The organism is Microbacterium sp. 3J1, assembly GCF_001049495.1.
Classification (GTDB): domain Bacteria; phylum Actinomycetota; class Actinomycetes; order Actinomycetales; family Microbacteriaceae; genus Microbacterium.
In genome coordinates, this window is record NZ_CDWI01000007.1 from 57672 (window position 1) to 112946 (window position 55275).

Genomic DNA, 55275 nt, shown 5'->3' on the forward strand with positions numbered 1-55275 from the left:
GCCCAGGGCAGTTCGACGTTCGCCTGCGTGTGCAGATGGGCGAGCGGCTTCTGCAGGGCGTCGAGACCGGCGATCCACATCTTCGCGGGGCTGAACGTGTGCATCCACGCGATGAGGCCGATCACGCGGTCGTCGGCGTTCGCCTCGAGCGCCGTGCGCTTGATCGCCGCGGCATCCGTCAGCACCGGCTTCCAGACGATCCGCACCGGCACCTCGCCGGCCTCGTCGAGGATGCGGGCGATCTCCTGCGACTGTTCGGCGACCTGCGCGAGGGTCTCGGGTCCGTAGAGGTGCTGGCTGCCGGTGAGGAACCAGACCTCGTAGCCGTCGAGAGAGGTGGAGAGCTTCGGCATATCGGGCCTTTCAGGGGGGGCGCTGAGCGTGTCGGATGCGTCAGAGTGCGGTGGTCGCGGCGGCTTCGATGGTGAGGCCGGAGCGGTAGCGGTCGAGGTAGGTGGCGAATCCCTCGACGTCGGCGGGGTCGGGGTCGGAGACCGAGAGGGATGCCGCGGCGAAGACGTCGCGCTCGAGATACTCGCTCAGCGAGCTGTCGTCGGCATGCGGGAGGTACGACGCGAGCACCGCGATGCCCCACGCTCCGCCCTCGGACGCCAGCTCGCCGACCGCGACGGGGGCGTCGAGCGCTCCGGCCAGGAACCGCTGCGCGACTCCGGCGGTGCGGAACATGCCTCCGTGCGCGAACATCCGGTCGAGCTGCACGCCCTCGGCGGCCAGCACCTGCATCCCCAGCGCCAACGTGCCGAACACGCCGTAGAGCTGGGCGCGGGCGAAGTTCGCGAGTGTGAAGGCACTGTCGGGCGTGCGCACGAACAGCGGGCGCCCCTCCGTGAGGCCCGCGATCGGTTCGCCGGCGAGGTGGTTGTAGGCCAGCAGGCCCCCGGCATCCGCCTCGCCGCCGAGCGCCTCACGGAAGAGGGTGTCGAACACGGCGTCCTCGTCGAGCGGCTGTCCCGCTGCGGCCGAGAACCGGCTGAAGAGTCCCGCCCACGCGGCGAGCTCGCTGGCGCCGTTGTTGCAGTGGACCATGGCGACGGCATCGCCGGCAGGCGTCGTCACCAGGTCGAGCTCGTCGTGCGGTACGGCGAGCGGACGTTCGAGCACCACCATGGCGAAGATGCTCGTGCCGGCGCTCACGTTGCCGGTGCGCGGCGAGACCGAGTTCGTCGCCACCATCCCCGTGCCGGCGTCGCCCTCGGGAGGGCAGAAGGGGATGCCGGGGCGCAGCGCTCCCGTCGGATCGAGGAGCGCCGCACCGTCGGCCGTCAGCGCGCCGGCGGGGGCTCCGGCGGGGAGGACGGCGGGGAGCAGACGTCGCACGGATGCGGGGAGGCGGTCGACCGCCACGGAGTCGTATGCCGCCAGCATCCGCTCGTCGTAGTCGCCGGTCGTCGAGTCGATCGGGAACATGCCCGACGCATCGCCGACGCCCAGCACGCGCTCACCGGTGAGCTTCTCGTGCACGTGGCCGGCGAGGGTCGTCACGTGGTGGAGGTCGGGCACGTGCCCCTCACCGTCGAGCACCGCCTGGTGCAGGTGCGCGATCGACCAGCGGAGCGGGATGTTCACGCCGAGCAGGTCGGAGAGCTCCGCCGCCGCGGCTCCCGTGTTCGTGTTGCGCCAGGTGCGGAACGGCACGAGCAGCTCCCCCTGCGCGTCGAACGCGAGGTAGCCGTGCATCATCGCCGAGACGCCGATCGCCCCGAACGTCTCAGGACGGGCGCCGTGGCGCTTCTCGGCGTCGCCGACGAGGTCGGCGTAGGCCGCCTGCAGGCCCTGCCAGACCTCGTCGAGACCGTACGTCCAGAGGCCGTCTTCGAGTCGGTTCTCCCAGGCGAAGGATCCTGTCGCGAGGACGTCGGTGGCGTTCGGCCCGATCAGGCAGGCCTTGATGCGGGTCGACCCGAACTCGATGCCGAGGCTGGTGCGGCCTGCGCGGATGTCCTCCTCCGCCCCCTGAGCCGGCCTGGGTCCCTGAGCCTGTCGAAGGGTCATCGCCGAGCATCCGAATTCTGTCCGTAGACGTTCTGGTAGCGGTCGAAGAGCCGGTCGATCGCAGTCTGCGGGAGGGGGATCACGGGTCCGGCCTCGCGGGCGAGGTGCACCGTGCGAGCGACGTCCTCGACCATGACGGCCGCCTTCACGGCATCCTTCGCGTCCACGCCGATCGTGAACGGCCCGTGGTTCTGCATGAGCACGGCGCGGCTGCGGTGTCCGGAGAGGGTCTCGACGATGCCGCGGCCGATCGAGTCGTCGCCGATGATCGCGAAAGGGCCCACCGGGATCGGGCCGCCGAACTCATCGGCCATCGCAGTGATGACGCACGGGATCTCCTCGCCGCGCGCTGCCCAGGCGACGGCGTACGTCGAGTGCGTGTGCACGACGCCGCCGACCTCGGGCATGTGCCGATAGACGTAGGCGTGCGCGGCGGTGTCGCTGGAGGGCGAGCGCTCGCTGCCGGCCGTGCCGGGGATGGCGGCGCCGTCGAGGTCGCAGAGGATCATGTTCTCGGGAGTGAGATCGTCGTAGCTCACGCCCGACGGCTTGATGACGAACAGGTCGGCGCCCGGCACGCGGCCCGAGACGTTGCCGCCGGTCCAGACGACCAAGCCGTTGCGGACGAGTTCGCTGTGCAACCGGCTGACGTCCTCGCGGACGGTCCGGATGGCTACATCGACCTCTGCAGAGAAGACGGGGGCTTCGTTGCTCACGGTACCTCGGGTTGTTCGCGGCCACTGTGACCGGTCACAGCAGTGTGTCACGGGGTCGTGCCGCGGGTCAAGGCGCCTGGGCGCGGCGGCCAGTCGTGCACAACTCAGCAAGAACGGCGACGGCCACCCGCGCACGTCACGGAATCACGCGGGTTCGGCCGAGGGCCGGCAGCATCTGTGCTGAATCGTGCACGCCGCCTCGGCCCAGGGTCTGCCGCCCAGCCCGACACCTGCCGATTCAGCGGGGCGGGCCGACGGAGTCGCGGCGCACCAGCACGGGCGCCACGGGGGCGAGGTCGGATGCCGGGGCCACGGCGCCGTCCGCAAGGGCCGCCGCCACGGCGCGGCGCGCCAACTCGTCGAAGTCCTGCCGCACGGTCGTCAACCGCGGCCAGTAGTAGGCGGAATCCGGGACGTCGTCGAACCCGACGACGCTGATGTCACCCGGCACCGCGAGCCCGGCTTCGTGCAGTCCGCCGAGGAGTCCGAGTGCCATCTGGTCGTTGGCGGCGAACACGGCCGTGACGCCCGACTCCCGCACCGCAGCCGCCGCCGCATATCCCGATCCGGCCGCCCAATCGCCCTCGATCACGGGTCCGGCCGTCAACCCGCGCGCGGCGAGCTCTGCAGCGAACCCCTCGGCCCGGGACTCGGCCTCGAGCCAGTCGGCGGGTCCGGCGAGGTGCGCGATGCGCGTGTGCCCGGCGTCGGCGAGCGCCGCGACGGCGAGCCGCGCCCCGGCGGCCTGGTCGACGGACAGGCCACGTGCCCCACGGTCGGCGGCGTGCAGCGTGACGACCGGCACGCCGATGCGCAGGGCGTCGAGCGCTTCGAGCGTGCGGGCATGGGGCGCGAGCACGACGATGCCCTCCACGCCCTGGACGACGAGGTGATCGACGGCGGCGATGACGGCGTCCGCGTCTCCCGCATCGGCGAACGCGGCGCTGACCCAGTACCCGGCATCGCGCGCCGACGCCTCGAGAGCCGCGAGGCTCCGCGACGGCCCGTACTGCAGGGCGTCGGACGCGAGCACCCCGAGTGTGCGGGAGCGACGCGTACCCAGCGATCGGGCGGCGTTGTTCATGCGGTAGCCGAGCTCGGCCATGGCGGCGAGCACGCGTTCCCGGGTCTCGACCGCGACTTCCGGATGCTCGTTGAGCACCCTCGACACGGTCTGGCGCGACACACCGGCACGGGCCGCGACGTCGCGGACTCCGATGGCCCTGCGCTGGTCGCTGTTCGTGTCGCTCACGCCGACGAGTGTATGCCGAGCGGCCCGCCCCGCCCGTCAGCGTGCCACTCTGGTGACATGCGCATCGCACTCACCGGATCATCGGGCAAGCTCGGCACCGTCGTCGCGCGGGAGCTCCGCGCCCAGGGTTATGACGTCATCGGCATGGACGTCGCAGGGGTTCGCGGCCCTGACTTCGTTCAGGTCGACCTCACGGATTACGGCCAGGTGGTGGATGCTTTCACTGCGGTCGGCGATCGACACGACGGCATCGACGCGGTCGTGCATCTCGGCGCGATTCCCGCGCCCGGCATCCGCAGCGACGTCGCGACTTTCCACAACAACATGCCCGCGACGTTCAACGTGTTCTGGGCGGCGGTGCGCCTCGGCATCCGCCGTATCGTCTACGCGTCGAGCGAGACCGTGCTGGGCCTGCCGTTCGACGTGGCTCCGCCGTACGTGCCGGTCGACGAGGAGTATCCCGCCAGGCCCGAGTCGGTGTACTCACTCGTGAAGACCCTCGAAGAGCAGCTGGCGACGGAGCTCGTGCGCTGGCACCCCGACCTGTCGATCACGGCCCTGCGGTTCTCGAACGTGATGAACCCGGAGGATTACGCCGAGTTCCCGTCCTTCGACGCCGACGCTCTCGCCCGCAAGTGGAACCTGTGGGGGTACATCGACGCCCGCGACGGCGCCCAGGCCGTGCAGCGCGCCCTCGAGGTCGCGAACCCCGGATTCGACAACTTCATCATCGCCGCGGCGGACACGGTGATGTCGCGGCCGAACGCCGAGCTGCTCGCCGAGGTCTTTCCCGATGTCCCGCTCGCCCGCGAGTTCGGCCCCAACGAGACCCTGCTGTCGATTCACAAGGCGCGGCGCATCCTGGGCTTCGACCCGCAGCATTCCTGGCGCGACCACGTCTGATACCCGCCGGCCGCCTCGTCACTCCAGCCGGAACTCGATGCCCATCGTCTCCTCGGGATCGAAGAAGTGCAGGGTTCCGGATGTGAAGGGCTTCGAATAGCTGGTCGGTTGCACCGGGAAGTCGCCCCGCCAGGCTTCGAGGAACGAGAACTTCACTTCCGCGCCCTCGTCCACCAGACGCCACGTCCCGCGCGCTGTGAATCCCTTCGAGGTATCCACATCGCTGATCAAATCGAAGGAGACGCCCGTCGCCTCGAAGGTTCCGTCTTCACGGAACACGAGAGTTCCTTCATCGTCGCCGGTTGCGTCCCATACCCCCACGGGGGATCCGATCTGCGGCGTGCACCCCAGAACAGCGCCCCCGACCAGCGGAAGGCAGAGCATCATCAGTGGAAGGCGAACCCTGCGGCTGGTCATGGGAATATCGTCTCCGTCCATACGACCGTCTGGTGTTGAGCCGCCCAACTGCCGCTGTCAGCTTCGGCCGCACTCATCAACGGGTAGACGATCGGCAGGTGGCCACCACCGCTACCGGGAATGCGCGTCGCTGAGTCGATGGTGGTGTCGTTGTCGATCACGTATGTGACCTCGTCTCCTCCCTCCGTGAGCGGCTCGGATACAGACACCTGGACCCGATACGAGCCCAGGAACGACTCCGGCAGATTGCGATCCATCAGCAAGGGCTCCGGGGCCATGCCGGCCATGGTGCTGGCAACGACGTTCACGCCGTCGTTGACGAGCACTCCCAGGTTATTGCTGATGACCCGGTCGTAGCGTTCGGGGTCTCCCGGCGTCAAGTTCCCGGCGAGAAGGTCATCCCTCACTTGCTCCCGCACGCTCTCGATATGCGCGCTGCGCTTCAACATCGATACGAAAGGGGCATCCTCTCCCAGAACCACTCCCCGCTCCTGCCCTACGCTGAACTTCGTCAGGAGGTCCATCACCTGAAGGTTGGCACTGACTCGATGAGCGCCAGCGGGCGGACCGGGGACGCAGTGAAGCCCCTCCCACGCCGCAGACGCGACGCGGGCCAAGGTCCCGGCGAGCCCCTCATCGGCTGTCTTGCGCTGCTGCGCAAGCTCAGCGAGGGCAGCGGTCGCCGCCTTCGAATCCTTCATCGCCTGCTGCTCCGCTTGCAGGCGGTGCTCCAGCCCCTGCGCGTCGTTGTCGAAGAGGACGCCGCTGTGCACCTTCTCGAGGATCAGCTCCGCCGCAGCCAGATCCTCCTTCACCGGCTCCGCCTGCCGGGCGATCTCGGCGACGACGTCGCCGTACTCGATGACTGCTCGGCGGGCGGCATCCATCGCGTCAGACGAGTCCTCGAGGTCTCGGCGGAATGCGGCCGCTCGCTCGCGAAAAGCGTCGGCGCTCTCGCCGGTCCACGTCTCATCGAGGTCGCGGAGGATAGTCGTCACCGCCGCGTGCGCATCCGCGAGATCGCCGAGCTGTCGGCGTGCCCACTGAGCGACCGACTCGCATGCGGCGAGATCGCCGGCGCCGGGATCGAGCTTCGTCCAGTTCGCGGGCATCACTCGTCCAGCGCATCGACGAAGCCTGCCAGCGCCACGACATGCGCCTGTTCGGCCGAGAGGAAGTCCTTGGCCGTGTCGTCGACACCGATCGAGAGACCCTGCGCGGCGTGTTCGAACCAGGTCACCGCATCCTCCCAGCCGTCGGAGAACACCCGAGCTGCGGACGTCACGAGATCGCTCCGCATGGGCGACATGTCGAAATCGGCGATCGGGCTGCCCACGGCGAGCCCGCCCAGCGTCGCGGACATGCCCTGCATGCTCGCGTGATCGACGTAGATATGGTCGCGCACGGTTCCCCCCGGAAGTCACGTGCACGCCACTCTACGTCCTCATATGAGGCGCTTTAGCCGCCTCATGCAGTATTCCGATACTGAGCCATTCGACCCCCCGCGCGGGGCGCCGTCAGCCGTCGGTGTCTCGCGGGAGCACCGTCAGCACGCGCTCGATGTGGTCCAGGAAGTCCGACATGTAGCCGCGCAGGAAGGCCTCGGTACCGGCATCCGACACCGTGCCGTCGGCCGCGAACGTCTCGGGCGTGAAGTGGATGTACGCCTCGGGCGCCGTCATCTGTCGGGCGTTGCAGAAGCTCAGCACACCACGAAGACTCTGCTGTGCGACGGCCGTGCCGATCTGCCCGATGGATGCACCGATGACGGCTGCCGGGATGTGGTCGAACGAGTTCTGCCCCCACGGGCGGGATGCCCAGTCGATGGCGTTCTTGAGCCCGCCGGGGATCGAGCGGTTGTACTCGGGCGTCACGAAGAGCACGGCGTCGGCCGATGCGATCGCCTCTTTGAGCGCCACCGCCTCCGGCGGGTAGGCGTCGTCGTAATCCTGGCTGTACAAGGGGAGCTCCCGGATAGGGATCTCGAAGAAATCGAGCTCCTCCGGCGCCAGTCGGACCAGCGCGGTGGCCAGGATCCGATTGATGGATGTCGACGACAGGCTGCCGACGAAATACCCGACTCTGTAGGTCATGTCCGTCCCTCACCTTCCGCGCCGAGCCCCGTGCCCGGGCCGCTTCCCTCAGTCTCGCCCTGCGGCCGCAGAGCGTCCACCCCTTCTCGGGCCGTCGACGCTCACAGTCCGAGCCGTTCCGAGTACGGGTTCACCAGTCGGCGCTCGGGGTCGTACCGGCGCGCGAGGGCGGCGAAGTCGTCCCACCGCTCGTACCGCGAGCGCACCTCGGCGCCGTCGAGCGTGAAGACCTTGCCCCAGTGCGGGCGGGCGGTCTGCGGCAGGGCCGCCTCGAGCGTGGGCAGGAACGCGCGCACGGCCGCCTCGTCGGGCTTCCAGGTGAAGTGGATGCCGACGGCATCTGTCCCGTACGCCGGGCTCAACCAGAGGTGGTCGGCCGCCACCGTGCGGATCTCGTTGACGAACAGCAGCGGGGCGAGCTGGCCGGCGAGCGTGCGCACCGCCTGGATCGCGGCGACCGCATCCGCCCGGGGCACCAGGTACTCGCTCTGGATCTCGGCGCCGGCCGAGGGCGTGAACTCGAGCTTGAAGTGCGCGAGGCGCTCGGACCACGGCCCCGGAACCCCGAGCTGGTCGGTGCAGGCCTCGGGGTCGGCGCCGAGGATGGGATGCCGCTTCGCGGTCGCCGCCTCGCCGTCGAGCCTCGAGAACAGGTCGGCGCGGGTGTTCTCGCGCGCCTCGGGCTGACGCTGCTTCACCCAGATCTGATCGGCGAGGTCGGTGCGCTCCCACCTCGAGAAGATGCTGACGCTCGTGCCGATGCCGGTCACGTCGTCGAAGTCCGCGAGGATCGCATCCCACGACGGATGCTCGAACACGTGCTGCGCGACCTCGTACGTCGGCTCGACGTCGAGCGTCACCTCGACCACCGCGCCGAGCGCGCCCAGACTCACGACCGCGCCGTCGAAGTCGTCGTCGCCGCGCCGCAGCTCGCGCACCTCGCCCGTCGGAGTGATGATCGTCAGCGCTCGCACGGCGGTCGCGAGCGACCCGAGGGCGTCTCCCGAGCCGTGGGTGCCCGTGGCGACGGCTCCGGCGACCGAGATGTGCGGCAGCGACGCGAGGTTGGCGAGGGCGAGACCCTCCGCCTCGAGCCTCGGCGCGATGTCGCCGTACCGCAGTCCGCCCGAGACCCGCACGGCGTCGCGATCGGCATTCACCTCGAACAGCGCGGGCAGTCCGTCGAGCGCGATGAGCACGCCGTCGGTGTCGGCGATGTCGTTGAAGCAGTGCCGCGACCCCAGCATCCGCACCGGACCGCCCGCCGTGAGCAGCGACCGGAGCTCGTCGACCGATTCCGGATGCTCGACGCGCGTGGCGCGGTAGGTGAGGTTGCCTGCCCAGTTGCGTTCGGTCGTCATGGCGCCATGATAGCCAGCACCGGATCGCTTACATCGATGAATCGAAGCGGGCGGATAGGCTGACCGCATGACAGCGATGCCGCCGCCACGCGCGACCATGAAGGACGTCGCGGCGCTTGCGGGAGTGTCGACGAAGACGGTCTCGAACGTGGTCACCGGCACGGTCGCGGTGCGCGAGGAGACGCGGGTCAAGGTCGAGGCGGCGATGTCGCAGCTGGACTTCGTGCCGAATCTCAGCGCCCGCGGTCTGCGCAAGGGCCGCTCGGGCATCATCGCGGTGGCACTGCCCGATCTGGCCACGGCGTTCTCCGCCGAGCTCATGCACCGGCTCGTCGAGGCGGCCCATGAGCGGGGTCTCGCGGTGCAGATCGAGGAGACCGCGACGGAGCCCGAACGCGAGAAGGAGCTGCTCTCCCGCGCGCGGGCGCATCTCGTCGACGGGCTGATCCTGAATCCCATCCGCCTCGAGGACAGCGTGCTGAAGTTCGCCGACCGGCTGCCGCCGCTGGTCGTGCTCGGCGAGGTCGAGCAGAACCGGGCCGACCACGTGCGCATCGACAGTCGCCGTGCCGCCGCGGATGCGGTGCGCCACGTGCTCGCGCAGGGAGCGACCCGCGTCGCGGTGATAGGCGCGGACGACGACCCGTCGGTCGCCACCGCGACGAGTCGATCACGCCTCGAGGGCGTGCACGATGCGCTGCGCGATGCAGGCATCCCCCGCGATCCGGCTCTCGAGATCAATCCGATGCCCTGGTCGATGACCGGCGGTGCCGTCGGCGTGGACACGCTGCTGCGCCGCGGCGTCGCCTTCGATGCGATCGTGGCCCTCACCGACTCGCTCGCGCTCGGCGCGCTGCACACCCTGCACGACCACGGCATCCGGGTTCCCGACGACGTGATCGTGACCGGCTTCGACGACGTCGAGTTCTCGCGGTACACGTCGCCGTCGCTCACCACGGTCGCGTTCGATCGCCGCGCCTTCGCCGACGCTGCGCTCGCGCTGCTCGAGTCGCGGATGGACGACCGCACGGCGCCGCCCCGCGGCCTCACGCTCTCGCACCACCTGCTCGAGCGCGACAGCACGCGGGGCACCCCTCGCGGCTACCACCCCTGACGCCGCACACGCACCTGCATAGGCTCCGGCACGAACTCCCTCTTGCTCAATTGATTACATCGATGTAATGATGATCCCACCCCGCCCGCTGTCACGAAGGAGTGACGATGACGCCCCCGCTCGATATGTCCAGGCGACAGTTCCTCACCGCCGCCTCCGTCTCGGCCGCCGCCGCACTGCTCGCCGGCTGCGCCCCCGGCACCGTGCCCGGCGCGAACACCACCACCCTGCAGTTCTGGCACCTGCTCTCGGGCGGTGACGGAGTCACCATGTCGCAGCTGCTCGACACCGCCAACGCGGCGCAGAGCGCGTACCGCATCCGCCCCACCGTCCTCGCCTGGGGAACCCCGTACTACACGAAGCTCGCCATGGCCGGCGCCGGCGGCCGCGCCCCCGACGTCGCGATCATGCACGCGACCCGGACGGTCGGCTGGGCCCCCGGCGGGCTCCTCGACACGTGGGATCTCGACAAGCTCGCCGAGCTCGGCGTCGACAGCTCGACGTTCCCGAAGCCCATCTGGGAGAAGGGCTTCGTCGGCGAGAACATGTACAGCGTCGCCCTCGACGCGCATCCGTTCGTCGCGATGTTCAACACCGACATCTGCGACGCCGCGGGCGTGCTCGACACCGACGGCCGCCTGCAGACGACGTCGTCACCCGACGAGTTCCTCGACCAGCTGCGCACCATCGGCGGCCAGGCCGAGGGCCACGCCCTCTCGTACGGCTACCTCGGCGACGGCGCCCAGATGTGGCGCCTCTTCTACACGTTCTACTCGCAGCACGGCACCCCGATGGAGCTTCCGGCCGGCGGCACGGCGGTGATCGACAAGGATGCCGCGGTCGAGTCGCTCACGCTGATGCGCACGCTGCTCGACGGCGAGATCGCGCTCGCGCAGGCAGACTACGGCAGCGCGATCGCCGAGTTCGCCACCGGCAAGAGCGGGATGCTGTTCACCGGCGTCTGGGAGCTGCGCACGATGCAGAACGCGGAGCTGCCGTTCGACGCGACGATGATCCCCACGCTCTACGGCACCCCGGCCGTCTACGCCGACTCGCATTCGTTCGTCCTTCCGCACCAGACGAACGCGGATCCGCGCAAGCGCGACCTGACGTACCAGTTCGTCGCCGACATCCTCAAGGGCTCCTTCGGCTGGGCCGAGGCCGGGCACATCCCCGCCTTCCTCCCGGTCACCGAATCCCCGGAGTACGAAGACCTCATCCCCCAGGCCCATTACGCCGAGGCCGCCCAGCACGTGGTCTACGACCCGACGGCCTGGTTCACCGGTTCCGGCTCGAACTTCCAGGCCGAGTTCGGCGCCGCGGTGCAGAGCGTCCTGCTGTCCGGCGACGACCCCGCCGCCGCGATCGACCGCTTCGAGGCCCGCGTCAACACGCTCCTCCGACAGCCGAACCCGGCCGACCCCGAGGGGACGTTCGCATCATGAGCACCGCAACCGATTCCACGCGCACCATCGTCACGGGCTCGCGCACGACCCCTCGTGGCCGCCGCGCCGGATCCCGCAATCGCGAGCAGCTGATCAGCTGGGCATTCCTCGCGCCGTTCCTCGTCGCGTTCGTGCTGTTCCTCGTCTGGCCGATCATCCACGGCATCATCCTCAGCGTCACCGACCAGTCGCTCACCGGTGCCGGCGGGGCCTTCGTGGGCTTCGCGAACTACGCCGAGGCGCTCACCGACCCGAAGATGTGGCAGTCGATGGGCAACACGGTGTGGTTCACGCTCATCTCGACCGTGCCGCTCGTCGTGATCGCACTGCTCATGGCGGCGCTCGTCGACCGCGGCATCCCCGGCCAGTGGCTCTGGCGGCTGTCGTTCTTCATGCCGTTCCTGCTCGCCTCGACCGTGATCTCGCAGATCTGGGTCTGGATCTTCAACCCGCAGGTCGGTGCGGCCAACAACATCCTGGAGTTCTTCGGACTCGAGCCGATCGCCTGGCTGCAGAACCCCGACACCAACATGCTCTCGATCGTGATCGCCACCGTGTGGTGGACGGTCGGATTCAACTTCCTGCTGTACCTGGCGGCGATGCAGAACATCCCGCCCCAGCAGTACGAAGCGGCCTCCCTCGACGGAGCCGGCGCATGGCGGCAGTTCTGGTCGATCACTCTTCCGCAGCTGGGGCCCGCGACCGTGCTCATCCTGATCCTGCAGATCCTCGCGTCCCTCAAGCTGTTCGACCAGGCGTACCAGATGCTCGGCGGGGTCGCGAGCGACACCACCCGCTCGATCGTGCAGTACATCTACGAGGCGGGCTTCGTCAGCTACCGATTCGGCTACTCCGCCGCGATCTCCTACGTGTTCTTCGCTCTCATCGTCATCATCGGGGTCGCGCAGGCCGTCATCATGCGCCGCCGGAAGGAGCAGCTGTGATGTCCACCGCACCCACCGCCACCCGCACCCAGGCCGTCACCGCCACCGCGGCCGTCACCACGACGAAGGCCCGCGGTCCGCGTCGCTCGCACCTGCCGGGCCAGAAGCCCTTCGGCCCCCTCCGCATCGCCGCCTTCGTCGTCCTGCTGCTCCTGGCCATCGGCTGGCTGCTGCCGTTCCTCTGGGCGGTCGCGACCGCGTTCAAGACCGAGACGGATGCCGCATCCGGCGACCCCGGCTGGATCGGCGCGAGCGGCCCGACCATCGAGGCGTTCACGGCGATCCTGTCGCAGGGCAACGTCTACACCTGGGCGTTCAACAGCCTGTTCACCTCGGTCGCGATCACCGTGATCACCCTGGCGATCTCGGCTCTCGCGGCCTACGCCCTCTCCCGGCTCGACTTCACCGGGCGCAAGTGGCTCTTCATGGTGATCATCGCGTCGATCGTCGTGCCGCCGCAGGCGCTCATCATCCCGCTGTTCTACGAGATGCTCGCCTTCAACCTGATCGACACCTACTGGGGCCTCATCCTGCCCCAGGTCGTGGCCCCCGCCATGGTGTTCATCCTCAAGCGCTTCTTCGACGCCGTGCCGATCGAGCTGGAGGACGCGGCGAGGGTCGACGGCGCCGGTCGGTTCCGCATCTTCTGGTCGATCGTGCTGCCGCTCTCGCGGCCGATCCTGGCATCCGTCGCGATCTTCGTCTTCATCGCCGCGTGGAACAACTTCCTCTGGCCGTTCCTCGTCATCAACGACACCACGCTGATGACACTGCCGGTCGGACTCCAGACCGTCATCAGCGCCTACGGCGTGCAGTACGCCCAGGTCATGGCACAGGCCGTTCTCGCGGCGCTGCCGCTCATCATCGTGTTCATCATCTTCCAGAAGCAGATCGTCAAGGGAGTCGCGACCAGCGGCTTCGGCGGTCAGTAGTCCCCCACACCCCGGCTCGAGAGCCACACCAGAGGAGAGCAATGTCTCAGGCCCGCATCACCATCGACCGCGACTTCACGATCGCCGACGTCCCCCGGAGGCTCTTCGGCTCGTTCGTCGAGCACATGGGGCGCTGCGTGTACACCGGCATCTACGAGCCCGGCCACCCGCAGGCCGACGAGCGCGGATTCCGTCAGGACGTCCTCGCCCTGGTGAAGGAGATGGGTCCGACGGTGGTCCGCTACCCGGGCGGCAACTTCGTCTCGGGCTACCGCTGGGAAGACGGGGTGGGCCCGGTCGAGGACCGCCCCGTGCGCATCGACGGCGCCTGGCACACGATCGAGACGAACGCGTTCGGCCTGCACGAGTTCATGGACTGGGCGAAGGAGGCCGACGTCGAGGTCATGGAGGCCATCAACCTCGGCACCCGCGGCGTCGAGGAGGCACGGTCGCTCGTCGAGTACGCGAACCACCCGAGCGGCACCTACTGGTCGGATCTGCGGCGGAAGAACGGCGCGGAGCAGCCGTTCGACATCAGGCTGTGGTGCCTGGGCAACGAGCTCGACGGCCCCTGGCAGATCGGCGGCAAGACCGCATCCGAGTACGGGCGTCTCGCACAGGAGTCCGCCAAGGCCATGAAGCTCGTCGACCCGACGATCGAGCTCGTCGCCGTCGGGTCGTCGGCCCGTTCGATGCCCACCTTCGGCACCTGGGAGCACACCGTGCTCACGCACGCCTACGACGAGGTCGACTTCGTCTCGATGCACGCGTACTACCAGGAGCACGACGGCGACGCCGAGTCGTTCCTGGCGGAATCGGTCGACATGGACGCCTTCATCGAGGGCGTCATCGCGACGATCGACGCCGTCAAGGCCGCGGGCAAGCACACGAAGCAGGTGGACATCTCGTTCGACGAGTGGAACGTCTGGGACCAGGTGAAGTTCAACGATGTCGAGTCGGCGGAGATCGCGAAGGCCGGGTGGAAGAAGCATCCGCGTCTCATCGAGGACACTTACAACGTGACGGATGCCGTCGTCGTCGGCACCCTGCTGAACAGCCTGCTGCGGCACGGCGACCGCGTGAAGATCGCCAACCAGGCCCAGCTCGTCAACGTGATCGCGCCGATTCGATCGGAGGAGAACGGTCCTGCCTGGCGCCAGACGAGCTTCTGGCCGTTCGAGCGCATGGCTCGACTCGCGAAGGGCCGGATCCTGCGCCTCGCGGTGTCGGCTCCGCAGATCGAGACGAAGCGCTACGGCGGGGTCGACGCGGTGGATGCCGCGGCGACGTGGGACGAGGAGAGCGGACGCGTCGTCGTGTTCGTCGCGAACCGCTCGCTCTCCGAGTCGAGCGATCTGTCCGTCGACCTCCACGGTTTCGGCGCCCTGCGCGTCGTGAACGCCGAGACGCTGACGATCCCCGAGGGCGGAGACCGCCGCACCGCGAACCTCGAGACGACTCCGGATGCCGTGCACATGGTGCCCCTCGCGGCCGCCGAGGTCGTCGACGGCCAGGTGCGCGCGACCCTTCCGCCGCTCTCGTGGTCGGTGATCGAGCTGGTCTGATCCGTCGTCGCGGGTTCGCTCACCGACCGGGTGGCCGCGTCGGACAGGTCACTCCTCGTCCTTCGACACGAGCGAGAGCGGATCCGCGATGTCCTCCAGCGACTTGCCGGCCGCGCTGACGCCGAAGATGCCGCAGACCACGCCGCCGAAGATCATGATCGCCGAACCGAGGACGTAGCCCCAGAACAGGGGTCCGCGGTCTCCGGTCTCGGCGCTCGCGCCGATCAGCGATCCGTAGAGCACGGGTGCGATGGCACCGACGAGCTGACCGATCGAGAAGACGTACGAGATCACCTGGCTGCGCAGCTCCAACGGGAAGATCTCGCTGACCGTGAGGTAGGCCGCCGAGGCTCCGGCCGACGCGAAGAAGAACGATGCGCACCAGAGGGCGGTGTGCGTTCCGGCGTTGAGCACGCCCGCGTTGAACAGGAAGGCGCTGACGAGCAGGATGCTGCCCGCGAGGACGTACGTGGCGAACAGCATCCGTCGTCGGCCCCACGTGTCGAAGAAGTGCCCGAGCAGCAGGGCACCGGCGAGGTTGCCGACGGCGAAGATGATGAAGTACTGCGAGGCGGATGCCGGAGGCGTGTCGTAGAAGTTCTCCAGCACCAGCGCGTACGTGAAGAAGATCGCGTTGTACAGGAACGACTGGGTCACCATCATGGTGATGCCGACGAGGGTGCGGCGCGGGTACTTCTTGAACAGCACCTTCATGATGACGAGGAACGGCACGCGACCGTACTCCTTGACGGTGATCGCCTTGTTCTCGTCGACGGGCGGGATCGTCTTGCCCTCCTTGCGGATGCGCTCCTCGATCTCGTCGACGTTGCGCTCGGCCTCGCCCTCGAGACCGTGGGTCATCTGCCAGCGCGGGCTCTCGGGGATGTGGCGACGCAGCCAGATGATGAGCACACCCAGCACCGGGCCGAGGAAGAAGCTGAGGCGCCAGCCGATGTCCGCGGGGAGGATGTCGGTGTTGAGGAAGAACATGTTGGCGACCGCGCCGAGGGCCGCTCCGCCCCAGTAGGTCCCGTTGATCGCGATGTCGACACGTCCGCGGTACTTCGCCGGGATGATCTCGTCGATCGCGGAGTTGATCGCCGCGTACTCGCCGCCGATGCCGGCGCCGGCGACGAACCGCCAGATGTAGAAGAACCAGGGCGCGAACGCCAGACCGGCGACCGCGGATCCGACGAGGTAGATCGCGAGGGAGAGCAGGAAGAGCTTCTTGCGACCGAGGCGGTCGGTGAGCCGACCGAACACGAGCGCGCCGAACACCTGCCCGAGAAGGTAGAACGTGCCGGCGAGGCCCACCTCGGCGGGGCCCATGCCGAGCGTCGCGGCATAGCCGTTCGCGGCGACGATCTGCACCTCGAGGCCGTCGAGGATCCAGGAGAACCCGAGTCCGACGACGATCATCCAGTGGAATCGCGACCACGGCAGGCGGTCCATGCGCGCGGGGACGAGCGATCTGACTTCTTTGACGGTGACGTCGGATGCGGACATGGAGCCTCCTTACGGCGAGGGGCGGCACCGCCCCGCATCCGTGATACTCCTCACCGGTGCCCCGCCGCCAAGGGTTGACCCCGCGTCGCCGTCACGCTAACCCCGGGTCAGACGTCGACGTGGCGCTCCTCGGGACCGTCGTAGAACGACAGCGGGCGGATGAGAGCATTCGCCCCGGCCTGCTCGATGACGTGAGCGGTCCACCCGGTGACGCGCGCCGCGACGAAGAGCGGCGTGAAGGTGAGCGTGTCGAAGCCGATGAGGTTGTAGGCCGGGCCCGACGGGTAGTCGAGGTTCGGGTGGATGCCCTTGCGTGCGACGAACTCCGACTCGAGCGCGTCGTACAGCGCGGCGACCTCAGGCCGGTCGTAGTGCTCGACGAGGGTGTCGAGGGCGGCCTTCATGGTCGGCACGCGCGAATCGCCGTTCTTGTAGACGCGGTGCCCGAAGCCCATAATCTTGCGCTTCGCGGCGAGCGCCTCGTCGAGCCACGGTCCGACGTTCGACGCCTCGCCGATCTCGTCGAAGATGTGCAGCACGGCCTCGTTCGCCCCTCCGTGCAGCGGCCCCTTGAGCGCGCCGATCGCACCGACGACCGCCGAGTACAGGTCGCTGAGCGTCGAGGTGATGACGCGGGCGGTGAACGTCGACGCGTTGAACGAGTGCTCCGCGTAGAGGATCATCGAGCGGTTGAAGGCGTCGACCACCACGGGGTCGGCCTCTTCGCCGAACGTCATCCAGAGGAAGTTCGCCGAGTAGTCGAGGTCGTCGCGCGGAGCGATGATCTCTTCTCCGCGGCGGCGGCGCTGACCGTAGGCGACGATCGCGGGCAGCGCGGCGAAGAGACGGATGCTGCGCTCGAGGTTCTCCTCGGGGCTGCCTCCGGCATCCAGCACCGACCCGCCCGCGCCCGGGTCGGACGCGCCGATCAGGCTGACCGCGGTGCGGATCTCGTCCATCGGGTGCGCTTCGAGCGGGACCAGGTCGATCGCCGCCTTCACGTTGTCGGCGAGAGCGCGCTGTGGCCGCTCGGCCGTGCGGAAGGCCGCGAGCTCCTCCGGCGTCGGCAGCTCGCCGTGCCAGAGCAGGTACGCGACCGCCTCGAACGGCTGCGTGTCGGCCAGCTCCTGCACCGGGTACCCGCGATAGAGCAGGCTGTTCGTCTCGGGATTGACCTTCGAGATCGCCGTCGTGTCGACGACGACTCCCGCGAGACCCTTCTTGATGTCCTGCTCGGTCATGCTCACTCCTTCGTGATGGTGAAGTTGTAGACCCCGGAGTCGAAGTGGTTGTACGACTCGTAGTCGATCAGGTCGTAGAGGTCGGCGCGGTGCTGCATCTCACCGAGCGTCGAGGTCAGGTGCCCCTCGTCGTTCAGCGTATCGAGCGCACGGCCCGCCGCGCCCATCGCGATGCGCAGCAGCGACACCGGCCAGATGACCATCGCAACGCCCGCGTCCCGCAGCTGGTCGACCGAGAACAGGTCGCTCTTGCCGAACTCGGTCATGTTGGCGAGGATCGGCACGTCCAGAGCATCCGCCATCGCCTCGAACTCCCCGAGATCGCGCATCGCCTCGGGGAAGATCGCGTCGGCACCGGCATCCACCAGCGCCTTCGCGCGGTCGATCGCGGCGTCCAACCCCTCGATCGCGCGGATGTCGGTGCGCGCCATGAGGAGGAAGTTCTCGTCGCGACGTGCGTCGGCGGCGGCGCGGATGCGCTTGATCGCCGTGTCCTCATCGACGACGCTCTTGCCGTCGAGGTGGCCGCAGCGCTTCGGATTGATCTGGTCCTCGATGTGCGTGCCGGCGAGACCGGCGTCCTCGAGCTCCTGGATCGTGCGTGCGACGTTCATCGGTTCGCCGAAGCCGGTGTCGGCGTCGACGATCGCCGGGATGTCGGTCATGCGCGCGATCTGCTTCGCTCGACCGGCCACCTCGGTGAGAGTGGTGAGGCCGATGTCGGGCAGGCCCAGGTCGGCGGAGAGCACGGCGCCCGAGATGTAGACGCCGTCGAAGCCCTTCTGCTCGATGAGTCGGGCGCTCAGCGGATTGAACGCCCCAGGAAAGCGCAGCAGCTCGCCGCTCGCGAGCCTCTCACGGAACAGGCGGCGTTTCTCGGCCGGTGTGACGTGCGAATACAGCATCAGTTCCTCCCTCTGCGGCGGGGTGTGCGGGCACAGCTTCGGATGTCGGACGCGACGCGCCGCGCGACGCCTGCGCGATGCGGCGCGTCGGGCCCCGCGTCCGCAGCTGTGCCCGTCACGGCAGCCGACGACGCAGCCGAGGCGGGCATCAGAACAGGCCCTTCGGTGCGTCGGCGCCCTCGAGCAGCCCAGGCCTCGCGATGATCGACAGCTCGCCGATCTCGGCGGCGGTGAGCTCGGGCAGACGCTGCACGAGCTCGAGGAAGCGCTCGATCTCGGCGGGCTCGAGCACGGGCTCGGCCAGCAGGCGGAACTTCGCGATGTAGTTCTCGCGGGCGAAGGGCCGGGCACCGAGCGGATGCGCGTCGGCGACGGCGATCTCGTCGATGACGGTCGTGCCGTCGGCGAGGCGGAACTCGACGCGTCCGCCGAACGCCTTCACGGCGGGGTCCTCGGAGTGGTAGCGGCGCGTCCACTCGGCATCCTCGGCCGTGGTGACCTTGTGCCACAGCGCGACGGTGTCCGCGCGACCCGCGCGTTCGGGGGTGTACGAGTCGACGTGGTGCCAGCCGCCGTCCTGCAGCGCGACCGCGAAGATGTACGGGATCGAGTGGTCGAGCGTCTCGCGCGATGCCGTCGGGTCGTACTTCTGCGGATCGTTCGCGCCCGAGCCGATCACGTAGTGCGTGTGGTGGCTGGTGTGCAGCACGATGGCCTCGATGTTGGCGGGGTCGCGCAGCGCCGGGTTCTCGGTGCCGAGCTTGCGGGCGAGGTCGATCCACGCCTGCGCCTGGTACTCGGCCGAGTGCTCCTTCGTGTACGAGTCGAGGATCGCGCGCTTGGCCTCGCCGGCGGCGGGCAGCGGCACCTCGTAGGCGGCGTCCTTGCCGTCGAGCATCCAGGCGATCACGCCGTCCTCGCCCTCGTAGATCGGCGCCGGGCTGGTCTGCCCGCGCATCGCCCGGTCGACCGCCTCGACGGCCATCTTGCCGGCGAAGGCCGGGGCGTGCGCCTTCCAGGTGGAGATCTCGCCCTTGCGGCTCTGTCGCGTGGCGGTCGTGGTGTGCAGGCCCTGGCCGACGGCCTGGTAGATCGTCTCGACGTCGAGCCCGAGCAGGGTGCCGATGCCGGCGGCGGCCGACGGGCCGAGGTGGGCGACGTGGTCGATCTTGTGCTTGTGCAGGCAGATCGCACGCACGAGGTCCATCTGGATCTCGTAGCCGGTCGCGATGGCTCTGACCAGCGCGCGCCCGTCGGACCCGACGTGCTGCGCGACCGCGACGATCGGCGGGATGTTGTCGCCGGGGTGCGAGTACTCCGCGGCGAGGAACGTGTCGTGGTAGTCGAGCTCGCGCACGGCCACGCCGTTGGCCCACGCGGCCCACTCGGGGCTGGTGCGGCGGTCGAGGGCTGCGCCGAACACCGTCGCGCCCACGCCGCCGGACGAGACGGGGTGGCTGAACGCCTGCGCGCGAGCGGCGTCGATCGGGCCGCGGGTGAGGGATGCCGCAGCGACCGACGCGTTGTCGATGATGCGGTTGACGATCATGTCGACGACGTCCTGCTCGACCTCGACCGGATCGGCGGCGACCTCGGCGATCTTCCAGGCGAGCTGGTCTTCGCGGGCGAGGTTCTCGTCGCTGCGGTGCACACGGACGTGATGGGTGACGGTCATTTCACACCTTCTGGGTTGGCGGTCAGGGAGTCGATGATGCCGGCGAGCGCGTTGTGCAGGTGCACATGCGTGGCATGGGCGGCGAGGTCGCCGTCGCGGGCGGCCAGGGCTTCGGCGATGGTGCGGTGCTCGGCGGCGGATGCCGCGAGGCGGGCCGGCTTGTCGCGGGCCATCCGGCGGACGCGCACCAGGTGGGTGCGCACGGTGCGGAGCGCGGAAGCGATGTAGTCGTTGTCGACTGCGGCGTCGAGCGTCGCGTCGAACCGGGCGATCAGGGCGTAGTAGGCGTCGCGACCGGCGGCGGCATCGAGGTCGACGTGGGCGAACTCATCGGCGAGGGCGGCGAAGAGGTCGGCATCCCCCCGCTGTGCCGCGAGGCGGGCCGACGTCTCCTCGAGCGCGCGGCGGATCTCGAACAGCGCGCGGATGTCGTCGGCATCCAGATCTGCGACCACCGTGACGCGCGGCGACTGCTGCACGACCAGGCCGTCGGCGGCCAGGCGTCGCAGCGCCTCGCGCAGGGGCGTGCGGCTGATGCCGAGACGCGCGGCCTGCTCGACCTCGCCGAGCACGGAGCCGGCCGGCAGCGCGCCGGACTGGATCTCCTCCAGGAGCGTGGCGTGCGCCCGGTCGCTCGCGGTGATGCGATCGGCGACGGAGCTCATAGCGTTAGTGTATACACAAATGCGGTTGGTTGGGGCTTTGCCGCGCTCTCTTGGCCCTCGCGTATACATAGAGCGCGACGCGCGGTTGCGTGCATCCGCTCACCGGTGCGGGGCCAAAAGCGCACCCACCCACCGGCGCGGGGCCAAAAGCGCACCCGAAACGGCGCCCAGGGATGCGAAATCGACCCCGCACGGGTGCGGGCGCAGGGGGGGTGCGGCACCCCGCCATCTCCACCCCCACCCACACCCGCCGGTGCGGGGCCAAAAGCGCACCCACCCACCGGTGCGGGGCCAAGAGCGCACCCGAAACGGCGCCCCGGGATGCGAAATCGACCCCGCACGGACGCGGGACGCCCGGCGCGCTAGCGCGACGACCCCTCGGCGGCATCCGGCACCGGCTCGACGAACTCGACAGGTCGGGGCTCGCCCAGCTTCACCACCACCACGCCGACCAGCACGAGGACTCCTCCGAACGCCTGCAGCAGATCGGGCAGCTGGCCCAGCAGCAGCCACCCGAAGAGCAGGGCGGCCACGACCTCCGACAGCGCCACGAATGAGGCGAGGCGGGACCCCAGCATGCGGGTGGAGGCGATGCCGAGCAGGTAGGCGAGCGCGGTCGCGACGATGCCGATCGCGACCACCGGGACCCACCACGGCACGGTGCCGAACCGGTAGGCGATGTCGCCGGTCGTCCATGCGAGGGGCAGGATGCCGACGAGACCGGCGACCGTGAGCCCCACCGCTCCGAGCAGCAGCCCTCCCCCGGCGAGGGCGATGGGCGGGAGCCCCGTGTCGGCCTTGGCCGAGAGCAGGAAGTACGACGCGGCGCCGACCATCGCGGCCAGGGCCCAGAGGATGCCGGGAAGGTTGACCTCGGCGCCGGTGACGACGTCGAGCATGAGCACGAGGCCGACGAAGGCGATGACCGCCCCGATCACGCTGCGCCGGCTCGGCCGTTCACCACGGCGCAGCCAGAGCCACAGGATGACGGCGATCGGCGCCGTGTACTCGATGAGCAGGGCGATGCCGACATCCATCACGGCCACCGCCTGGAAGTAGCAGAGCTGCGTGGCCGCGACGGCGAGGAGCCCGTAGGCGGCGACCATTCCCGCGTTCCTCCTGAGTGCGCCCCAGCGGCCGCGCAGAGACAGGATCGTGGGCACGAGCAGCACGAGCGCCGCGACCCAGACGCGGACGGTCACTGCCGCGCCGGGAGTCCATCCGGCATCGATGAGCCCCCGCGCCCAGGCGCCGGACATGCCGAACGAGAATGCCGCGGCGATCGCCAGAGGGAGTCCCAGGCGGACGCCGGCGACACGGACGTCATCGGTGACAGTGCTCATGGCAAGTGACGCTACCGGTGCGAGATGTAAGGTGTCAATGTGAACTTCACCGATGACACCGCCGAGGCGCTGCGCGCAGCCGTGTGGCTGGTGAACTCCGCCGAGGACCCCGACACCCTCGAGTCGCTCGAGGACGAGAGCGCGTTCCTCACCGACTTCCCCTATTCCGGCCGCCTCGACCGCGACGACCGCGAGCTCGCCGCCCTGCGCGCCGTCCGTCCGAGGCTCCGCGCGATGCTCACGGCCCCCCGCGACGAGATGGTCGACCACGTGAACGATGCCCTGGCCGCGTCGCGCCTGACCCCGCGGCTCGTCCGCCACGAGGGAGCCGACTGGCACCTGCACGCCGTGGCCGACGACCGGCCCCTCGCCGAGCGCGTGCTCATCGAGACGGCGATGGCGCTGATCGACGTCATCCGCGCCGACGAGGGTTCACGCATCTCGATCTGCGCCGACGAGACGTGCGAGGCGCTCGCGCTCGACCTCTCGCGCAACCGCTCGAAGCGCTACTGCTCGACGACCTGCACGAATCGCAACGCCGTCGCCGCGTATCGGGCTCGCCGCGCGGCGGAGTGACCCGCCCCCGACGGTTCGCTAGCCTCGTCCCGTCATGAGCTTCCCCTACGACACCTGGTTCCCCGACGCCGAGTTCGACGGCAGCTACGGCCGCACGCTCGCCGACCTCCGTGCCATCGACCCGGTGCCGCCACCCGACGGGTTCTCCGCTCGCTGGACGCGCTGGCGGGACGAGGCGACGACGGTGCACGCCGATCCTGTCGCCCTCCGGTCCCGCACCGTCGACGGGCGACGGGTGTCGGTCATCGAGCACAGCGGCGTCGACGGCATCCGTCTGCGCGCCTGGCTGGTCGAGCCGAGCTCCGGCGCCCCCCGCGCGGCGGTCGTGCACGGCCACGGCTATGGAGGTCGGGATGCCGTGGATCTCGCGAGAGTGCCCGACGACGTCGCCGCGATCTTCCCGGTCGCGAGGGGGCTTCCGAGCCTGAACGCGGGCGTCGGTGCTCCTGAACCCACCGACCGGCACGTGCTCGCCGGCATCGCCCACCCCGACACGTACGTCCTCGGCCTCTGCGCGCGCGACCTGTGGCTCGCCGGGGACGCCCTCACCGCGGTCGTCGGCGACGTTCCGCTCTACTACGTCGGCGAGAGCTTCGGCGGCGGCATCGGCGCCCTTGCCCTGCCGTGGGACGACCGCTTCGTCGGCGCGACCCTCATCGTCCCGAGCTTCGGACAGTACGACGAACGCCTGGCCGTGCCGTGCCTGGGCAGCGGCGAGGTGGTGCGCCGGCATGTCGCACAGCATCCTGAGGCGAGGAGGGTGCTGCGGTGGTTCGATGCGTCGAGCGCCCTCGGGTTCGCGCGGGTGCCGGTGCGCGTCGAGGCGGCGCTGTGGGATCAGTTCGTCCCGCCGCAGGGACAGTTCGGGGTCGCGAACGCCGCACAGACGCTCGATCTCGCCGTCCTGCCCGCCGGGCACGCCGAGTATCCGGGGTCGGATGCCGTCACCGGGGATGCCGTCCGCGGGGGCCGCGCCCACCTCGAGCGCGCGCTGCGCGCCGCATCCTGACCTCAGGCGGGGATCAACCCCTCGTCCGCGAGGTCCTCCCACAGCGCTGTGGGGATCTCGAGCGCAGCGTACTGCGCGTTCTGCGCGACCTGCTCCGGGCGACTGCCTCCTACGACGACCGAACGCACCTCGTCGGACCGCGACGGGAACTGGAGCGCGGCAGCCGGCAGCGGCACATCGTGGTCGGCGCACACCCGCGCGATGCGCTGCAGGCGCTCCCAGAGCTCGTCGGGCAGCTGTCCGTACTCGTAGCGACCGTCGCGGCGCGGCTCGCTCGACGCCAGAAGTCCGGAGTTGAAGACGGATGCCGCGACGATGCCCGTCCCGGTCTCCCTGCACGCCGGCAGCACGTCGGCCGCGGCGGGCTGCTCGAGCAGCGTGTACCGCCCCGCGACCATGATCAGGTCGAGGTCGGCCGATCGGACCGCTGCGGCGAGGGCGTCCGTCACCATCGATCCGATGCCGATCGCGGCGACCTCCCCCTCTGCACGCAGCTGCTCGAGCGCGGGCAGCGCCTCCTCGAGCGCGAGATCGAGGTCGTGCCGCTCGGGGTCGTGGAGGTACAGCAGGTCGATGCGCTCGATGCCCAGCCGCTCGCGGGACTCGTCGAGACTCGCACGGATGCCGTCGGCCGAGAAGTCCCACACGCGCTGCAGGTCGTCGGGAACGTGGAAGTCGTTCGCCGTGTCGAGGCCTCCGTCGAAGTCGGGGTTGGGGCGCAACAGGCGCCCGACCTTCGTCGACAGCACGTACTCGTCGCGGGGCTTGGTGCGCAGGAATGCTCCGAGGCGTCTCTCGGACATGCCGAGCCCGTAGTGCGGTGCGGTGTCGAAGAAGCGGATGCCGCTGTCCCACGCCGCATCCAGCACGGCCCAGGCGTCGTCGTCCGTGAGCGCGCGGAACAGGTTGCCGACGTTCGCGGCGCCGTACCCGAGGGCGGGGACCGCGAGCGACGGACCGGAGTCAGACGCCGACATGCTGGCCGGTCCAGGCGAAGGTCGCGATGCTGTCGGCCTTCATCTCCATGCCGGCGCCCGGCGCGGTCGGCGGCATGTACGAGCCGCCACGGATGTCGGTGGGGATGACGAAGTGCTCATGCAGGTGGTCGACGAACTCGATCATCCGTCCTTCGCGGGTGCCGGTGACGGCGACGAAGTCGAACATCGACAGATGCTGCACCGCCTCGCAGAGCCCGACGCCGCCCGCGTGCGGGCACACCGGCACGCCGAACTTCGCCGCGAGCAGCAGGTTGGCGATGTTCTCGTTGACGCCGGCGACCCGCACGGCGTCGATCTGCATGACCGCGATCGCCTCGGCCTGCAGCAGCTGTTTGAAGATCACCCGGTTCTGGGCGTGCTCGCCGGTCGCGACGCGGATGGGCGCGACGCCGCGGGCGATCTCGGCGTGGCCGAGCACGTCGTCGGGGCTGGTGGGCTCCTCGATCCAGGCGGGACGGAACTCGGCGAGCGCGTTCACCCACTCGATGGCCTCCGACACCTCCCAGCGCTGGTTGGCGTCGATCGCGATGGGGAAGTCGGGTCCGCACACCTCGCGGGCCTTGCGGAACCGGCGGATGTCGTCGTCGAGGTCCGCGCCGACTTTGAGCTTGATCTGCGTGAAGCCGTCGGCCATCGCCTCGCGGGCGAGCCGCTCGAGCTTCTCGTCGGAGTAGCCGAGCCACCCGGGGCTGGTCGTGTATCCCGGGTAGCCGGTGGCGAGCAGCTCGCGCTCACGCTCGAGTCGTCCGGGTTCGGCGGCTCGCAGGATCTCCAGCGCATCGTCGCGGGTGAGCGCGTTCGTCAGGTAGCGGAAGTCGACGAGGTCGACGAGGTCCTCGGGCGTCATCCGGGCGAGCAGCTGCCAGAGCGGCAGCCCGGCGCGCTTGGCCTTGATGTCCCACAGCGCGTTGATGACGGCACCGATCGCCATGTGCATCACACCCTTCTCCGGGCCGAGCCAGCGCAGCTGCGAATCGCCGATGATGTCGCGGAAGGTCGTTCCCATGTCGTCGAGCAGCGGCTCGATCTCGCGGCCGACGAGGTGGCCGGCCAGTGCGTCGATCGCGGCCACCTGCACGTCGTTGCCCCGGCCGATCGTGAAGACGAAGGCATGGCCGTCGACGCCGTCGCCGGCATCCGTCCGCACGATGACGTAGGCGGCGGAGTAGTCCGGGTCGGGGTTCATCGCATCCGATCCGTCGAGGCTCAGCGATGTGGGGAAGCGGATGTCGGTCGTGTCGAGGGCGACGATACGGCTCACGGATTCCTCTCGGGCACGACGGTTCGTGCAGATCCCTTGGAGTGTAAACATCCGATGTCTATACTGTCAACGACGCGCACCCTGAAGGAGCGCCTCACAGACGCGACCACGCCACTGATCAGGAGAGACATGAAGTTCGCACGGCTAGGCGACTCCGGCGCCGAGATCCCGGTGCTCGTAGAGGGCGACCGCTACCTCGATCTGCGCAGTGTGACATCCGATGTGAACGGCGACTTCCTCTCGAAAGACTTCCGGGCGCGGGTCGAGGCGGCTCGCGCCGCCGATGAGCTCCCCGTGCTCGAGGGCGCCGCCGCCCTGCGCATCGGCGCCCCGATCGCCCGCCCGAGCGCGGTGATCTGCATCGGCATGAACTACGCGGCGCACGCCGCCGAATCCGGGTCGGAGCCGCCGAAGATCCCGATCATCTTCCTCAAGACGCCGAACACCGTCGTCGGCCCGAACGACAGCGTGACCATTCCGCGCGGCAGCGCGAAGACCGACTGGGAGGTCGAGCTCGGCATCGTCATCGGCGCCCGCACGGCCTACCTCGACTCCCCCGACGAGTCGCTCGCGCATGTCGCCGGCTTCGTGCTCGCGAACGACGTGTCCGAGCGCGACTTCCAGATGGCGGTGTCGGGCGGGCAGTGGTCGAAGGGCAAGATCGCAGCCGGATTCAACCCGACCGGCCCGTGGCTGGTCACCCCCGACGAGGTCGACCATCGCGCCCTGGGTCTGCGCAGCTTCGTGAACGGCGAGCCCCGGCAGGACTCGAACACCGGCGACATGATCTTCTCGGTCGAGGAGATCGTCCACCATCTGTCGCAGTACGTCACCCTGGAACCCGGCGACCTCATCCTCACCGGCACCCCGCAGGGCGTCGCCCTCTCGGGGAACTTCCCCTACCTCGTCCCGGGTGACGTGGTGGAGGTCGAGATCGACGGCCTGGGTCGCCAGCGTCAGGAGTTCGTGGCATGGGAGGCACAGAAGTGAGCAGCGCACTCGACGGACTCGTCGCGATCGTCACCGGCGGAGCCTCCGGCATCGGGGCCGCCATCGCCGCCCGCCTGCACGCGGACGGCGCGCAGATCGCGGTGCTCGACCGCGACACCTCGGGGGCGGATGCCGCGTTCGCCGCGTTCACGGCCGACGTGTCGGACCGCGCGTCGGTGGATGCCGCGGTGGCGGCCGTCGCCGAGAGGTTCGGCCGCATCGACATCGTCGTGAACAACGCCGGCGTCGGCGCCCAGGGCGACATCTCGGCGAACGACGACGACGAATGGGCGCGCGTGCTCTCCATCAACGTCACCGGCATCGCGCGCGTGACGTCGGCGGCGCTGCCGTGGCTGCGGAGGTCGCCGAGCGCCGCAGTCTGCAACACGGCATCCATCGCCTCCACCACCGGCCTTCCGCAGCGGGCGCTCTACAGCGCGTCGAAGGGGGCGGTCTCGGCATTGACGCGCGCGATGGCCGCGGATCACCTGCCGGACGGCATCCGCGTCAACGCCGTGAACCCCGGCACCGCCGACACCCCGTGGGTCGGGCGCCTGCTCGATTCGGCCGCCGACCCCGCCGCCGAGCGGGCGGCACTCGAGGCACGTCAGCCGCACGGCCGCCTGGTGACACCCGACGAGGTCGCTGCGGCGGTCGCCTACCTGGTGTCGCCGGATGCCGGATCGACCACCGGAACGTTCATCGAGGTCGACGGCGGCATGGCGCGGCTGCGCCTCCGTCCCGCCGGCTGAACCGGTCGGACCGGGGCTTCCCGCCCCGACCGGCACACCTCGCCCCGGTGCGCACACGATTCCCGAGAGTCGGTGTGCGAATCGGGGCAGTGTGTGCGATTCGGGACCGCACACGACGGAGACCGCACGCGCCGACCCCGCACGGGTCGACCCCCGGCGCCTACCCCCGGTCGCCCCGCAACCAGCCCAGGAACCGGATGCCGCGGCGCGGCCGCTCCTCGACGACCGACGCCGACCTCTGACCGATGCGGTAGAACGACTCGGCGTTGTCCCAGAACAGCGCGTCGGTGTCGTGCCCCCGCCGCTCGGCCCAGTCGCGCACGGCATCCGCCCACCGGCTGCGCGCCGTCGCCTGGTACATCGGCGAGCCGTCCGCGGGTGCGTGCGGGTCGCCCTCCTCGGCGGGTCCGATGACCGACACGGGCCAATCGCTGCCCCACATCAGTCGTTCCACGCCGAATGCGTCGGCGGCGGCGTCGAGGAAGGGCTCCAGCTGCGCAGCCGACCAGTCGCCCCCGGCCTCGGCGGGCAGGCCGGACAGCTTGCACCACACGTTCGGATGCCGGGCGAGATCGTCGAGGTCTCGAACCCACTCCATCGACGGCGCCACCGGCGCATCCGCGGTGCCGACCTGAGGCTTGCCCAGGTGGTCGAGCACCATGCGCAGCTCGGGCACCGCTCCCGCGAGACGTGCGATCTCGGGCAGCTGCGACTCCCGCACGCACGCGTCGAACGTCCATTCGCGCGCGGCGACCCCCCGTGCCCCGGTGACGAACGCGGCCGACACCGCGAGCCCGTCGGCCTCTGCCTGCAGGTCGTGCCGCACACCGACGACCAGCGGTTCCGCCGCGAGCCCCTCGAGGTGCGCCGTGGTGTCGGTGCCGCGATCGAGACGGGCGCCCGCCACGATGCCGACGACGCCGATGCGCGGGGCGAGCTCCGACACCCACCGCACCTCGTCGAGGAAGTCGTCGTCGATCGTCCCCGCCTGCACGAAGACCGCCTTCTCGGTGGTGGCGCTCGGGAGCCGCGCGTGCTCGATCTCCGTCTCGGCGAACAGCCAGGCGAGCGGACCCTCGAGCCACGGGTAGTGCAGAAGCTCGGGGTCCCAGAGGTGCAGGTGCGAATCGAGTACGCGCATGCCCCCATCCTGCCTCAGACATCCGATCAATCGCTAGGATGACGCCATGGCAGTCACCGACGAGGCGATCCAGCAGATCAAGGCGATGATCGTGTCGGGCGAACTCGCTCCCGGCGACCGACTCCCGCCCGAGAAGGAGCTGTCCGAACGCCTCGGCCTCTCGCGCAACTCCATGCGCGAGGCGGTGAAGGCGCTCGAGGTCATCCGCGTGCTCGATGTGCGTCGCGGCGACGGCACCTACGTGACGAGCCTGGAACCGCGCCTCCTCCTCGAAGCCATCTCGTTCGTCGTCGACATGCACGACGACGACTCGATGCTCGAGATCTTCGCCGTCCGCCGCATGCTCGAATCACAGGCCACCGGCCTCGCGGCCACCCTCGGCACCGACGACGCGATCGCCGAGCTCGAGCGTGAGGTCGAGTCGATCGACGCCACGGTCAGCATCGAGGAGCTCGTCGAGCACGACATCCGCTTCCACCGCGAGATCGTCGCCATGTCGGGCAACGCCTATCTCGCCAGCCTCATCGAGCACCTGAGCAGCCAGACCGTCCGTGCGCGCGTGTGGCGCGGGCTGACCGAGGGCGGTGCCGTGGAGCGCACGCTCTCAGAGCATCGGGCCATCGCGGATGCCATCGCCATGCACGACCCGGCACTCGCGACCTCCCTCGCCACGGCGCACATCGCGGGCGTCGAGCGGTGGCTGCGTCAGGCGGCCAGCGCCTGAGCCGACGGCCCCACACGCGCCCCGAACCGCCTGCCGGCCTCGACTACCCTCTTCTCAGGGCCGCGGTGCGGCACATCACGGGGGGAGTCGCACGATGACGAATGAGCAGGATGCTGCCGCGCAGCCGGAGCACGTCATCCCGCCCGAGCCTGTCGTCCCGCCAGCGCCTGCGACCGGCCTCCCCACCGGCATGCCGCCCGGAGTCCCGCTCGCTCCGCCGCTGAGCGCGCCCCCCGCGCCGCCGCCGCACGCAGCATGGCCGCCGTCGTCGCCCCCGTACGCGGCGGGTCCGGCGCAGCAGGGCTACCCCCAGCAGGGATACCCCCAGCCTGCCGGCTACCCGCAGCCGACCCCGTACAGCGCCGCCGCCTATCCGCTGTCGTCCGAAGTCCCTCCGCCCGCACGCTCGATCTCGCGCACCGCCGCCGTGGTCCTCAGCGTCGTCGGCGGTCTGGTCGTGCTCTCGATCGTGGCGATCGCATCGCTGCTCGGGATCGTGATGAACAGCAGCGCGCCGCCCCCTCCCCCCGCCGCCGCCACCGAGCAGCCGAGCGACGGCAGCGGCACCGGCACCGCACCCGATGCCGCCGCCGGAGAGGAGATCGCCGACATCCTCGAAGCCAAGATCGACGAGTACAAGCGCCTCCGCGACAGCGGCGCACTGTGGCAGAGCATCCCCGACACGGACTTCAACCGCACCGCCGTCTCGGCGTTCCTCTATCTCCTCACCGACATGAAGGTCGCGACGATCTGGGGTATCGATGCCGCGCAGGCGCAGGAGTACGAGGAGCGCATGACGATGCTCGAAGAGCGTCTGCTCGCGCAGGAGCCGCTCGGCGAGGACATCCGCATCACGCTCGAGGACGAGGTCTTCCGCTACGACGGCGAGACGGGCGAGGGCGGCTACACCGCCGAGTAGCGGGGCGATACGCTCGAAGGATGAGCGACTGGACCAGCACCGCGATCGCCCTGCTGGAAGCCGACGCCAACCGCAGCGCCGACACGCACCTGCACCTGTTCCCGCTGCCGCCGGAGTGGGGCATCGACCTGTATCTCAAGGACGAGTCGGTGCATCCCACCGGGTCGCTCAAGCACCGACTCGCGCGCTCGCTGATCCTGTACGGGCTCGTGAACGGCCGCATCACCGAGGACTCCACACTCGTCGAATCCTCGAGCGGCTCGACAGCGGTGTCCGAGGCGTACTTCGCGCGCATGCTGGGGCTGCCGTTCGTGACGGTCGTCCCCCGGTCGACGAGCCAGGAGAAGATCGACCTCATCGAGTTCTACGGCGGTCGATGCCACTTCGTCGACAGGGCCGAGGACATGTCGTCCGAGGCGCAGCGCCTGGCCTCCGAGTGCCACGGGCACTACCTCGACCAGTTCACGTTCGCCGAGCGCGCGACCGACTGGCGCGGGAACAATAACATCGCCGAGAGCGTGTTCAGCCAGTTGGCGCAGGAGCGGCATCCGATCCCCCGCTGGATCGTCGTCGGCGCGGGCACCGGCGGCACGAGCGCGACCTTCGGCCGGTACGTGAAGTACCGCCGACACGAGACGCAGATCGCCGTCGTCGATCCCGAGGGCTCCGCGTTCTACGACGGGTGGGCGGGCACGGTCGACCCGGCGCCCGGCCGCCCGAGCCGCATCGAGGGCATCGGCCGCCCTCGCGTCGAGGCCTCGTTCGTGCCCACGGTGATCGACGAGATGCTCCGGGTCCCGGATGCCGGCTCGATCGCGGCGATCCGGCTGCTGCGCGAGCGCACCCTGCACTGGACCGGCGGGTCGACGGGCACCAACCTCTACGGCGCCTTCGAGCTCATCGCGCGGATGCGGGCGGCGGGCGAGACGGGAAGCGTCGTCACCCTGATCTGCGACAGCGGCGTGCGCTACGCAGGCACCTACTACTCCGACGACTGGGTCGCCGAGCAGGGCTGGGACCTCGCACCGCACCGGGCGCGCCTCGAACGATTCCTCGACACGGGCGACTGGGTCGGCTGATCTCACGGCCATCGCCGCGGAGCGCTCCGCCCTGCGCTCCGCCCTACTCCGCCGAGCCGGATGCCGCGTCCCACATCGTGTAGGAGATGACGCCCGTCGGCAGGCCGTCGAGCGGTGCAGTCAGTTCGCTCTCGACGCCGACGATCCGTCCCGTGTCCACGGACACGAAGAGGGTCTCCTGTCGTTCCGGGATGGTCGGGGACACCGCCAGGCCGATCACGTCTCTGCCCAGACGATCGACGGTCGTGCCCCGGACGGCGAGGTCGCCGGTCTCGTCGAGAAGCGTCAGCAGCGTGGCGTGCTGGTCGTCGTCCAATGTCCAGAAGCCGAACAGTCCGGTGATGGCGGCTGCGAGTTCCCCGGAGGAGGAGTCGGCGGTCGCGCCGAACACCGCGAGAGCGGACTCGAGATCGGCCGGGGAGCTGCCGCTCAGGTCGCGTGCGGCGGGTGGAAGGCCCAGCTCGTCGGGGGCGGTGATGACCGTGTCGATGAGCTCTCCCGGCTCGTACGGGCTGGCGTCCACACCGTCCGGGCGCTCGTTGTCCGACCAGTACGACTCTCCCGCGGTGATCGTCGCGATCCCCGGTTCCGTGGCGCCCCACCGGAAGCTGATCTCCTGCGGGACGATCTCGACCTGTTTGCTTCCCATGTCCACACTCCAGCCCCACCCTACAGAGTCCACGCGCGACTCCTGTCGGGGCCCTCCGGGTGCGCGCAGAGCCCCGGTCGCGTCGGCGAGGACGTCGGAGAGCGGCGGTGCCGATGCGTAGGTGAGCGGCGGCGGCGTGAGTGCTGCTGCCTGCTGCGAGGGCATGAGGATGTTCGCGGTCACGATCACGCCCACGACGACCGCAGCGGATGCGGTGGCGAACGCCGCCCACGTGATCCTGCTCCGCACTCTTCGGGCTCGCGGCACCGTGCCCCGGATGATGCTCTCGCGAAGGGCGCGCGCCGCGGCCGGAAGAGGCTCGGGCACGATCGGCTTCGGCGCGGGGTTCGCCGCCCGGAAGAGGCGGTCGACGTCGTCATCCAGTGTCTTCACGTCGCACCTCCGTCCAGCTGCATGCGAAGCTTCTTCCGCGCGCGCGTGAGCGTCGCCCACACGGCCCCTCGGCTGGTGCGGAGCACCTCCGCGACCTCCCCGGCGCTGAGCTCGTCCCAGTACGTGAGGGCCACGACCTGTCGTTCGCGCGCGTTCAACGACGCGATCGCCTGTCGCAGGGCGAGCACTTCGCCGGGGTCGAGAGGGACGTCGGGGTTGTCGAGTCCGCGGGCGATCGCGTCGATCGCCCGTTCGCGCGACCGGGTCGTGCGGGAGCGGTCGCGGAGCTTGTTGTTCGCGGTCCGCAGGAACCAGGAAAATGGCAGCGGACGCTCGGGGTCGAGTTTGCGCCACGCGATGACGAACACCTCGGCGGTCAGCTCGTCGACCTCGTCCCGGTTGTCGAGGAAGCAGTCGAGGTGTCGCCGCACTCGCGGCCAGTACTGGTCGAAGAGCTCGCGGAAGACGGCTTCTCGTCGCCGCTCCTTCGCATCACGGGCGGAAGGGCCCGAGCGGTCCGACCGCGACGTGATCTCGGGCTCGCGCAGCATCGGCGTCGGTCCGGTCGCGACGCCGGCGAAGACGAGCGCGCCGACGACCGCGGAACGCCTCATCGGATCCTCGCCATCATCGTCGGTCTGTCCTCGTCAGGCTACCCGCGGCTAGAGGTTGCACCGCAACGAGGCCGTCCCGGTCGCGACGTTCACGCCGGTTCCCGCGCCAGCCGTCGCGAGGATCGTGCCGGCGGAGGTGCGCGCCTGGACGTTCCCGGAGGGGCGCGCGTTGGCGATGGAGCCGACGACGGCGAGCGCGGAGGTGCTGACGACCGTGCAGACGCCGAAGGCCAGCTTGGTGCCGCTGCGGTTCGACCCCGAGTACGCGCAGTAGGTGCCCGTGGCGCACGAACCGACCGAGCGACCGGTGCTCGACGCGACGGTGAGGGTCATGTCGAGTTCGGGCCAGACGACGGTGGTGTCGTCGACGATGACGCCGCTGGGCACCGCCTCGAGGGCGTAGCGGACGTCCGGGTGAAGACCCCGCTCCGACGCCTGCGCCGGGGCTCCCGTCCCGAGCAGCAGCAGTGCTGTGGCGACGATGCCGAGGAGGGTGTTCTTCATGCCGATCCGTTCGAGAGGGGCGCGGGTACTGGAGCTCTCCACTGTCTCCCGTCGTCGCGGCGCCCTCACATCGGTCAGGTTCGCCCTTTGGCGGCTGAACGCACTTCCTGACAGACTTTTTCTCCCGGTCTTCGATCGGCGTGCCGGCGACGGGCGATCGCCCGGATGCATGACGACCACCTACGCTGGCGGCATGACTACTCTCATCCTCACTGTCGCGGGTGCCGATCGTCCCGGACTCGTCGCCGCCGTCGCCGATGTCGTCGATGCCCACGGCGGCAACTGGGAGAACAGCTCGCTCGCCGAGCTCGCAGGCACGTTCGCGGGCGTCATCGAGGTGTCGGTCCCGCCCGAGCACTCAGAAGGTCTGCAGGGTGCGCTGCGCGAGCTCCAGGGTCAGGGGCTGCTCACCCTCGCCGTGCTCACGGGCACACCGGCCACGGCTGCCGAGGAGCAGGTCCTCGAGATCCAGGTGCTCGGCAACGACCGCCCCGGCATCGTCCGCGAGGTGTCGGGCGTGCTGAGCGCGCACGACCTCAGCATCGAGGAGCTCGCGACCGAGACGCGGGATGCCGCGATGGCCGGTGGCCGCCTGTTCGAGGCGTCGGTGGTGGCCCGAGTGCCCGCCACGGTCGATCTCGAGGCGCTGCGCCGCGACCTCGAGCGCATCGCCACCGAGGTCCAGGTCGACATCACCCTCGCCTGACCCGCCGCCCCGATCCGCACACACTGTCCCGAACGACACAGGAACAGGCCCGGAACCTGTGCAGACCGGGGCGGCGTGTGCGAAGCGGGGCAGCGACCGGCTCTAGTCAGACGCCGCCGCCGCATCGTCCGCATCGTCGGCGGTGTACCGACGCACCCAGTACTCCGTGTACGCGACATGGGCGGATGCCGCCGCGGATGCCGCCACGGGATCAGCGGCGGCGAGTCCGCGGAGGATGGCGCGGTGTCCGGCATCCGAGTGCAGCTTGAGCTCGGCGGCGTCGCCGGCATCCGGAATCCGATACGCCCGCGACCGTGACCGCAGCACGTCGATGAGGCTCGTGAGCGCGTCGTTGCCCGCGACCTCCGAGATCGTCATGTGGAAGGCGTGGTCGAGGCGAGAGTGGTCCTCGAAATCGTCGCTGGCCTCGATCTCGTCGAGGACACCGCTGAGGGTCTCGACCGTCGTCGCGTCGATGCGCGCCGCGGCGAGCGCCGCCGCGTGCGGCTCGAGCACCCGGCGAAGCTCGGTGAGCTCCAGCACGCCGGCCATGGGCAGCAGGCCGACCGTGAGCGAGAGGCTGCCGATGAGGTCGGCGGCGCGCAGCTCGCTGACGTAGCTTCCGGATCCGTGCCGGGTCTCGAGCACGCCGAGTGCGGCCAGCATGCGGATCGCCTCGCGCAGCGACCCTCGCGAGACGCCGAGCCGTTCGCACAGCTCGCCTTCGCTGGGAAGACGGTCGCCGGGCCGCAGAGCCCCGTCGGCGATCAGCGCACGGAGTCCGTGCAGAGCCGTGTCCAGCGCGCTCATCGTCATCCTCTCTGACATCCCCACCTCCTTGCGAGTCTGACGGACGCCGGCAGCTCGACATATTCGTATGACAACTATGTTTCATATTCACCGTTCCGTGGCTATTTCGGAACCTGTATGGCAAAGTTGTGCAACAACTCCCCGACACTCACCGATGAGGACCGATGCCCGCACCGCAGTTCCCCGCTCCGCTCACGCTGAACTCCGGCATCAGAGCGCGCGACGCCTGGCCCCTCGACCCCGACGTGATCCACCTCAACCACGGATCCTTCGGCGCGGTGCCCTCGGCGGTCGTGGAGCAGCAGGATGCTCTGCGGCGGCGCGGCGACCTCAGCCCGGTCGAGTGGTTCCCGCGCATCGCCGAGCGCGTGGGCGCCGCCCGCGAGCGCACGGCCCCGTTCGTGGGGGCGGCGGCTGTGGACAGCGTCTTCGTCCCCAACGCCTCGGCCGCCGCGACCGTGGTCTACAACTCGCTCCGGCTGCAGAGCGGCGACGAGATCCTCGTCACCGACCAGGGCTACGGCGCGATCACGATGGGCGCGCAGCGCCTGGCCCGCCGCTTCGGAGCATCCGTCCGCGCCGTCGAGCTGCCCCTGCTCGCCTCCGACGACGAGGTGGTGCAGCGCTTCGCCGACGCGATCTCGCCGCGCACGCGGCTGATCGTCGTCGATCAGATCACCTCCCCCACCGCTCGACTGCTGCCCACGCGCCGCATCGCCGACCTCGCGACGGCGCAGGGCGTGCGCACCCTCGTCGACGGCGCGCACGCCCCCGGCCTCGTGGCCGACGCGGCGGCGGTGGCGGGCGGCGACTGGTGGTTCGGCAACCTGCACAAGTGGCCGTGCGCTCCTCGCGGATCAGCCCTGCTCGTCACGCAGGCGCCCGACCGGGAGGAGCTCTGGCCCCTCATCGACTCGTGGGCCGCGAACGAGCCGTACCCCGACCGCTTCGACACCCAGGGCACGATCGACGCGACCACGTACCTCGCGACCCCTGCCGCGATCGACTTCATCGAGTCCGAGTTCGGCTGGGCGAACGCGCGCATGGCGATGGCGCAGATGGCGGATGCCGGTGCCGAGATGATCGCCGAGGGGCTGCGGCCGTACGGCGACGAGGATCCTCTGACCCCGCTCCCCTCACCCGTGCCGTCGATGCGACTCGTGCGCCTGCCCCTCGGGCTGGGCTCCACCCGCGAGGAGGCCGACGCGCTGCGCATGGACCTGCTCGACGAGACCGGCGTCGAGACCGCGTTCACCAGCTTCCGCGGAATCGGCTACTTCCGGCTCTCGGCGCACCTCTACACCGAGGCCTCCGACTTCGAGGCCTTCGTCGAGCGCTGCATCCCGCAGATCCTCCGTCGCGCCGGCATCCGCACCGGCGACCCGATCATCGTCTCCTGACCCGATCACCCGACCCACCACGACCCACCACGACCCGATCACCACCCACCACCCCGATCACCACCCACCACGCATTGAGAGGCACCCCGTGAAGAACAAGATCTTGACGACCGCCGCAGGAATCGGCACCGTCGCCGTTCTCGCCCTCACCGGCTGTTCGGCAGGCGGCGGAGAATCCGCCGACGGCACCGTCACCCTGCAGATGGTCGAGAGCCTGACCAACCCCGCCCGCACCGACCTCATCCGCGGTCTCCTCGATCAGTTCGAGGAGGAGAACCCCGACATCAAGGTCAAGCTCGTGTCGCCTCCGACCGAGCAGGCCGACCAGAAGATCCAGCAGATGCTGCAGTCCGGCAAGGGCGTCGACGTGCTCGAGGTGCGCGACATCACCGTCGGCCCGTTCGCGAACAACGGCTGGCTGTACGACCTCGGCGCCGACCTCGAGAAGTGGGACGGCTGGGACGCGCTGACCGACAACGCGAAGTCCGCATCCGTCGCCGAAGACGGCAAGAGCTACTTCGTGCCCTACGGGTTCTACGGCCTGTCGCTCTTCTACCGCACCGACCTCGTCGAGGCGGCGGGCTTCGACGGCCCTCCCGCGAGCTGGGAGGAGCTGCTCGAACAGGCCGAGGCGATCCAGGATCCCGCGAACAACGTCTACGGCTACGCCTTCCGCGGCGGCCAGAACGCCAACAGCAACGTGGTCGCGGCGATCGAGGCGTACACGATCGACGGACTCGACATCGACGACGCGTTCCTCATGGAGGACGGCTCGACGATCTTCGCGGCACCCGAGGCGCAGGATGCCGTGGACGACTACTTCGCACTGTTCGAGAAGGCGTCTCCGCCCTCGGCCGTCTCGTGGGGCTACCCCGAGATGGTGGCCGGCTTCACCAACGGCACCACGGCGTTCCTGCTGCAGGACCCCGAGGTCATCGCGACCGTGCAGGACTCGGGCCTCACCGAGGACCAGTGGGACACCGCTCCGCTGCTCACCGGCCCGTCGGGCAAGGCCGCGCAGCCGCTCGCGGTGGCCGGCTGGGGCGTCGCCGAGAAGGGCGAGCACCACGAGGAGGCGGTGAAGCTCGTCGAGTTCCTCTCGTCGGCCGAGCCGGCGACCGAGTTCGCGCAGGCGAACAGCCTCGTGCCGATCATCTCGGATGCCGCGGATGACGAGTTCTACTCGTCCGGCCCGTGGACCAGCTACGTCACCATGACCGAGGACCCGGAGACGTACGTCAACGTGCGCCAGCCGCGCGGAGTCAGCTGGTGGACCGAGTGGATCCAGAAGTCCGACCAGGACGTGCAGAACGTGCTGCTCGGCAACATGAGCACCAGCGAGCTGCTGGAGTCGTGGGACGCCTTCTGGACGGAGAAGTACGCAGCGGAGAAGGGCTGAGCCCGTGGCATCCGCTCTTCGTGGACGAGGCTCCGCCGGCACTGCCGGCGGGGCCTCCCCCGGCCCCCGTCGTCGCCCGTTCCGGGGCCGTCACGCGCTGACGCTGCTCGCCTTCATGGCGCCGGCGATCGTGTTCGTGTGCTGGTTCACCTACTGGCCCATGCTGCAGGGCGCCCGCATGGCCTTCCACGACTGGAACCTGTGGGATCTGACCTCCACACCGTGGGTGGGCTTGGACAACTTCGTGACCGTGTTCCAGGACCCGGCGTTCCCCGTCGTGGCGTGGAACTCGGTGCTCTGGGTCGTGGGCTCGCTCGTGCCGCAGCTCGTGATCGGCTTCCTCATCGCGCTGGCTCTGCGCAAGCGGTTCCGGTTCCGCGGCCTCTACCAGGCACTCGTGTTCTTCCCGTGGGCGGTCTCCGGCTTCCTCATCGGGATGCTGTTCCGCTGGATGTTCAACGCCGAGTTCGGCGTCGTGAACGACCTGCTCATGAAGGCCGGGCTGATCGACGCACCGCTTCCCTGGCTCGCCGACCCGAAGCTGGCGATGTTCGCGGTCATCGTGGCGAACATCTGGTACGGCGTGACGTTCTTCGCGATCATGATCCTCGCTGCGCTCCAGTCGGTGCCCGACGAGATGCTCGAGGCCGCGAGCCTCGACGGCGCGGGCAAGGTGCGGCAGCTGTTCTCGATCATCATCCCGTACATCTCGATGACCCTGCTGCTCACGATCCTGCTGCGCATCATCTGGATCTTCAACTTCCCCGACATCATCTACGCGATGACGAACGGCGGACCGGCGAACCAGACGCACATCATCACCACCTGGATGATCAACTACACGCAGCAGGGCAACTACGGCATCGCGAGCGCGATCGGCCTCATCGTCGTGGCGTTCCTGTTCGTGTTCTGCGCGTTCTATCTGATGGCGATGCGGAGGGCCCGACGATGACCATCACCACCCCCACCGGCACCACCATGACCGAGACCCGGCGCATCACCGTGCCGGATGCCCACAGGGCGCCCCGGACGAAGCGCAGGATCACCGTCGGCGGCGTCGTCCGCGTGGTGGGCCTGCTGATGTGGCTCGTCATCACGCTGTTCCCGCTGTACTGGATCGCGCTGACGTCATTCAAGTCGCCGGGCACGATCAACCGGTTCCCGATCGAGTACTGGCCCAGCGAGCCGTCGCTGGACAACTACATCAGCCTGTTCCAGCAGAGCTCGTTCGGGGTCTTCCTCGGCAACTCCGCGCTCGTGGCCCTCGTGGCCGGGGCCGTGGCGACGCTCATCGCGCTGTTGAGCGCGTACGTGATCGCCCGGTTCGAGTTCCGCGGCAAGGGCGCGGTGCTCGTCGCGTTCCTGCTCACGCAGATGATCCCGGCGTTCATCGCGCTCGGGCCGCTGTACTCGATGATGACCGACCTCGGGCTGGTCGACACCAAGCCGGGTCTCATCCTCGTGTACATCGCGATCTGCATCCCGTTCTCCACGGTCATGCTGCGCGGATTCTTCGAGAACGTCCCCGATGCTCTCGAAGAGGCGGCGATGATCGACGGATGCTCGCGCTTCGGCGCCCTGTTCCGGGTGCTCGTACCCGTGATGACGCCGGGCATCATCGCGGCGTTCATCTTCAACTTCGTCAACTGCTGGAACGAGCTGTTCCTGTCGGTCGTGCTGATGAACACGGATGAGAACCGCACGGTGCCGTCGGCGCTGAACGGCTTCATCTCGACGTTCAACATCGACTGGGGCTCGATGAGCGCCGCGGCCGTGCTGACGATCCTGCCGACCATGGCGATGTTCGCGCTGGCGAGCCGCTGGATCGTGCAGGGTCTGACGGCCGGAGCCGTCAAGGAGTGATCGGATCCGGACATGACGAAGGCCGCCGTCCTCGTGGACGGCGGCCTTCGTCGTATCCGCCGCGAGTCAGACGAGGCGCGACTTCGGCGACGTCGAGTAGGTGGCCTCCGCGTCGCGGTTGACGGTGTCGCCCAGGGCCGCGTCGATCGCCGCCATGGTGTCGGCGTCGAGCTTCACCCCCGAGGCCTTGACCGTGTCGGCCAGCTGCTCCGGGCGCGAGGCCCCGACGAGCGCGGCCGCGATGTTCGGGTTCTGGAGCACCCAGGCGATCGCGAGCTGCGGCATCGACAGCCCCGCCTCCTCGGCGATGGGCTTGAGCTTCTGCACGGCGGTGAGGATGTCGTCCTGCAGGAAGTTCTTGATGAAGTCCGCGCCGCTGTGCGGGTCGGTGGCGCGAGAGCCCTCCGGCACAGGCTGCCCCGGCAGGTACTTGCCGCTCAGCACGCCCTGCGCCATCGGCGACCAGACGATCTGCGAGATGCCGAGCTCCTCCGAGGCCGGGACGACCTTGCCCTCGATGACCCGCCACAGCATGGAGTACTGCGGCTGGTTCGAGATCAGCTGGATGCCGAGCTGCTTCGCCAGTGCATGGCCCTCGCGCAGCTGCTCCGCGGTCCACTCCGAGACGCCGATGTAGAGCGCCTTGCCCTGGCGGACGACGTCGGCGAACGCCTGGAACGTCTCCTCCAGCGGAGTCTCGTAGTCGAAGCGGTGGGCCTGGTAGAGGTCGACGTAGTCGGTGCCCAGGCGCGTCAGCGAGCCGTTGATCGACTCCATGATGTGCTTGCGGCTGAGACCGGTGTCGTTCGGACCCTTCGCGCCGGTCGGGAAGTAGACCTTCGTGAAGATCTCGAGCCCTTCGCGGCGCTGACCTTCGAGCGCCTTGCCGAGCACGACCTCCGCGGCGGTGTTCGCGTAGGTGTCTGCCGTGTCGAACGTCGTGATGCCGGCGTCGAGCGCCGCGTGCACCGTCTTGACGGCGGCCTCGTCGCCGACCTGCGATGCGTGAGTGACCCAGTTGCCGTAGGTGATCTCAGAGACCTTGAGACCGCTGTTGCCGAGATAGCGATAGTTGACCATGGTGCAACGCTACCGGGCGCCGCGGACACCGGGGCCCGATCGCCGTGACCGGTCTCAGAAACACCGTCAGACGCGCGGCTCGACCAGCTGCTCCTGCTCCGCGAGCGTCTGCGCCTGCGCGCGCTTCTCGGCGAGCTCGCGCTCCTGCGCCTGCTCGCGCTCCTGCGCCGCCTGAGCCGCCTCCTTGCGCTCCGCACGGGTCTGCGGCGCGTCCGCAGCATCCGCCTGCATCGCCTCCGACTGCACGTTCACGATCGCGGCGCGGTCGCGGAAGCCCTCGGCCGTGACCTTGTCGAGCGCGACCTGCTTGCGGATCGCCACGGCCTTCTCGTACAGCGACGGGTCGCCGTAGGACGTGAGCACCTTCACGAGCACCGGCAGCAGCTCGATCATGAAGAACAGTGCGGCGATGAGGATGTGCGCCCACAGGATGGTCGGCTCCTTCTCGCTGAGCCGGTTCAGCCCGCTGATCTGGCTCAGGAGACCGATCGCGCCCGCGTTGCCCGATGCGACGGTCTCGGCACGGGCGTTGTACGCCGCGAGCGCCGCGTCGTAGCTGTCGCGCGCGGCGGGAAGCTGCGACTGCGCCTCCTCGCGGTTCTGCGTCTCCGACGTCGAGGTGTTCTCCTTCGCGGCGGTGCCGGCGGCCGCGAGCTCCTCGTTCGCGGTGCGCAGCTGCGCGGCGAGCGCGTCGTACGTCTGCTGCGCCTCGGCGAGCTGGGCCTGTGCGGCATCCGAGCTCGCGCCCTCGCCGTTCACGCCCGTGCAGCCGGGGACCGTGCCCGCACCCTCGCCGGTGAGCTCGCACTGGTACAGCACGCGCGCCTGGTCGATGACCGCCTGCTGGTCGGTCATCTTCGCGGTGAGGTCGTCGACCGTGGCCTGCGCGGCGGACTCGCTCGCCGACGACGAATCGGTGCCGGCGACGATGCCCGTCGCAGCCTGGTTCTCGAGCTCGGCGACGCGGTCCGACGCCGCGTCCAGGGCGATCTTCTCGGGTCCGGTCTCCAGCGCCTCCTGGTCGGCCTGCGCCTGAGAGATGTTCGTCGACGCGACCTCGCGCGCGATGTCGTTGTGGAAGATCTGCAGCACGAGCGGCTCGGCGACGACGAAGCCGATGATCGCAGCCATCACCACACGGGGGATCGCGAGACCGATGAGCTTCCACACGTTCCTCGTCGACGTCATGGTCGAGGTGAGGAAGCGGTCGAGGTTGAAGATGATGAGCGCCCACACGACCGCGAGCGGCACGGCCAGCCAGATCACGGCCTGCACACCCGTCGTCAGCGCGAAGAGCATCGAGATCGCCGAGACGAGGGCGGTGCCCGCGAGCACGAAGAACATCTGCACGAAACGCGGCGTCTCGCCGGGAACCCGATCGAGGATCTCGCCGTCGGCACCACCGAGGATCGCTAGGGTCCGCAGACGCGATCCCGGCACGCGGGGCTTCCGCTCGCGCGGCCGGCGTCGGGGCTTCGGCTCGCGCGCGGGCGCCGCGGATGCTGCGGCGGCCGCCTCCTGCTCCGCATCCGCCGTCGCTCGGGGCGCACGCTCGAGCGGCTCGGTCGCCTGGGTGTCGGCACCGGTCGGCTCATACTCGCGCAGGAAGTCGAGGTCGTCCGTGTCAGCGTTCGGGTCGCTGTCGAGGAGGATCCGACCCTGCGAATCGAACCGTCCGGGGCGGTGGGCAGAATAGGGCATCCCGACAATCTACGAAATATCGGCTGTGGAGAACGTGAGTGAAGCCTGGGCACCAGCCCAGTCCGGCGGGCTCAGGCAGGCAGCATCCGGGTGAGGGCAGCGGTGCAGGCGGCGAGCGCGTCGTCCAGCCGGAAGTGCCCCGCGGCGCACAGCGTGCCGAGCCCGTGCACGAGACCCCAGATGGCGGTGACGTCTGTCGGGTGTTCGAGCCCGGCGGCGACGGATGCTGCCGCGAGCAGCTCTTCGAGCTCGGCGATCAGCGGCGCCATCGTCTCGCTGGGTTCGCCGGGGATGCAGACGGTCGGATCGTAGATGACGTCGAAGCCGTGCGGATGCTCGACGGCGAAGCGCAGGTACGCCTGTCCGCCGGCGGCGAGCGCGTCGCGAGGATCATCCCCGTCGGCGATCGCCGTGCGCACCGCGGCGACGAGGTCGGCCATGCTCCGTTCCGCGAGCACCTTGAGCAGACCGCGGCGGTCGGAGAAGTGATGGTACGGCGCGTTGTGGCTGACGTCTGCGGCCCTCGCGACCTCGCGGAGGCTGATGTCCTGCGCCGGCTTGTCGACGAGCAGCTGCATCGCCGCGGCCTCGAGGGCGTGCGCGAGGTCGCCGTGGTGATACCCCGATCGAGAAGTTGACACAAGCAACATTGTTGCCTATCTTGACAGTGTCCAACAGATTGACAGTGTCAACATAGGAGATCGCCATGCCTTCAGCAGTCGTCATCGACGGCCACCCCGACGCCCGATCGCTCACGGCCGAGCTCGCCCGCCGCTACGCCGCGGCCCACGGCGACGCTCGCATCCTCGCGCTGCGGGACCTCGACTTCGACCCGTCGCTGCGCCACGGCTACCGGGAGCGGATGGAGCTGGAGCCCGACCTGATCGAGGCGAAGCGCGCTCTCCGCGGCGCCGAGACCGTCGTGGTGTTCACCCCGCTCTGGTGGGGTTCGGTGCCCGCCCTGCTCAAGGGCTTCTTCGACCGGGCACTGCTGCCGCAGCAGGAGTACCGCTACTCGAAGCTCGGACTCCCCGAGGGGCTGCTGACCGCTCGCATCGGTCGACTGTTCCTGCTCGCCGACACCCCGTGGTTCCTCACGCCGCTCACCGGGCTGCCGGCGCAGACCCACGTCGCGCGCGGCACGATGAAGTTCTGCGGCATCCGCTCGGTGCGGACGCATCGGATGCTCGGCGTCAAGGACGCGACCCCGCAGCGCATCGCGGGCTGGCTCGACCGCGCCGAGGCGCTGGGCAGTCGCGACGGCGTCTGCGGCGGTTCGGCGCCGAGGTCTCAGGCCATCGCGGCCGACGCGGCCTCGTCCTCGGTCGTCGCGACGAGCTGACCGCACGCGCCGTCGATCTCCTTGCCGCGGGTGTCGCGGAGGGTCGTCGGGATGCCGGCGTCGTTGAGGCGACGCACGAACTCGTTCGTCACGTCCTTCTCGGACGACGTCCAGATCGAGCCGGGCGTCGGATTCAGCGGGATGGGGTTGACGTGCACCCAGCCGCGGCCGCGCTGATTGAGCTTCTCGGCCAGCAGGTCGGCGCGCCAGGCGTGGTCGTTCATGTCCTTGATCAGTGCGTACTCGATCGACACGCGACGGCCGGTCTTGGCGTAGTAGTCGTATGCGGCGTCGAGCGCCTCGTCGACCTTCCAGCGCGAGTTCACCGGAATGAGCTCGTCGCGCAGGTGGTCGTCGGGGGCGTGCAGCGACAGCGCGAAGGTCACCGGGATGTTCTCGTCGGCGAGCTTCCTGATCGCCGGCACGAGTCCGACCGTCGACACCGTGATGCCTCGCGCGCTCATGCCGAGTCCGTCGGGCTGCGGGGCGACCATCGAGCGCACGGCATCCATCACGCGCTTGTAGTTGGCGAGCGGCTCGCCCATGCCCATGAAGACGATGTTCGAGACGCGCTCCATCGAGTGGTCGTCGGACTTCTTGCCGCCGAGGCCGCCCTCGGCGATGAGCCGGTTGGCGCGCACGATCTGCTCGACGATCTCGGCCGTCGACATGTTGCGGGTGAGACCGGCCTGACCGGTGGCGCAGAACGGGCAGTTCATGCCGCATCCGGCCTGCGACGAGACGCACAGCGTGATGCGCCCCGGGTAGCGCATGAGCACGGACTCGACGAGCGCGCCGTCGTGCAGCCGCCACAGGAACTTGATCGTGTCGCCGCGGTCGGTCTCGAGACGGCGCACCTCGGTCAGCAGCGGAGGCAGGAGACCGGCGACCAGCTCGTCGCGGATGCCGGCGGGAAGGTCGGTCATCTCGGCGGGATCGGACGTGTAGTGGCGGAAGTAGTGGGTCGACAGCTGCTTCGCGCGGAATCCGGGGAGCCCGAGCTCCTTGACCTTCTCGACCCGCTCCTCGGGCGTGAGGTCGGCGAGGTGCACCGGCGGCTTGCCGCGCTTGGGGCTGGCGAACTGCAGCAGCGGCCGCCCCTCGGCATCCTTCTGCTGCGTCCAGCCCTCGGTCGCGGGGCGGACCTGCGGGGTGCCGGTGGATCGGACGGCCCCCGAACGGGACGCGGATGCCGCCTGGGGGCGCGTCTCGCGCGTACGGGGGTTCTCAGTCATACCTTCCAGGGTACCGGCGAGCGGATGGGAGACGGCTGGGCTGGAGGATGTCCGCCCCACGGCGGGCGTCGGGGAGAATGGACGCACCCCCACCGAAGGAGCCTCGATGCCCGACCGTCTCGACCGCGCCCGCGCCACCGGCGTCCTCGCCGTCCTCCGAGCCCCGTCCCCCGAGCTGGCGCTCGAGGCATCCGAGGCGATCATCCGCGGCGGCGTCACCGGCATCGAGGTGACGTTCTCCACCCCCGACGCTCCCGCCGTGATCCGCGAGCTGATCCGCCGCCACGGGGCCTCCGCCTATATCGGTGCCGGCACCGTGACCACGGCCGAGCAGGCGGCGCTCGCCGCCGATGCCGGGGCCGAGTTCCTCGTGAGCCCTGGCACGCTGCCCGCCCTCACCCGGACGATGCTCGAGACCGGCCGCGTGGTGATGACGGGCGCGATGACCCCGACCGAGGTCATGTCTGCACTCGAGCTCGGCGTGGACGTCGTCAAGATCTTCCCCGCGTCCCTCGGCGGCCCCTCGTACCTCGGCGCGCTCCGCGGCCCGTTCCCGGACGCTCCGCTCATGCCCACCGGAGGAGTGAGCCCCGACAACCTCGCGGACTGGTTCCGGGCCGGTGCCGTCGCGGTGGGCGCGGGCGGCGATCTCGCGAACGGCGCCTCCATCGCGGCGTCGGATTGGCACGACATCGAGCAGCGGTCGGAGCGCTTCGCCGCCGCCCTGACGGCGTCGCGCGGCTGACAGCGCGCTCGCGCGTGCACGATTCAGCACGGATTCCGTCTGAGGCCCCGGATCGCGTGATTCGACGGCGATCCGGGCGATTCCTGCTGAATCGTGCGCGCCCCGCCCTTCCGCCACTTCCGCTCGAGGAGCCCGTCATGACCGCAGTCACCCGCGGCGTCCTGGTCGCCACGTCTCACGGCTGCCGCCTCCGATGATCGCGCTCGACCCGTGGGCGTGGGCGGCGCTCGGCCTCGCCGCCGTCACGATCGGCGTCTCCAAGACGGCGCTGCCCGGCGGCAGCATCCTCGCGATCGCCCTGTTCGCCGCCGTGCTGCCCGCCCGCACCTCGACCGCCGCGATGCTCCTGCTGCTGATGGTCGGCGATGTGTTCGCGCTCATCGCCTATCGCCGCCACGCGCACTGGCCGACTCTGCTGCGCCTCGCCCCGGCGGTGGTCGCGGGCCTCGTCGTCGGCTTCGCGTTCCTCGCGATCGCGGGCGACGGGATCGTCCGTCGGGCGATCGGCGTGATCCTGCTCGTGATGATCGCCGTGACGCTGTGGCGCCGCCGAGCACAGCACCGGTCTCAGACCGACGCCACAGCTCGCGGCGGCATCGTGCTCTCGGGGGTGTACGGCACGCTCGGCGGCTTCACGACGATGGTCGCGAACGCCGGCGGCCCTGTCATGTCGATGTACTTCCTCGCGACACGGACGCCCGTGCAGGTGTTCCTCGGCACCTCGGCATGGTTCTTCGCGATCATCAACGTCGTGAAGGTGCCGTTCCTCGCCGGGCTCGGCCTGTTCCCCGGGCAGGTGCTGCTGATGGATGCCGTGCTCGCGCCGCTCGTGGTCATCGGCGCGGTGATCGGCCTGGTCGTCGCGAAGCGCCTCGACCAGCGTCTGTTCGACCGGATCGTCATCGGCCTCACGATCGCCGGCGCCGTCTACCTGCTCTTCTAGCCCTTCGACGAGCTCAGGGACCGGGCCCCGCTCAGGACAGGCCCCGCTCAGGACAGGCCCCGTTCAGTCCAGGCCCCGTTCAGTCCAGGAAGATGTCCGGGAACAGCCGGTCGTCGGGTGTGCCGGGCACGGCGGCGTAGCCCGAGAAGTTCGTCACGCCGTCGGCCTCCAGCACGTCCTCGACGATGAGCGACTGCCCGGTGTACTGGCCCGCGGGCTTCTGCAGCACCGAGTAGGCGGCATCCGCGTAGATGTCGGCCGTGCGGCTCGCGGCCATCACCTTGTCGCCGCCGAGGAGGTTCTGCACCGCGGCGGTCGCGATGGTGGTGCGCGGCCACAGCGTGTTCGCGGCGATGCCGTCGCCTGCGAACTCCGCCGCGAGCCCGAGCGTGACCATCGTCATGCCGAACTTCGCCAGGGTGTAGCCGGTGTGCGCGCCGAGCCACTTCGGCGTGGGGTTCAGGGGCGGCGACAGCGACAGGATGTGCGGGTTCTCGGCATCCTTGAGGATCGGAACCGCGGCGCGCGACAGCATGAACGTGCCGCGGACGTTCACGTCCTGCATCAGGTCGTACTTCTTCGCGTTCAGGTCGAGAGAGCGCGACAGGTCGATCACGCTGGCGTTGTTGATGACGATGTCGATGCCGCCGAACTCGCCCTGCGTCTTCAGCACGGCTTCGGTGATGTCGTCGTCATCACGCACGTCGCCGACGATCGGCAGCGCATTGCCGCCCGCCGCCCGGATCTGCTCGGCGGCGCTGTGCACGGTGCCCTCGAGCTTCGGATGCGGGGTGTCGGTCTTCGCGAGCATCGCGATGTTGGCGCCGTCGGCCGCGGCGCGCAGGGCGATCGCGAGTCCGATGCCGCGACTGCCGCCGGACATCAGGATGGTCTTTCCTGCCAGGGACATGGTCCTCCTCGGATCGGGGTGGGTTCGGGGCGCGGATGCGGTCACTTCGGCGCCATGCGGATGGCGCCGTCGAGGCGGATGGTCTCGCCGTTGAGGTAGCCGTTCTCGACGATCTGCTGCACGAGCGACGCGTACTCGTCGGGGCGGCCGAGTCGCGACGGGAAGGGCACCTGCTGACCGAGCGAGTCCTGCGCGGCCTGCGGCAGCCCCATGAGCATGGGCGTCTCCATGATCCCGGGGGCGATCGTGCACACGCGGATGCCGTAGCGGGCGAGCTCACGGGCCACGGGCAGCGTCATCGCGTGCACGCCGCCCTTCGATGCCGCGTACGCGGGCTGGCCGATCTGTCCGTCGAAGGCGGCGACGCTCGCGGTGTTCACGATGACGCCGCGGTCGCCGCTCTCAGTGGGGTCGTTCTTCGCGATGACGGCGGATGCCTGTGACAGCACGTTGAACGTGCCGACGAGGTTGATGCGGACGATGCGCTCGAAGTCGGCGAGCACGGCGGGGTCGCCCTCGCGGTCGAGCACCTTGGCGGGCGGGGCGATGCCCGCGCAGTTCACGACGATCCGCAAGGGCGCTGCGGCCTGCGCCGCGGAGACGGCTGCGGCAGCGTCCTCAGGGCTGGTCACGTCTCCCGCGGCGAACACCCCGCCGAGCTCCTCGGCGATGTCGGCACCCGACGAGGTCGGGAGGTCGAGGATGGTCACGACGGCGCCGGCGGCGGTGAGCGCTCGCGCGGTGGCGAGGCCCAGACCGGACGCGCCTCCGGTGATGAGAGCGCTGGAGCCCTGGATCTGCATGCGGTTCCCCTTCGAACGTGTGCGACTCAGTCCCAGAGTATCTGATTCCGAGTTCCAGGCACCGCGCACGGGCGCGGAGCTCGCTCCGAGCCTACGACACCTCGGCGGTCCGGACCGGGATGATCCCGGGCGCACCGAAGGGGAAGGGCAGTGCTGCCCTCCCCCTTCGATGTGACGCGTATCGGGTGACGCGTCGCCTCGTCGGCGCGGCGCTCAGATCGTGATCTGCGCGGCGATCGCCTTGAGCTTGTGTCGGGCCAGCGCCAGGTTCGCCGTGGCCTTGTTCAGCACGAGGTAGATGAACAGCCCGTTCGCACCCCGAGCGTCGAGGACGTTGATCAGGTGGTACTGCGAGGTGAGCGTGATGAGGATGTCGTCGATCTCGTCGGTGACGCCGAGATCGCGCATCGTGGCGAGCTTCGCGCGCACGACGTTGGAGTTGCCGGCCGCGGCGATGCCGAGATCGAACGAGGGGTTGCCGCCCTGAGCGAGTGCCATACCGCTCGCGTAGTCCACGATGGCGGCGCCGGTCGCGCCGTCGATCGCGAGCAGCTGCTGCAGCGCGTCGTCAAGTGAGCTCATGTCGTCGTACTCCTCTGCGGTCCTGCGTGTGTCGTCTTCGCCGTCACCGTCGCCGCCCGCGGGTGGCGGGTCGGCGTCGGCCCGGATCCACTGCTCGAACTGGTCGAGGTCCGGCTCGGCGGCGGTCGGCGAAGCGGCATCGGCATCACTGCCGTGCCGACGCCACCACTGCGGCCGGGACGAAACGCGCACGGAGACCTCTGGTGTGTCGATGTGATGTGAAGCGGCCACCGATGGCGGCCGGGACCGACACTAACGCCAGGCGCGGGCGCAGAACCGAGAGAATATGTGAATACCGATATACCTTCGAGTGGACCTGATCATCCGCGAGCTTCGAGAGGCTGGAGGCAGGACCATGAGCATTCCGTCGCCCGCCATCGAGGTGCCCTCGGTGGTCGTGTCCCTCGCCGCCGGCTCGGCCCTGGAGCCGGTCTGGCTCAACGGCATCGGCGGCCTGACGTTCCGCACCGATGACGGCCGGTTCATCAAGTGGGGTCCGCACGACGCCGAGGCGAACATGCGCGACGAGGCCGAGCGGATGCGGTGGGCTCGGCGCTGGATCGCGGTGCCCGAGGTGCTCGACCAGGGCGAGGATGCCGAGCACGAGTGGCTCGTGACAGCGGCGCTGCCGGGGCGCAGCGCGGTCGATCCTCGATGGAGCGACGACCCCGAGACAGCGGTCCGCGCCGTGGGGCGCGGCCTGCGGACCCTCCACGACGCGCTTCCGGTCGACGAATGCCCATGGAGCTGGGATCCGGCATCCCGGATCGCGAACGCCGCCATGCGCGGCGTCACCCTGCCTGACGACCTGCGCACGCCACCGCCCGTCGACCGTCTCGTCGTGTGCCACGGCGATGCGTGCATGCCGAACACGCTCCTCGATGACGACGGGCGACCCTTCGCTCACGTCGACCTCGCGGCACTCGGCGTCGCCGATCGCTGGTCGGACATCGCCGTCGCCTCGATGAGCACCGTGTGGAACTTCGGCCCCGGCTGGGACGACTTGCTCATCGAGGCGTACGGCGTCGAGCCCGACCGACCGCGCCTCGAGTACTACCGTCGGCTCTGGAACGAGAGCTGACCGACGGGGTCAGCTCTCGACGGGAGCGGCCGGAGGGGCTGCGGCGCCGGCATCCGACTCCTCGTGCACCGTCACCCGGATCTCCGCGATCCGTCGGCGATCGACAGCGGTCACGCGGATGGTCGCTCCCGGCACCTCGACGGCATCGCCGACCACCGCGAGGCGTCCGAGCATCTCGGTGACGAAGCCCGCGACCGTGTCCGAGGCACCTCGGGGCAGGGCGATGCCGGTGATCTCGGCGAAGTCCTGCAGGTTGAGGCGACCGTCGAGCGCGCCGCCGGCATCCGGCATCCGGTCTTCGGTGTCGTACTCGTCGAAGATCTCGCCGACGACCTCCTCCACGAGATCCTCGAGCGTCACGATGCCGTCGGTGCCGCCGTACTCGTCGACGACGACGGCGATGTGATGCCCCGCCGCCCGCATGCGCGTGAGGGTGGGGAGCACCCCGGCCGTCGACGGCACGTACTCGACCGGGCGCATGAGGCGCCCCACCGGACGAGCAGCGTCCTCGACGACGGCCTCGAACAGGTCACGCACGTGCACAAAGCCCACGACGTCGTCGAGCGACGTGTCGACCACGGGGTAGCGCGAGAACGGCAGCTCCCTGACCTGGGCGATCGCCTGCGACAGCGTCGCCGCTCCGTCGAGGGCGACGACCTCGGGCCGGGGCCGCATGACCTCGCTGACCTGACGCCCCCGAAGCGAGAGCACGTCGTCGAGGATGCGGCGCTCGTCGTCGGGAAGACTCTGGTGCGTCGCGACGATGTCTCGGAGCTCCTCCTCGCTCAGCTCGTCCGCCTTCTTGTGCGGGTCGCCGCCGAGCAGGCGGACCATCGCGTTCGTGGAGACGGAGAGCAGCCAGATGACCGGACGCATGACCGTCGCGAAGCCGTCGAGCACGGGTGCCACGGCGTAGGCGAACTGCGCGTTGCGCTGGATCGCGAGGCGCTTGGGCACGAGTTCGCCGAGCACGAGCGACAGGTAGGCGATCACGAGCGTGAGCAGCACGGTCGCGAGCGTCATGGCCAGCGGCGCCGCGACGCCGAGGTTCTCGAGCAGCGGGGCGACCGACGGGGCGATCGAGGTCGCGCCGTACGCGGCCGACGCGAAGCCCGCGACCGTCACGCCGATCTGCACCGCCGAGAGGAAGGTGTTGGGATTCCGCGCGAGCCCGGCGACCTTCTGTCCGCGGCGCCCACGAGCGGCGATCGCGTTGATCTGACTCTCTCGCAGCGTGACGAGGGCCATCTCCGTGGCGGCGAACACTCCGCCGACGAGCACGAACACGATGACGAGTGCGATGTTCCAGACGAGGTCGCCCATCAGCGGGCCGCCTCGTCAGGGTGGATGGTGCCCGAGGTCGTTCGGGCGCCGGGTCTGTCGGGGTCTGCGGACGCGTCTGAGCGGCGCGACATGTTCACGAGTGATCCTTCTGGGGGTCGGTGGTGCGGGACGGAACGGAGGAGGAAGAGGATGCCGTGGCGGACGCGTCGCCCGAGGAGGCGTCGTCGGAGGGTGTCGACGGCGCGACCGCGTCGAGCGCGTCGCGCTTGTCGTCGCGCCGCGTCTTCATGAGGCTTGCGACGGTGGCGACCGCGATGGTCGCGCCGATGAACACCAGCGAGAACCAGATCGGGATCTCGGGCGCCCACAGCATCGGCTCGCCGCCGTTGATGAACGGCAGCTCGTTGACGTGCATCGCGTGCAGCACGAGCTTCACGCCGATGAAGGCGAGGATGACCGCGAGGCCCTGGGCGAGGTACACGAGGCGCTGCAGCAGACCGCCGATGAGGAAGTAGAGCTGACGCAGACCCATGAGGGCGAACGCGTTGGCCGTGAAGACGATGTACGCCTCTTCGGTCAGTCCGTAGATCGCGGGGATCGAGTCGACCGCGAAGATCAGGTCGACGAAGCCGATCGCGACGATCACGAGGAACATCGGGGTGAAGAATCGCCTGCCGTCACGCTGCACGGTCAGGCGATCGCCGTTGTACTCGTCGCTCACCGGAAGGATGCGGCGCACGAAGCGCATGAATCGGCCGTTGGCCGGGTTGTGGTCGCCGTGTGTGAATGCCTGGCGGTACGCGAGGAAGAGCAGCAGGGCGCCGAAGAGGTAGAAGATCCAGGAGAAGTTCTCGATCAGGGTCGCGCCCAGGGCGATGAAGCCACCGCGCATGATCAGCGCGATGACGATGCCGATCATCAGCACCTTCTGCTGGTAGATGCGCGGCACCGCGAAGCCGGTCATGACGATGAGGAACACGAAGAGGTTGTCGATCGACAGCGCCTTCTCGGTGAGGTACCCGGCGAAGTACTCTCCGCCGTACGTCCACCCGGACACTGTGCCGATGCCCACGCCGAACAGCAGGGCGAGACCGATGTAGAAGGCCGACCAGCGGGCGGACTCGCCGATGGTGGGCTCATGGGGCTTGCGGACGTGCGCGTAGAACTCGTACACGAAGAACGCGATGGTGACGGCGAGCGTGATGATCCACACGAGGGGGGTGACGTTCAATGGAGGCTCCGAGACGATGGCGTGACAAGGTCGACGTCAAGGTCTTCTCCATCCTCGCGAACGAGAACCGGGGACCCGGGATGCAGTGACATCCGTAATGACGAGCCGCCCGTGGTGGAGTACTCCCCTTGGGTTCACTCGATAGTACCGAATACACCGGTATTCCAGCTTTGAGACAGCTGAACGCCGCCCGTCAGGCCGAGGGACCGAGGATGAAGTTCCAGGCGCCGGTCGCCACGGCGACCGTGATCGCGACGGTGGGGATCACCGCGGCGAGCGCGACGAGGAGCGAGTCGCGTGCGTCCCAGCGCGACGCCCGCGCCCACGACCGGGCACCCGAGCCGCCGAATCCGCGCGCCTCCATCGCGGTCGCGAGCGACGACCCCCGACGGATCGCGAGGACGAAGAGCGCGAACGCCATGCCGAAGGCCCGCCGCACGCGCCCCTCATCGGCGACTCCGCGGGCACGCCGGGCGAGGGCGAGGGCGCGCCAGTCATCCGCCAGCAGACCCAGCATCCGCATACCGGCGAGAGCGCCGACGACGAAGCGCGACGGAAGCCGCAGTCGCTGGGCGAGGTCGTCGGCGAGATCGGTCGGGTCCACAGTGACGAAGAGCACGACCGCAGGAAGCCCGATGGCGAGCACGCGCACGGCGGTCGCCGCGGCGAGCGCGAGCGATCCGTCGCTCACGCGCATGACGAGCCATTCGAAATGGACGGTGCCGCTCGTCGCCCCGTAGAGGGCGATGGTCACGGCGCTCAGCGGAGCAGCGATCCACAGCACGGCGGTGCGGGTCCAGAACTCCCTCGCGCGGAGTCCGGCGAGCAGAAGCAGGGGGATCTCCAGGAACAGGGCGACGGATGCCGACACGACGTCGATCGTGAGCACGAGCGGCAGGGCGATGAGCAGCGCTGCCGCGAGCTTCGCGAGGGCCGATCGGGGGGCGATGGGTCCTCGTCGGGCGACGCGGGCGGTGAGCGGGTCGATCATCGGCCGACCTCGACCCGGCGCGCGTGCAGGGCGGCCAGCACGGCCTCATCGTGGCTGATCGCGACGATCGCCGTGCCCTCGTCGCGGAGGCGCGCGATGAGCGCGACGAGTTCGGCCCAGGTCGCCGCATCCTGCCCGAACGTCGGCTCGTCGAGCACGAGCATCCGGGGCCTGGTGGCGAGAGCGGATGCCACGGTGAGGCGCCGCTTCTCGCCGCCGGAGAGCGTGTACGGGTTCGCGTCGGCGAGCGCCCTGAGCCGCAGGCGATCGAGCAGCTCGTCGGTGCGCGTGGCGATCTCGGCCTCCGGCATCCTCAGCGCCCGCGGCCCGACCGCCAGCTCGTCACGGACGGTCTTCGCGAGCAGCTGGTGCTCCGGAGTCTGCATGACGGTCGCGATCCGGGTGAGCAGCGCCCGCGACGACCAGCGGAACGGGTCGTCGCCGTCGGCCCCGGCGAGCGCGGCGCTGGCGCGGACGCGGCCGCCCTCTGCAGGGAGCAGTCCGGCGACGGTGAGTCCGAGCGTCGACTTGCCCGCGCCGTTGGCACCGGTGACCCCCAGCGCCTCGCCGGCGTGCACGTGGAGGTCGAAGGGGCCGGCGACCGGCAGGCCGCGTCGACGGGCCACGGTGAGCCCGTCGGTGCGCAGCAGCATCTCGCCCGGCGCATGCGCGGGAGGAGGCGGAAGGATCGGGGGGTGCCCGGGCACCCACACGCCGGATGCCGCGAGCTCGCCGCCGCGCGCTCCGAGGACGTCGTCGGGACTCCCGTCGGCGAGGACCACGGTGCCGTTCGCCTCAGCGCCCAGCACGACGACGCGGGTGACGAGCGGCAGCCAGACGTCGATGCGGTGCTCGATCACCACGAGGGTCGCGCCGGTGGCGTCGAGCGCCGCCGCGACGGCATCCCGCACGTCCCGCACTCCCTCGGGGTCCAGGTTGGCCGTCGGCTCGTCGAGCAGGATCGCGCCCGGCCGCATCGCGAGAACCCCCGCGAGTGCGAGGCGCTGCTTCTGCCCCCCGGAGAGAGCCGCCGTGGACCGGTCCAGGTCGACGTCGAGCTCGACGGCATCCAGCGCCTCGCGCACCCGCGGCCAGATCTCGGCGCGGGGAACCCCGAGGTTCTCGCATCCGAAGGCCACGTCGTCGCCGACCCTGGCGAGGATCGTCTGAGTGTCGGGGTCCTGCAGGACCATCCCCACCCGGCCGCGTGCCTGCGTCGCGGGTGCACCGTCGACGAGCAGGGCGCCCTCGGATTCGCCCTCGTCCGCCCCACCGAGGACTCCTCCGAGCCCCTGCAGCAGCGTGGACTTGCCCGACCCCGAGGCGCCGAGCAGCAGCACGCGCTCACCCGGTTCGATGCGCAGCTCGATGTCGCGCACCGCCCAGCGCAGCCGCGTCGCGTACCGCCACCCCCAGCCGCGGGCCTCGAGGGTGGCGGGCGTCGTGAGGGGACTCACACGCGTGCGGTGA

Annotated in this window: 56 protein-coding genes (2 of these 56 running past the window's edge); 22 read left to right on the top strand and 34 right to left on the bottom strand. The window is 69.7% G+C overall.

All coding sequences use genetic code 11. From position 1 onward, the window contains the following. From araA to BN2660_RS03740, 4 genes are all read right to left on the bottom strand, one after another. Positions 1–353: the beginning of an L-arabinose isomerase gene (gene araA, locus BN2660_RS03725; RefSeq protein ID WP_091227479.1), read on the bottom strand. 1165 nt of this gene lie to the left of the window's left edge; the window shows 353 of its 1518 coding nt (coding positions 1–353); its start codon is at positions 351–353; its stop codon lies beyond the left edge, outside the window. Positions 354–393: 40 nt separating this feature from the next. After that, positions 394–2013 carry a xylulokinase gene (locus tag BN2660_RS03730; protein WP_091227481.1) on the bottom strand — a complete coding sequence of 540 codons (1620 nt, stop codon included), beginning with the start codon at positions 2011–2013 and terminating at the stop codon, positions 394–396. After that, the gene (locus BN2660_RS03735; protein ID WP_091227483.1) at positions 2010–2729 is read right to left on the bottom strand and encodes an L-ribulose-5-phosphate 4-epimerase; all 720 of its coding nucleotides are present in this window, start codon (positions 2727–2729) and stop codon (positions 2010–2012) included. The genes BN2660_RS03730 and BN2660_RS03735 overlap by 4 nt, the downstream gene beginning before the upstream one ends. A 238-nt stretch (positions 2730–2967) precedes the next feature. Beyond that, positions 2968–3981 carry a LacI family DNA-binding transcriptional regulator gene (locus BN2660_RS03740; protein WP_091227485.1) on the bottom strand — a complete coding sequence of 338 codons (1014 nt, stop codon included), beginning with the start codon at positions 3979–3981 and terminating at the stop codon, positions 2968–2970. A gap of 57 nt (positions 3982–4038) precedes the next feature. Between BN2660_RS03740 and BN2660_RS03745 the strand changes: the two genes are divergently transcribed. After that, positions 4039–4884 (top strand): NAD-dependent epimerase/dehydratase family protein, encoded by an 846-nt coding sequence (locus BN2660_RS03745; protein ID WP_091227488.1) that lies wholly within the window; start codon positions 4039–4041, stop codon positions 4882–4884. Between the two features lie 18 nt (positions 4885–4902). Here BN2660_RS03745 and BN2660_RS03750 read toward each other — a convergent pair whose 3' ends face one another. The 5 genes from BN2660_RS03750 to BN2660_RS03770 all read right to left on the bottom strand — a co-directional run bounded on the left by BN2660_RS03750 (position 4903) and on the right by BN2660_RS03770 (position 8755). Further along, a complete protein-coding gene (locus tag BN2660_RS03750) occupies positions 4903–5301 on the bottom strand; it encodes a hypothetical protein (protein WP_141651231.1) in 399 nt (132 codons plus the stop codon). Continuing rightward, positions 5298–6413, bottom strand: a complete 1116-nt coding sequence (locus BN2660_RS03755) for a WXG100 family type VII secretion target (protein ID WP_091227493.1) — start codon at positions 6411–6413, stop codon at positions 5298–5300. The genes BN2660_RS03750 and BN2660_RS03755 overlap by 4 nt, the downstream gene beginning before the upstream one ends. After that, a complete protein-coding gene (locus tag BN2660_RS03760) occupies positions 6413–6664 on the bottom strand; it encodes a hypothetical protein (RefSeq protein WP_141651232.1) in 252 nt (83 codons plus the stop codon). Before BN2660_RS03760 ends, BN2660_RS03755 begins: the two co-directional genes overlap by 1 nt. A 154-nt stretch (positions 6665–6818) precedes the next feature. Beyond that, on the bottom strand, positions 6819–7394 hold the full coding sequence (locus tag BN2660_RS03765; protein ID WP_091227498.1) for an NADPH-dependent FMN reductase: 576 nt from the start codon (positions 7392–7394) through the stop codon (positions 6819–6821). 101 nt (positions 7395–7495) lie between these two features. Beyond that, entirely contained in the window at positions 7496–8755 is a 1260-nt protein-coding gene (locus BN2660_RS03770; protein ID WP_091227500.1) for a D-arabinono-1,4-lactone oxidase, read from the bottom strand. Between the two features lie 67 nt (positions 8756–8822). On the opposite strand from BN2660_RS03770, the gene BN2660_RS03775 reads away from it, so the two are divergent. The 5 genes from BN2660_RS03775 to BN2660_RS03795 all read left to right on the top strand — a co-directional run bounded on the left by BN2660_RS03775 (position 8823) and on the right by BN2660_RS03795 (position 14755). Continuing rightward, entirely contained in the window at positions 8823–9869 is a 1047-nt protein-coding gene (locus BN2660_RS03775; RefSeq protein WP_091227503.1) for a LacI family DNA-binding transcriptional regulator, read from the top strand. A 107-nt stretch (positions 9870–9976) separates the two neighbouring features. Further along, positions 9977–11314 carry an extracellular solute-binding protein gene (locus BN2660_RS03780; protein ID WP_091227505.1) on the top strand — a complete coding sequence of 446 codons (1338 nt, stop codon included), beginning with the start codon at positions 9977–9979 and terminating at the stop codon, positions 11312–11314. Then, positions 11311–12258, top strand: coding sequence for a carbohydrate ABC transporter permease (locus BN2660_RS03785; protein WP_091227507.1), 948 nt, complete (start codon positions 11311–11313; stop codon positions 12256–12258). The genes BN2660_RS03780 and BN2660_RS03785 overlap by 4 nt, the downstream gene beginning before the upstream one ends. Then, positions 12258–13190: a carbohydrate ABC transporter permease gene (locus BN2660_RS03790; protein WP_091227510.1), complete on the top strand. Its 933-nt coding sequence runs from the start codon at positions 12258–12260 to the stop codon at positions 13188–13190. Before BN2660_RS03785 ends, BN2660_RS03790 begins: the two co-directional genes overlap by 1 nt. Positions 13191–13231: 41 nt before the next feature. After that, positions 13232–14755, top strand: coding sequence for an arabinosylfuranosidase ArfA (locus tag BN2660_RS03795; RefSeq protein WP_091227512.1), 1524 nt, complete (start codon positions 13232–13234; stop codon positions 14753–14755). 48 nt (positions 14756–14803) lie between these two features. On the opposite strand, the gene BN2660_RS03800 is transcribed toward BN2660_RS03795, so the two are convergent. From BN2660_RS03800 to BN2660_RS03825, 6 genes are all read right to left on the bottom strand, one after another. Next, positions 14804–16261: an MFS transporter gene (locus tag BN2660_RS03800; protein WP_091227514.1), complete on the bottom strand. Its 1458-nt coding sequence runs from the start codon at positions 16259–16261 to the stop codon at positions 14804–14806. Between the two features lie 107 nt (positions 16262–16368). After that, positions 16369–17502, bottom strand: coding sequence for a bifunctional 2-methylcitrate synthase/citrate synthase (locus BN2660_RS03805; RefSeq protein ID WP_091227517.1), 1134 nt, complete (start codon positions 17500–17502; stop codon positions 16369–16371). A gap of 2 nt (positions 17503–17504) precedes the next feature. Next, positions 17505–18407 (bottom strand): methylisocitrate lyase, encoded by a 903-nt coding sequence (gene prpB / locus BN2660_RS03810; protein WP_091227520.1) that lies wholly within the window; start codon positions 18405–18407, stop codon positions 17505–17507. A gap of 148 nt (positions 18408–18555) precedes the next feature. Next, positions 18556–20082 carry an MmgE/PrpD family protein gene (locus tag BN2660_RS03815; RefSeq protein WP_091227523.1) on the bottom strand — a complete coding sequence of 509 codons (1527 nt, stop codon included), beginning with the start codon at positions 20080–20082 and terminating at the stop codon, positions 18556–18558. Continuing rightward, a complete protein-coding gene (locus BN2660_RS03820) occupies positions 20079–20747 on the bottom strand; it encodes a GntR family transcriptional regulator (protein ID WP_091227525.1) in 669 nt (222 codons plus the stop codon). Before BN2660_RS03820 ends, BN2660_RS03815 begins: the two co-directional genes overlap by 4 nt. Before the next feature lie 362 nt (positions 20748–21109). Next, positions 21110–22090, bottom strand: a complete 981-nt coding sequence (locus tag BN2660_RS03825; RefSeq protein WP_091227528.1) for an EamA family transporter — start codon at positions 22088–22090, stop codon at positions 21110–21112. Positions 22091–22129: 39 nt separating this feature from the next. On the opposite strand from BN2660_RS03825, the gene BN2660_RS03830 reads away from it, so the two are divergent. Both BN2660_RS03830 and BN2660_RS03835 read left to right on the top strand, forming a co-directional pair. After that, on the top strand, positions 22130–22666 hold the full coding sequence (locus tag BN2660_RS03830) for a CGNR zinc finger domain-containing protein (protein ID WP_091227531.1): 537 nt from the start codon (positions 22130–22132) through the stop codon (positions 22664–22666). A gap of 34 nt (positions 22667–22700) precedes the next feature. Next, a complete protein-coding gene (locus BN2660_RS03835; protein WP_091227534.1) occupies positions 22701–23675 on the top strand; it encodes an acetylxylan esterase in 975 nt (324 codons plus the stop codon). A 2-nt stretch (positions 23676–23677) separates the two neighbouring features. On the opposite strand, the gene BN2660_RS03840 is transcribed toward BN2660_RS03835, so the two are convergent. Then, positions 23678–24652, bottom strand: a complete 975-nt coding sequence (locus BN2660_RS03840; protein ID WP_091227536.1) for an aldo/keto reductase — start codon at positions 24650–24652, stop codon at positions 23678–23680. After that, positions 24639–25934, bottom strand: coding sequence for an L-fuconate dehydratase (locus BN2660_RS03845; RefSeq protein WP_091227539.1), 1296 nt, complete (start codon positions 25932–25934; stop codon positions 24639–24641). Before BN2660_RS03845 ends, BN2660_RS03840 begins: the two co-directional genes overlap by 14 nt. Before the next feature lie 129 nt (positions 25935–26063). Between BN2660_RS03845 and BN2660_RS03850 the strand changes: the two genes are divergently transcribed. Then, positions 26064–26924: a fumarylacetoacetate hydrolase family protein gene (locus BN2660_RS03850; protein ID WP_091227542.1), complete on the top strand. Its 861-nt coding sequence runs from the start codon at positions 26064–26066 to the stop codon at positions 26922–26924. Then, on the top strand, positions 26906–27676 hold the full coding sequence (locus BN2660_RS03855) for an SDR family NAD(P)-dependent oxidoreductase (protein ID WP_091227544.1): 771 nt from the start codon (positions 26906–26908) through the stop codon (positions 27674–27676). The genes BN2660_RS03850 and BN2660_RS03855 overlap by 19 nt, the downstream gene beginning before the upstream one ends. A gap of 160 nt (positions 27677–27836) precedes the next feature. Here the strand turns inward: BN2660_RS03855 and BN2660_RS03860 are convergent, their stop codons facing one another. Then, positions 27837–28817, bottom strand: coding sequence for an amidohydrolase family protein (locus tag BN2660_RS03860; protein WP_091227547.1), 981 nt, complete (start codon positions 28815–28817; stop codon positions 27837–27839). A gap of 46 nt (positions 28818–28863) precedes the next feature. On the opposite strand from BN2660_RS03860, the gene BN2660_RS03865 reads away from it, so the two are divergent. From BN2660_RS03865 to BN2660_RS03875, 3 genes are all read left to right on the top strand, one after another. Continuing rightward, positions 28864–29541 (top strand): FadR/GntR family transcriptional regulator, encoded by a 678-nt coding sequence (locus BN2660_RS03865; RefSeq protein WP_091227550.1) that lies wholly within the window; start codon positions 28864–28866, stop codon positions 29539–29541. Between the two features lie 94 nt (positions 29542–29635). Next, complete coding sequence (locus BN2660_RS03870; protein WP_091227552.1) at positions 29636–30460, top strand: hypothetical protein; 825 nt, start codon at positions 29636–29638, stop codon at positions 30458–30460. 20 nt (positions 30461–30480) lie between these two features. Then, positions 30481–31539: a PLP-dependent cysteine synthase family protein gene (locus BN2660_RS03875; protein ID WP_091227554.1), complete on the top strand. Its 1059-nt coding sequence runs from the start codon at positions 30481–30483 to the stop codon at positions 31537–31539. Positions 31540–31582: 43 nt separating this feature from the next. Here the strand turns inward: BN2660_RS03875 and BN2660_RS03880 are convergent, their stop codons facing one another. The 3 genes from BN2660_RS03880 to BN2660_RS03890 are packed head-to-tail and all read right to left on the bottom strand — an operon-like array spanning position 31583 to position 33699. After that, complete coding sequence (locus BN2660_RS03880) at positions 31583–32581, bottom strand: hypothetical protein (protein ID WP_091227557.1); 999 nt, start codon at positions 32579–32581, stop codon at positions 31583–31585. Next, entirely contained in the window at positions 32578–33195 is a 618-nt protein-coding gene (locus BN2660_RS03885) for an RNA polymerase sigma factor (RefSeq protein WP_091227559.1), read from the bottom strand. The genes BN2660_RS03880 and BN2660_RS03885 overlap by 4 nt, the downstream gene beginning before the upstream one ends. A gap of 48 nt (positions 33196–33243) precedes the next feature. Beyond that, the gene (locus BN2660_RS03890; RefSeq protein WP_091227561.1) at positions 33244–33699 is read right to left on the bottom strand and encodes a hypothetical protein; all 456 of its coding nucleotides are present in this window, start codon (positions 33697–33699) and stop codon (positions 33244–33246) included. Between the two features lie 193 nt (positions 33700–33892). On the opposite strand from BN2660_RS03890, the gene BN2660_RS03895 reads away from it, so the two are divergent. Further along, positions 33893–34405: a glycine cleavage system transcriptional repressor gene (locus BN2660_RS03895; protein WP_091228039.1), complete on the top strand. Its 513-nt coding sequence runs from the start codon at positions 33893–33895 to the stop codon at positions 34403–34405. A gap of 102 nt (positions 34406–34507) precedes the next feature. Here the strand turns inward: BN2660_RS03895 and BN2660_RS03900 are convergent, their stop codons facing one another. Further along, positions 34508–35215, bottom strand: a complete 708-nt coding sequence (locus BN2660_RS03900; RefSeq protein ID WP_091228044.1) for a FadR/GntR family transcriptional regulator — start codon at positions 35213–35215, stop codon at positions 34508–34510. A 164-nt stretch (positions 35216–35379) separates the two neighbouring features. On the opposite strand from BN2660_RS03900, the gene BN2660_RS03905 reads away from it, so the two are divergent. From BN2660_RS03905 to BN2660_RS03920, 4 genes are all read left to right on the top strand, one after another. Beyond that, a complete protein-coding gene (locus BN2660_RS03905; RefSeq protein ID WP_091227563.1) occupies positions 35380–36615 on the top strand; it encodes an aminotransferase class V-fold PLP-dependent enzyme in 1236 nt (411 codons plus the stop codon). An 88-nt stretch (positions 36616–36703) separates the two neighbouring features. Further along, positions 36704–38014 (top strand): ABC transporter substrate-binding protein, encoded by a 1311-nt coding sequence (locus BN2660_RS03910; protein WP_091227566.1) that lies wholly within the window; start codon positions 36704–36706, stop codon positions 38012–38014. A gap of 4 nt (positions 38015–38018) precedes the next feature. Beyond that, positions 38019–38966, top strand: coding sequence for a carbohydrate ABC transporter permease (locus tag BN2660_RS03915; RefSeq protein WP_091227567.1), 948 nt, complete (start codon positions 38019–38021; stop codon positions 38964–38966). Beyond that, entirely contained in the window at positions 38963–39877 is a 915-nt protein-coding gene (locus tag BN2660_RS03920) for a carbohydrate ABC transporter permease (protein WP_218054096.1), read from the top strand. The genes BN2660_RS03915 and BN2660_RS03920 overlap by 4 nt, the downstream gene beginning before the upstream one ends. 66 nt (positions 39878–39943) lie before the next feature. On the opposite strand, the gene BN2660_RS03925 is transcribed toward BN2660_RS03920, so the two are convergent. From BN2660_RS03925 to BN2660_RS03935, 3 genes are all read right to left on the bottom strand, one after another. After that, positions 39944–40957, bottom strand: coding sequence for an aldo/keto reductase family protein (locus BN2660_RS03925; protein ID WP_091227570.1), 1014 nt, complete (start codon positions 40955–40957; stop codon positions 39944–39946). Positions 40958–41023: 66 nt separating this feature from the next. Continuing rightward, entirely contained in the window at positions 41024–42658 is a 1635-nt protein-coding gene (locus tag BN2660_RS03930; protein WP_091227572.1) for a DUF4407 domain-containing protein, read from the bottom strand. Between the two features lie 71 nt (positions 42659–42729). Next, positions 42730–43308, bottom strand: coding sequence for a TetR/AcrR family transcriptional regulator (locus BN2660_RS03935; protein WP_255305012.1), 579 nt, complete (start codon positions 43306–43308; stop codon positions 42730–42732). A gap of 56 nt (positions 43309–43364) precedes the next feature. Here BN2660_RS03935 and BN2660_RS03940 point away from each other — a divergent pair, with 56 nt between their 5' ends. Beyond that, complete coding sequence (locus BN2660_RS03940) at positions 43365–44000, top strand: NAD(P)H-dependent oxidoreductase (protein WP_091227577.1); 636 nt, start codon at positions 43365–43367, stop codon at positions 43998–44000. Here BN2660_RS03940 and rlmN read toward each other — a convergent pair. Continuing rightward, positions 43949–45235 carry a dual-specificity RNA methyltransferase RlmN gene (gene rlmN, locus BN2660_RS03945; RefSeq protein WP_091227579.1) on the bottom strand — a complete coding sequence of 429 codons (1287 nt, stop codon included), beginning with the start codon at positions 45233–45235 and terminating at the stop codon, positions 43949–43951. The two genes, BN2660_RS03940 and rlmN, sit on opposite strands and share 52 nt — an antisense overlap. 106 nt (positions 45236–45341) lie before the next feature. On the opposite strand from rlmN, the gene BN2660_RS03950 reads away from it, so the two are divergent. Then, positions 45342–45980, top strand: coding sequence for a bifunctional 4-hydroxy-2-oxoglutarate aldolase/2-dehydro-3-deoxy-phosphogluconate aldolase (locus BN2660_RS03950; protein ID WP_091227582.1), 639 nt, complete (start codon positions 45342–45344; stop codon positions 45978–45980). Positions 45981–46173: 193 nt separating this feature from the next. Beyond that, positions 46174–46923, top strand: coding sequence for a sulfite exporter TauE/SafE family protein (locus BN2660_RS03955; RefSeq protein ID WP_091227584.1), 750 nt, complete (start codon positions 46174–46176; stop codon positions 46921–46923). Positions 46924–47002: 79 nt separating this feature from the next. Here the strand turns inward: BN2660_RS03955 and BN2660_RS03960 are convergent, their stop codons facing one another. From BN2660_RS03960 to BN2660_RS03970, 3 genes are all read right to left on the bottom strand, one after another. Next, positions 47003–47833, bottom strand: a complete 831-nt coding sequence (locus BN2660_RS03960; protein ID WP_091227587.1) for an SDR family oxidoreductase — start codon at positions 47831–47833, stop codon at positions 47003–47005. Between the two features lie 41 nt (positions 47834–47874). Next, positions 47875–48636, bottom strand: a complete 762-nt coding sequence (locus BN2660_RS03965; RefSeq protein WP_091227589.1) for an SDR family NAD(P)-dependent oxidoreductase — start codon at positions 48634–48636, stop codon at positions 47875–47877. A 213-nt stretch (positions 48637–48849) separates the two neighbouring features. Beyond that, complete coding sequence (locus BN2660_RS03970) at positions 48850–49410, bottom strand: hypothetical protein (RefSeq protein ID WP_255305013.1); 561 nt, start codon at positions 49408–49410, stop codon at positions 48850–48852. A 163-nt stretch (positions 49411–49573) separates the two neighbouring features. Between BN2660_RS03970 and BN2660_RS03975 the strand changes: the two genes are divergently transcribed. After that, a complete protein-coding gene (locus tag BN2660_RS03975) occupies positions 49574–50299 on the top strand; it encodes an aminoglycoside 3'-phosphotransferase (protein ID WP_091228050.1) in 726 nt (241 codons plus the stop codon). 9 nt (positions 50300–50308) lie between these two features. Here BN2660_RS03975 and BN2660_RS03980 read toward each other — a convergent pair whose 3' ends face one another. The 5 genes from BN2660_RS03980 to BN2660_RS16735 form a co-directional block, all read right to left on the bottom strand. Then, positions 50309–51622 carry a hemolysin family protein gene (locus tag BN2660_RS03980; protein WP_091227591.1) on the bottom strand — a complete coding sequence of 438 codons (1314 nt, stop codon included), beginning with the start codon at positions 51620–51622 and terminating at the stop codon, positions 50309–50311. Positions 51623–51716: 94 nt separating this feature from the next. After that, positions 51717–52814: a TerC family protein gene (locus BN2660_RS03985; protein WP_091227594.1), complete on the bottom strand. Its 1098-nt coding sequence runs from the start codon at positions 52812–52814 to the stop codon at positions 51717–51719. Between the two features lie 193 nt (positions 52815–53007). Beyond that, the gene (locus BN2660_RS03990; RefSeq protein ID WP_091227596.1) at positions 53008–53805 is read right to left on the bottom strand and encodes an energy-coupling factor transporter transmembrane component T family protein; all 798 of its coding nucleotides are present in this window, start codon (positions 53803–53805) and stop codon (positions 53008–53010) included. Beyond that, positions 53802–55184 (bottom strand): ABC transporter ATP-binding protein, encoded by a 1383-nt coding sequence (locus BN2660_RS03995; RefSeq protein ID WP_091228051.1) that lies wholly within the window; start codon positions 55182–55184, stop codon positions 53802–53804. The genes BN2660_RS03990 and BN2660_RS03995 overlap by 4 nt, the downstream gene beginning before the upstream one ends. 74 nt (positions 55185–55258) lie before the next feature. Continuing rightward, positions 55259–55275: the final stretch of an ECF transporter S component gene (locus BN2660_RS16735; protein ID WP_091228052.1), read on the bottom strand. The gene runs 643 nt beyond the window's last position; only the last 17 of its 660 coding nucleotides appear in the window; its start codon lies beyond the right edge, outside the window — the gene reads right to left on this strand; it ends in the stop codon at positions 55259–55261.

Bases quoted from the DNA above. Each gene is read 5' to 3' on its own strand.
- BN2660_RS03940 (WP_091227577.1), top strand. From the start codon at position 43,365: ATGCCTTCAGCAGTCGTCATCGACGGCCACCCCGACGCCCGATCGCTC.
- BN2660_RS03890 (WP_091227561.1), bottom strand. From the start codon at position 33,699: ATGAAGAACACCCTCCTCGGCATCGTCGCCACAGCACTGCTGCTGCTC.
- BN2660_RS03790 (WP_091227510.1), top strand. From the start codon at position 12,258: ATGTCCACCGCACCCACCGCCACCCGCACCCAGGCCGTCACCGCCACC.
- BN2660_RS03865 (WP_091227550.1), top strand. From the start codon at position 28,864: ATGGCAGTCACCGACGAGGCGATCCAGCAGATCAAGGCGATGATCGTG.
- BN2660_RS03905 (WP_091227563.1), top strand. From the start codon at position 35,380: ATGCCCGCACCGCAGTTCCCCGCTCCGCTCACGCTGAACTCCGGCATC.
- BN2660_RS03760 (WP_141651232.1), bottom strand. From the start codon at position 6,664: ATGTCCGCGACGCTGGGCGGGCTCGCCGTGGGCAGCCCGATCGCCGAT.
- BN2660_RS03780 (WP_091227505.1), top strand. From the start codon at position 9,977: ATGACGCCCCCGCTCGATATGTCCAGGCGACAGTTCCTCACCGCCGCC.
- BN2660_RS03825 (WP_091227528.1), bottom strand. From the start codon at position 22,090: ATGAGCACTGTCACCGATGACGTCCGTGTCGCCGGCGTCCGCCTGGGA.
- BN2660_RS03900 (WP_091228044.1), bottom strand. From the start codon at position 35,215: ATGAGCGCGCTGGACACGGCTCTGCACGGACTCCGTGCGCTGATCGCC.
- BN2660_RS03855 (WP_091227544.1), top strand. From the start codon at position 26,906: ATGGGAGGCACAGAAGTGAGCAGCGCACTCGACGGACTCGTCGCGATC.
- BN2660_RS03770 (WP_091227500.1), bottom strand. From the start codon at position 8,755: ATGACGACCGAACGCAACTGGGCAGGCAACCTCACCTACCGCGCCACG.
- BN2660_RS03785 (WP_091227507.1), top strand. From the start codon at position 11,311: ATGAGCACCGCAACCGATTCCACGCGCACCATCGTCACGGGCTCGCGC.
- prpB (WP_091227520.1), bottom strand. From the start codon at position 18,407: ATGCTGTATTCGCACGTCACACCGGCCGAGAAACGCCGCCTGTTCCGT.
- BN2660_RS03820 (WP_091227525.1), bottom strand. From the start codon at position 20,747: ATGAGCTCCGTCGCCGATCGCATCACCGCGAGCGACCGGGCGCACGCC.
- BN2660_RS03885 (WP_091227559.1), bottom strand. From the start codon at position 33,195: ATGAGGCGTTCCGCGGTCGTCGGCGCGCTCGTCTTCGCCGGCGTCGCG.
- BN2660_RS03765 (WP_091227498.1), bottom strand. From the start codon at position 7,394: ATGACCTACAGAGTCGGGTATTTCGTCGGCAGCCTGTCGTCGACATCC.
- BN2660_RS03850 (WP_091227542.1), top strand. From the start codon at position 26,064: ATGAAGTTCGCACGGCTAGGCGACTCCGGCGCCGAGATCCCGGTGCTC.
- BN2660_RS03815 (WP_091227523.1), bottom strand. From the start codon at position 20,082: ATGACCGTCACCCATCACGTCCGTGTGCACCGCAGCGACGAGAACCTC.
- BN2660_RS03875 (WP_091227554.1), top strand. From the start codon at position 30,481: ATGAGCGACTGGACCAGCACCGCGATCGCCCTGCTGGAAGCCGACGCC.
- BN2660_RS03925 (WP_091227570.1), bottom strand. From the start codon at position 40,957: ATGGTCAACTATCGCTATCTCGGCAACAGCGGTCTCAAGGTCTCTGAG.
- BN2660_RS03920 (WP_218054096.1), top strand. From the start codon at position 38,963: ATGACCATCACCACCCCCACCGGCACCACCATGACCGAGACCCGGCGC.
- BN2660_RS03870 (WP_091227552.1), top strand. From the start codon at position 29,636: ATGACGAATGAGCAGGATGCTGCCGCGCAGCCGGAGCACGTCATCCCG.
- BN2660_RS03795 (WP_091227512.1), top strand. From the start codon at position 13,232: ATGTCTCAGGCCCGCATCACCATCGACCGCGACTTCACGATCGCCGAC.
- BN2660_RS03960 (WP_091227587.1), bottom strand. From the start codon at position 47,833: ATGTCCCTGGCAGGAAAGACCATCCTGATGTCCGGCGGCAGTCGCGGC.
- BN2660_RS03935 (WP_255305012.1), bottom strand. From the start codon at position 43,308: ATGTTGCTTGTGTCAACTTCTCGATCGGGGTATCACCACGGCGACCTC.
- BN2660_RS03730 (WP_091227481.1), bottom strand. From the start codon at position 2,013: ATGACCCTTCGACAGGCTCAGGGACCCAGGCCGGCTCAGGGGGCGGAG.
- BN2660_RS03965 (WP_091227589.1), bottom strand. From the start codon at position 48,636: ATGCAGATCCAGGGCTCCAGCGCTCTCATCACCGGAGGCGCGTCCGGT.
- BN2660_RS03990 (WP_091227596.1), bottom strand. From the start codon at position 53,805: ATGATCGACCCGCTCACCGCCCGCGTCGCCCGACGAGGACCCATCGCC.
- BN2660_RS03975 (WP_091228050.1), top strand. From the start codon at position 49,574: ATGAGCATTCCGTCGCCCGCCATCGAGGTGCCCTCGGTGGTCGTGTCC.
- BN2660_RS03840 (WP_091227536.1), bottom strand. From the start codon at position 24,652: ATGTCGGCGTCTGACTCCGGTCCGTCGCTCGCGGTCCCCGCCCTCGGG.
- BN2660_RS03775 (WP_091227503.1), top strand. From the start codon at position 8,823: ATGACAGCGATGCCGCCGCCACGCGCGACCATGAAGGACGTCGCGGCG.
- BN2660_RS03750 (WP_141651231.1), bottom strand. From the start codon at position 5,301: ATGACCAGCCGCAGGGTTCGCCTTCCACTGATGATGCTCTGCCTTCCG.
- BN2660_RS03950 (WP_091227582.1), top strand. From the start codon at position 45,342: ATGCCCGACCGTCTCGACCGCGCCCGCGCCACCGGCGTCCTCGCCGTC.
- BN2660_RS03800 (WP_091227514.1), bottom strand. From the start codon at position 16,261: ATGTCCGCATCCGACGTCACCGTCAAAGAAGTCAGATCGCTCGTCCCC.
- BN2660_RS03745 (WP_091227488.1), top strand. From the start codon at position 4,039: ATGCGCATCGCACTCACCGGATCATCGGGCAAGCTCGGCACCGTCGTC.
- rlmN (WP_091227579.1), bottom strand. From the start codon at position 45,235: ATGACTGAGAACCCCCGTACGCGCGAGACGCGCCCCCAGGCGGCATCC.
- BN2660_RS03930 (WP_091227572.1), bottom strand. From the start codon at position 42,658: ATGCCCTATTCTGCCCACCGCCCCGGACGGTTCGATTCGCAGGGTCGG.
- BN2660_RS03980 (WP_091227591.1), bottom strand. From the start codon at position 51,622: ATGGGCGACCTCGTCTGGAACATCGCACTCGTCATCGTGTTCGTGCTC.
- BN2660_RS03895 (WP_091228039.1), top strand. From the start codon at position 33,893: ATGACTACTCTCATCCTCACTGTCGCGGGTGCCGATCGTCCCGGACTC.
- BN2660_RS03955 (WP_091227584.1), top strand. From the start codon at position 46,174: ATGATCGCGCTCGACCCGTGGGCGTGGGCGGCGCTCGGCCTCGCCGCC.
- BN2660_RS03805 (WP_091227517.1), bottom strand. From the start codon at position 17,502: ATGACCGAGCAGGACATCAAGAAGGGTCTCGCGGGAGTCGTCGTCGAC.
- BN2660_RS03835 (WP_091227534.1), top strand. From the start codon at position 22,701: ATGAGCTTCCCCTACGACACCTGGTTCCCCGACGCCGAGTTCGACGGC.
- BN2660_RS03860 (WP_091227547.1), bottom strand. From the start codon at position 28,817: ATGCGCGTACTCGATTCGCACCTGCACCTCTGGGACCCCGAGCTTCTG.
- BN2660_RS03755 (WP_091227493.1), bottom strand. From the start codon at position 6,413: ATGCCCGCGAACTGGACGAAGCTCGATCCCGGCGCCGGCGATCTCGCC.